Genomic DNA, 43,772 nt, shown 5'->3' with positions numbered 1-43,772 from the left:
GGCGGTGTCGGTGAGGGCTTGTTTCACCGCTTCGTCGGCCTTGCGGGCCATGTCGGCGACGGCGGCGCGGCGTTCGGCGTCGGCGTCGTAGTCGACGCGGCGGTCCCGGACCACGCGGGCCGGTGTGCCGACCGCGATCGAGTAGTCGGCGATGTCGCCGCGGGCCACCGCATGGGCGCCGAGGACGCAGCCGCGGCCGATGCGGGTGCCGCGCAGCACGCTCGTCTTGACGCCCAGCCAGCAGTCGGGGCCGATCCGCACCGGCGACTTCACGATGCCCTGGTCCTTGATCGGCAGCGTGATGTCGGCGACGACGTGGTCGAAGTCGCAGACGTACACCCAGTCGGCGACCAGGGTCGCCGCGCCGATCTCGACGTCCAGGTAGCAGTTGACGGTGTTGTCCTTGCCGAACACCACCTTGTCGCCGATGCGCAGCGAGCCCTCGTGGCAGCGGATCGAGTTGCCGTCGCCGATGTGGACCCAGCGGCCGACCTCCAGGCGGCCGTAGCCGGGCCGGCAGTGCAGCTCGACGTTCTTGCCGAAGAACACCATGCCCCGCAGCACCACGTGCGGATTGGCCAGGCGGAACCGCAGCAGCCGCCAGTACCGCACCAGGTACCAGGGCGTGTAGGCGCGGTTGCGCAGCATCCATCGCAGCGACGCCATGGTGAGAAAACGCGCCTGCTCGGGGTCGCGGCGGCGGGCGCGACGCCGTGAAGCCAGCGATGCGCCCCACATGCTCGTCATACGCTGCACCTTATGACGCCACTGATCATCGACACCGACCCAGGCATCGACGACGCCTTCGCCATCGCCCTGGCGGCCGGCAGCCCCGAGGTCGACCTGCTCGCGGTGACCACCGTCTTCGGCAACGTGGCGCTGTCGCACACCACCGCCAACGCCCTGCGCCTGCTGGAGCTGTGCGGCCGCTCAGACGTGCCCGTGGCCGCCGGGGCCGAGCGCCCCCTCGTACACCCCACCATCCACCGTGCGAGCACCGTGCACGGCGATGACGGCCTTTCCGGCGCTGCCGACACCCTGCCCGCCGCCTCGCACGACGTCGACGGCCGGCACGCCGTCGAGCTCATGGCCGACCTCCTGCGCCAGGCCACCGAGCCCGTCACCATCGCCCCCATCGGGCCGCTGACCAACGTCGCCCTGCTGCTGGCCCTGCACCCCGAGCTGAAGCCGAAGATCGGTCGCATTGTCGCCATGGGCGGCGGCGCCAAGGGCGGCAACACCACTGCCGCCGCCGAATTCAACATCTGGAGCGATCCAGAGGCCGCGCACCGCGTCCTCGCCGAGGAGGACGTGCCCACCGTCCTCGTGCCGCTCGACCTCACCCACCGCTGCGCCGTCGACGCCGTCTGGCTCGACCGCCTCGCTGCCGGCGGCCGCGTCGCCCAGGGCCTCAATGCCCTCACGCCCTTCTACCGCGCCATCTACCGCCGCGTCCTCGGCGTCGACGGCATGGTCCTGCACGACGCCATCGCCCTGGCCGAGGCCATCTCCCCCGGCATCCTGCGCACCACGCCCTACCCCGTCGAGGTCGACTGCTCCCACGGCCCCTCCCGCGGCGCCACCATCATCGACCAGCGCGCCACCGCCCACTCCTCCCGCCGCCTCGTCGACGTCGCCCTCGACGCCGACACGGCGCAGCTCGGGGAGTTCGTGCTGAGCCGGATCGCGGATCAGGGCAGGTAGGGCATCAGAGTCGGGCGCTTGACCGGGCGCTCAGCCGACGTCAGCCGGCGCGCGGCCGTGGTCGGGGGACTGCCGCGAACCGCGAGCAGTCCCGCCGCCACGACAACAACGGCCCCGGTTACTGGGCGTTCGCGCCGGCAACGACCGGCTTGATCTTCAACGGCTCCTGGTTGGGCACGTGAGCGGAGCAGCCCTGCACGTCGCCGGACAGCGGCACGAAGGCGGCGGCGGTGTTGTTCGGCGGGTAGACCCGCAGACCACGCACGGCGACCGGCTTGCACTGCGCCGGGTCGTACATGCCCGGGTTGGTGATGCTCAGCGCGGCCGAGGCGGCCTGACCGGGCTGCAGGGTGATCGCGGGCGCGCTGGCCGAGACCCGGGTGGCCGGGTCGCCGACCTGACGGCCGTCGTCACCGGTCACAAAGGACACTCCCGGGTACGCCGCGATGGTGCACGCCGCCTTGCCGCTGTTGGTGAACACGATCGGGATGAACGAGTGGCCCGCGCCCGCGTCGCCGCCGCCGACCGTGACCTTCAGGTTCCCGGTCAGGCACTGGCCGTTGGCCTCGGACGCGCCGCCGGATCCGTCGCCACTGGCGCCGGAGGCCGAGTTGGCGCCGTCGGACGGCGCGGAGCTGGCCGTGGTGCTGGTGGTCGTGGCCGCGGCGGAGGTGGTCGAGGTGTCGGACGAGGCGTTGCTCGATCTCGGGCTGCCGCAGGCCGCGGTGAGCAAGCCCACCGCCATGACGCCAGCGACCGCCGCGATACCGATTGACCTGGTCATGGACATTCGCCTCCAGTCGTACTCAGCGTTTCGAGTACCCAGTGAGAGGACGTGTGACACCTCAGGTGGTTGCGTGTGCCTGACAGAGCACGGCGGTCGGGGTGTGACCGATCCTCGTGAGCACGACGGTGCCCTCGGCGTCGCCGGAGAGCTTGAGCCGAGGTCGCAGCGTGTTGGGGTCAACGTTAAGGCCTCGGACGAGGATCTCCAGTCGCCCGATCCGGTGGCGTCGCAGCACCGCGCGCAGCGCCTTCTCGCTGTAGTGGCCGTGTTCCAACACTTCGAACGCCCTGATCCCGGGCGGCGGGCGGTCCCCGGTCAGGTAGGCGATATGCGGGTCCACCTGCGCCAATCCGTGCCGGGCAGCGTAGTGGCGGACCAGGCCGGCCCGCACCACGGCGCCGTCCGGGTCGACCATCCAGGCGCCGACGGGCGTGACCGGGCAGTCGTCGGGCTCGTCGGAGGTGATCGTCCACTCCGGACCGTTCGACCGCAGAACCGTTGCCCGCCTGGACACCGAGGCCAGCGACCCCGTCCACAGGCAGGCCTCGCGCACCTGGCCGTCCAGGGATACCAGTTCGATCTCGTCGGCCCAGGGCGCCATCGCGAAGTCCATGCCGGGTGAGCATTTCACGGCCAGTTCCCGGCCATGGTAGACGTCGACGAGGTCGTCCAGCGGCGGCACAAGATCGGCGGCACGCCACTTTCGCTGCCCGGACGTGTCCCGCCGCGCCGGGTCGGCGACAACCACAGTGTCCCTAGTGGACGGTTTCAACGCGTCGGCGCGGATCAGCAGCGGATCGACGCCGGCCACGGATGCGTTGTGGCGGGCCATCTTCAGCCGTACAGCGTCCACATCGGACCCGACGCAGCGATTGGCCACGCGAGCCATCACGGTCAGGTCGGCGCCGATCGAGCACGTCACATCGTGCACATCGCGGCCACGCAGCCGTTCGGCTCGGAGCACCGCCACCGGCGACGGCGTCGCCTGCTGGAGGGCGGCGTCGGTGAACAGCCAATCGTCCGAAGAGGACAATTTGGCCACGGCCTTTCGCCGCAGCACGGCCGTTTCCAGCACGGCCGCGGCGTACTCCGGCACGATCCGCCGCGCCGCCGCCACATCGGCCAGCCGCGAGGCCGCGGTCAGTGGCAGCGCCCCGACCTCGGCCAGCGCGGACCGGCCCGCCGCCGACGTCAGGAAAGCGACGTCGGCGGCGGAGAACTCATACCCCACCCGGCTTGGTCCCGGTCACCAGCACGTTGTAGAACAGCTCGCGCGGCATCACCTTGGACAGCAGGTTCTCGTCCAGCCAGGACAGCCGCTGCCAGCCCTTGTAGGCGAACATCGCCCAGCCCCAGCCCAGCTTCTCACGCGGGACCGCCGCCTCGAAGGTGCGCACCGGCCAACCGAACAGCGCCGCCGACAGCTCCTCGGTGACCGCCTTGACGTTGCGGGCGCCGGCCGCCCGGGCGGTGCGCTCCAGCTCGGCCGGGTCGAAGGTGTGGATGTCGACGACCGCCTCCAGCGCCGCCGCGCGGGAGGACTCGTCCAGCTCCTCCTGCGGCCGCCGCCACGAGTTCAGCGGCTCCAGCCTGGTGATGTTGGTGGTCAGCCACCAGGTGAGCTGGCCCAGCTTGCGGGCGTAGAAGTCGCCGACCTTGGTCGGCTCGCCGGCGAACACGAAGCGCCCGCCCGGCTTGAGCACGCGCAGCACCTCGGCCATCGCCGCCTGCACGTCCGGGATGTGGTGCAGCACCGCGTGCCCGACGACCAGGTCGAACGTGTTGTCGTCGTACGGGATGCGCTCGGCGTCGGCCACCCGGCCGTCCACGTCGAGGCCCAGGTTCTCGGCGTTGCGCAGGGCCACCTGCACCATGCCCGGCGACAGGTCGGTCACCGAGCCCTTCTGCGCCACCCCGCCCTGCATCAGGTTCAGCAGGAAGAACCCGGTGCCGCTGCCCAGCTCCAGCGCCCGGCCGTAGGGCCAGCCGCGATCGCCCGCCACGGCCCGGAACCGGCCGGTGGCGTAGGAGATGCAGCGCTCGTCGTAGGAGATGGACCACTTCTCGTCGTAGGTGCCCGCCTCCCAGTCGTGGTAGAGCACGTTGGCCAGCTTGGGGTCGTCCCAGGCGGCCTGGACCTGCTCCTCGGTGGCGTGCGGGTTGGGGGCCGGGTCCTGCACGTCACTTGCCACTGAACTTCGCCTTTCCCGGACCGTTCTCGATGAACGACTGCATGCCCGCGCGCTGGTCCTCGGTGGCGAACAGCGCCGCGAACAGGTGGCTCTCCAGCTTCAGGCCGCTGGCCAGGTCCCCGTCGAGGCCGCCGTCGACGGCCGCCTTGGCCGCCGCCAGCGCACGGGCCGGGCCCTCGGCGAACTGCGACGCCCAGCGCCGGGCCGCCTCGTACACGTCGTCGGGGGCGACGACCTCGTCCACCATGCCCAGTGCCAGCGCCTCGTCGGCCGCCACGAAACGGCCGGTGTAGATCAGGTCCTTGGCCTTGCTGGGGCCGATCAGCCGGGCCAGGCGCTGCGTGCCGCCCATGCCCGGGATGATGCCGAGCAGGATCTCCGGCTGGCCCACCTTGGCGTTGTCGCCGGCGATCCGGCGGTCGCAGCACAGGGCCAGCTCGAAGCCGCCGCCCAGCGCGTAGCCGGTGACGGCGGCCACCGTCGGCTTGGGGATCTCGGCCACCGCGCCGACCGCGGAGGACAGCTGCTGGGCCCGGGCCGCCATCTCGGCGTACGACAGCGTGGCCATCTCCTTGATGTCCGCGCCGGCCGCGAACACCTTCTGCCCGCCGTAGACGATCACCGCGCGCACGTCGTCGCGGCGGGTCGCCTCGGCCGACGCGGCCCGGATCTCCTCCTGGACCTGCATGTTCAGCGCGTTCATCGGCGGCCGCTCCAGGCGGATCGTGCCGATCCCGCCGTCCACCTCTAGCCGGACGAACTCAGCCATCTGTCCTCCTCAGACATCCTGCCCGGCAGGCTACCGCCCAGTAGCAGGCGACGTTATGCAGGGAAGGACGCCTTACCCTCGTTCAGCGCGGGTAAGGCGTCCTTCCCCGCATCAGGCGCTGGTGCGGCGGCGGGCGAAGAAGCGGTCGCCGGCCTTGTCCAGCTCCAGGTCCTGGCCGAACGTCGACGACAGGTTCTCGGCCGTGATCACGTCGTCGATCAGGCCCTGCGCCACCACGCCGCCCTCACGCAGCAGCATCGCGTGCGTGAAGCCCGGCGGGATCTCCTCCACGTGGTGTGTGACGAGCACCATGGCCGGGGCGTCCGGGTCGTAGGCGAACTCCGACAGCCGGGCCACCAGGTCCTCGCGTCCACCCAGGTCCAGGCCCGCCGCCGGCTCGTCCAGCAGCAGCATCTCCGGGTCGGTCATCAGCGCCCGGGAGATCAGCGCCCGCTTGCGCTCGCCCTCCGACAGCGTGCCGAACATGCGCTCGGCCAGGTGCTTGATGCCCAGGGCGGCCAGCAACTCCTCGGCGCGGCCGGTGTCCATGGTGTCGTACTGCTCGCGCCAGCGCCCGATCACGCCGTAGCCGGCGCTGACCACCACGTCCAGCACCTTCTCCTCGGGCGGCACCCGGCCGGCCAGCGCGGACGAGCAGACGCCGATTCTGGGGCGCAGCTCGAACACGTCGGTGCGGCCCAGCTTCTCGCCGAGCACGTGCACCGACCCCGTGGTCGGGTGCATCTCGGCGCCGGCCAGGCGCAGCAGGGTGGTCTTGCCCGCCCCGTTCGGGCCGAGCACCACCCACCGCTCGTCCAGCTCGACACGCCAGTCGATGGCGCGCACCAGGGTGGTCCTGCCGCGTCGCACGCTGACCTTCTCCATCGCCACGACGAGATCGACATCCGGACTGATCGGCTCGGTCACGAGCCCATTGTTCACAACCCGCCGGACGTGGCCTGGCACCGGGGCACCGGGTCGGGGAAGATCGCGACGTGGTTGCCAACCCTGCGCCGGACCCGATGATGTTGGCCGGACGTCCCTTCCCCCTCGGGTCGCACCCCGAGGGCGGCGGTGTGCGTTTCGCCGTGGCCTCCTCGACGGCCGAGGCCGTGGAGGTCTGCTTACTGGACAACGGGTCGGAACGGCGCGTCGAGCTGACCGAACGCACCTTCGGCGTGTGGCACGGAGTCGTGCACGGAGTGCTGCCCGGGCAGCAGTACGGGTACCGCGTGCACGGGCCGTACGACCCGACACGTGGCCTTCGCCACAATCCGGCGAAGCTCCTCGTCGACCCTTATGCGAAACGCATCACTGGGCAATTGACCAGTCTTGAGGCGACGCTCGGCTACGTCGACAACGCCATGACCGGGCCGGCCTCCACCGTGGACTCGCTCGGCAGCGTGCCGCTGTCGGTCGTCACCTCGCTCGGCGGGCCGGCGACCGGCGTGAAGCCCGATGTGCCGTTCGAGGAGTCCGTCTTCTACGAGCTGCACGTGCGTGGTTACACCGCGCAACACCCGGACGTGCCCGCCCACCTGCGCGGCACCTACCTGGGGCTTGCGCATCCGTCCGTGGTGGAACACCTGGTGCGGCTGGGTGTCACCGCCGTCGAGCTGATGCCCGTGCACACCTTTGTGGACGAGCCGTCGCTGATCACAGCCGGTCGCCACAACTACTGGGGGTATTCGCCGCTGGGGTTCTTCGCCCCGTACGCCGGCTACGCCAGCGAGCCCGGCCGTGAGGTCGAGGAGTTCCGGACCATGGTGGCGTCCCTGCACGCCGCCGGCATCGAGGTCATCGTCGACGTGGTGTTCAACCACACCTGCGAGTCCGGCTTCGAGGGTCCGACGCTGTCGTTCCGCGGCCTGGACGCCCCGGCCTACTACGCCCACGGCGAGGGCGGCCGCGGGTTGGACATCACCGGCTGCGGCAACACCCTGGACGCCGGGTCGCCGACCGTCGTCCGCCTGGTGACCGATTCGCTCCGGTACTGGGCCGGCGAGCTGGGCGTCGACGGCTTCCGCTTCGACCTCGCCTCCGTTCTCGGCCGTCCCGGGGCCGGCGCCTTCGACCCCAACGCCGCTCTACTGACCGCCATCGCCTGCGATCCGCTGCTGGCCAGCTGCAAGCTCATCGCCGAGCCCTGGGACGCCACCGGCGACGGCTATCGCGTCGGCGCCTTCGGCGTGCAGTGGGCCGAGTGGAACGGCCGCTACCGCGACACCGTCCGCGACTTCTGGCGCGGCGCCGTCGGTGTCCGGGACCTGGCATACCGCCTCACCGGCTCCAGCGACCTCTACTCCGACGACGGCCGCCGCCCCTGGTCGTCGATCAACTTCATCACCGCGCACGACGGTTTCACCCTGCGCGACATGGTCTCGTACAACGACAAACACAACGAGGCCAACGGCGAGGACAACCGCGACGGCACCAACGACAACCGCTCCTGGAACTGCGGGGCCGAGGGTGAGACCACCGAGCCCGAGGTGCTGGCGCTGCGCGCTCGGCAGGCCCGCAACCTGATGTCCAGTCTGCTGTTGTCGATGGGCACTCCGATGATCACCGCCGGCGACGAGATGTGGCGGACCCAGGACGGCAACAACAACGCGTACAACCAGGACAACGAGATGTCCTGGGTGGACTGGGCCTTCGATTCCACCGCCAGCGAGCTCTTGGCCTTCGTGCAGCGCCTGGTCAGCCTTCGCGCCGCGTCCCCCGCCCTGCGGCAGCCCCAGTTCTTCGACGGCCGCATCACCCCCAGCGGCGAGCCCGACCTCGTGTGGGTTCGCCCCGACGGCACCGAAATGGCCGAGACCGACTGGTTCGACGACGACCGCCGCACCCTCGGCGTGTGGATCGACGGAGCCAACTGCCTGTCCCGCACCAAATCCGGCGAGCTCGTCTCCGACCATTCCTGGCTCTTCATCCTGCACGCCGGCGGCGACCCCTGCGAATTCACGCTCCCCCGGGTGGAATTCGGCCCCTCCTTCGAGCCCATGCTCGACAGCGGGACACCGGACGGCACTCCCGTCGATCAGACACCTTTGGCCTCCGGCAGCCAGATCCAGCTGCCCGGCCGCACCACGCTGTTGCTTCGGGTGCCTCGCAGCACGAAGTAGCTTTCGCTACGTGAGTGGCTCATTTCGCCATAGGCGCGAAATGAGCCACTCACGTAGCGGCGCGACGGAGGCGTTCACGGGCCTCGTTCTCGGTCAGCGAGGTGACGGGTCGACCGACCGCGTGCTGATGCTTGGCGTCGTAAGCCCTGGTCCAGACGCCGGCCGCCCACGCCCTTTCGACTTCGTCGGCGCTGAGCTCCCGGCCACGCTCGTGGCAGTACGCGACGAGGAACCGCTCGGTGTCCTCGACGGCGGCCAGTTCGTCCGCGGTGACGGTCGAACACAGCGCTGCGGCAAATCCGGCGAGGACGGCCTCGCTGTCCACCGTCATGCTGTCCCAGTCGTGCACCACCAGCAGCGCGTCCCCACTCCAGCGCAGGTTGCCGGCCAGCCAGTCGCAGTGGCCGATCACGGCGTCGGAGTCGCCGGCCCGCAGCCGGTCACGGGCACGGCGCCCGGCGTCGTCGATCCACTCCGGACCAGCCACCGCATTGAGGTCGACATCGGAGTCCTCCGGACGCGGCCACAGTCCGTCCTCCGTGTGCCGCCATGCCGCCCACGACGGCGCCGGCTCCAGCGTGGACACCTCGGCCGGCCGCGGCGCGAGCCCGATCAGCAGTGCGAACGCTTCCGCGAAGGCCAGCGCCGGGTCGTCCACCGTCGGGAGCAGGGTTCCGCCGGGGACGTGGGCCTCAGCCGTGGCGATGTCCTCGCCGAACCGGACGGCACCGGTAAGCGGCTGCGGGCACGGGTAACCCGCTTCGAACAGCCGCCGCTGCACTTCGACGCAGGCCGCCGTCCGGGCCGAGTCCGGGCGAACCTTGACCACGACCTCACGGTCGTCGGCCAGCCGGAGCCCGATCACCGCGGAGAGGTGCCCGGATCTGAAGATCTCCTCCGCCGGCGGACTGCCCAACTGCTCCCGGCACCACTGGGCAAGCCTCGCCGGGTCGACGGCAGACGCGCGGGGTGACATCCCGGCATCCTCACATCCGCCGACCGCGTCCCGAGCCGAGGCAGCACGCCCGGCCCCTTCTCCGCCGCACGCCCGGCTGGTCCGTGGCGGGATCATCGTCCCGGGGTGCCACCCCGCCGCGAAGTGGCATCCCTGCGGCCCCCATTACCCCCAAGGCCCCCAACCACCATTACGGCGCCAAGGCACCGGCATCGGGACAGCGGCCTCAAGCCGGAATCGGGACTGCGAGCTCAAGCCGGAATCGGGACAGCGGCCTCAAACGCCAGCCCCAAGACGCCACCCATCGGGACAGCGACATCAGGACAGCGGCGTCAGGTCAGCGACGTCGGGTCGGCGGCATTAGGACAGCAGCGTCAGGACAACGACGTCGGGTCGGCGGCATTAGGACAGCAGCGTCAGGACAACGACACCCAGACGCTCCACGGCACCAGGACACCCCACGGCACCAGGACAAATTCCCGCCCACCCTGGGGGCGTCCCCCGCTTCCATCCTATCGGCGGTACCCCGAAGTTGATCTCCGCCGTCCACGGCCTGTGGACAACTCCGAGAGCTGCCCACAGGCTGTGGATGGGTCAGAGTTGGCCCAGGTAGAAGCGCAGGCCCTGGTCGTCGACGCAGTCCGAGGTGATGCCGTAGGGCATCTGGACGGGGTCGGTGGCGGTGCCGCCGGCGGAGCGGACGCGGGCGACGGCGGCGTGGACGTCGGAGACGGAGTACATGGGCAGGACGGCGGACGACGGGTGCCCGCCGTGCAGGCCGAACATGGTGTGCGGCCCCTGGACCTGCCAGCCGTCGTCGATCTGGCCGGGGGTGAAGGTCCAGCCGAAGACGGAGCCGTAGAAGTCGCGGGCGGCCTGCGAGGACGGCACGAACATGGTCAGGTAGACGATCTCGCCCTGGGCGAAGGTCTCCTGGGCGGCGCCGGGCGAGGACTGGTGCAGGGCGAAGGGCAGGCCCTGGTTGTCGACGCACTCAGCGCTGAGGCCGTAGGGCTCCTGGACGGCGTCCGCGGCGGTGCCGCCGGCGGCCCGGACGCGGTCGACGGCGGCGGAGATGTCGGCGACGGCGTGGCTGAGGAAGGTGGTCCGGTGCGAAGGAGTGGACCACAGGCCGAGGTGCTGGCCGAGGCCCTGGACGGCGCGGCCGTCGGCGGAGATGCGCCAGCCGAGCACGGACGAGTAGAAGGCGGCGGCACGGGCGGCGTCGGGCGACCAGACGGACGCGTAGACGACATCGCCCTGGACGGCGGTGACGGGCATGGCTCCTCCAGACAGGAAGGCGGCGTCGAGCAGGGCACGAAGCCGACGAGCGAAGCGGGGATCGGGATCGACCGGCACGACGGGCTCGAGCAGGTCCTCGAACGGATCGGTCATCGGGTGCCCTCCTCTCGGCCCTGGTATCGGACACGGAAGGCGCCGCGGGCCCGGACGAGCAGCGCCTCGGTGGCGTGCACGGTCCGGTCGAGGCACCGGGCCACCTCGGGCACGGGCAGGCCGTCGAGGTAGCGAAGGGTGAGCACGGAGCGGTGCTGCGCGGACAGTTCGGCGAGAACGTCCCGTGCCACCAAGGCATCGAGCCGCTCATCCCACGGGTCCTCGCACCCGGCGGCGAGGCCGCCGAGGACACGAAGTCCCCGCCGCTCACGTTCGAGGCGGCGCCAGTGGTCGACGAGTTTGTGCCGGGCGACTCCGATGAGCCAACTAGTGCTGACCTCGGAGACGTTGCCGCGACGGCAGGAGTCCATGGCGGCGAGGAACACCTCGGTGGTCAGGTCCTCGGCGACCGGCCGCTGCCCGCACCGGGCCAGCAGGTAGCCGTAGACCTGGGGCAGCGCTCGTTCGTACAGGTCGAGCAGGGTGAGCCCCGGGTCCGGCCGCACCCCGGACGGTTGGTTCATGCCTACACATCGTTCCGGGTCGGCGAACTCCGACGGGAAAAACCACTCTTCACGGGGAGCGACCGTTCGAGCACGGGCAGCGCACAGGCCTGGTCACCTCTGACACGATGACGGCATGCAGCAGCCGTGGGGCACCGACCCCGAGCTTCGCGACCACCTGGTCGCGCAGTTCCTGGAGTGGGCCGAGCACCGGCACACGCCGGTCGAGCACGTCCAGGACGCCATCATGGCACTGGACTGGAGCAGTCTCGGCCCGACCAACGGCTACTTCCGCTGGACGGTCCGCGACATCGACCGGTTCCTGCTGGAGTACCTGCCGGACCGGCTGGGCCTGCCGGAGACGGTGTGCGCGAACGGGTCGCTCACGCTGCATCCGCTGCTGGAGTTCCTGGCCCGCTACGGCATGTTGTCCACGGACAGCGACCTGCCGGACGAGATGGGCGACCGCTGCGAGGAGGTGTGGGAGGCGGCGGAGCACCGCGTCTCCTACGACGTGCGGGCCAAGGCGCTGTTCCAGCACGTGCGGGGCGACCAGGCGCTGACGTTCGCGGAGCTGGTGTCCCGGGTGCGCACGATGCCCGTGGACGAGGTGGCCAAGGCGCTGGACGGCATCGACGAGCGGGCGGTAGGCCCGCTGCGGCTGCCGAACGAGCGTGAGCAGTGGTTCGCGGCGGAGCGGGCGTCGGTGTTCGTGTGGTTCGCGCAGCTGCGCCAGGCGTGCGGCGAGGACGGCCTGGAGCTGGTCGACAAAGCCTTGCCGGACGAGATCGCCCTCACGCTGGGCGTCGATCCGGCCGAGCTGCCCCGCGTGCTGGCGTGGGCGCTGGCGGCGGGTGCGGTGCGGCGGTTGAAGGGCCGCCTGGTCCAGGTGGCGGCGTGGCGCAAGGTCGAGAAGCATTCGGTGAACCTGATCCGCAAGGTGTTCGCGGCGCATCCGAAGCTGCCGGGGCGCAGCCTGGTGCAGCTGAGCATCGAGCTGGTGAAGGCGGCGGTCGCACGCCGGTCGCTGGACCTGCGCGAGGTGCCGGTGCCGGGCGAGGTCGTGGACTTCCTGATGGACTGCGGCCTGATGTTCGCGCTGGGCCGCGAGGCGCGGCTGACCGCGTGCGGGATGCCGATCCTGGTGGACGTGGCCGAAGAGAACGGGCTGCCGGTGCGGGTGCTGCCGCACGCCCTGTGGTCCACGGTGAACGAGCTGATCGACGCGATCCCGGCGGCCGGTGACGAGTGGGCCGACGACGTGCGCGAGTGGAGCATGGAGCAGACGGACCGGCACAACGCGCGTGAGCTGATCAGCCGGGTCGCGACGCCGGACCGGCCGACGGCCGAGGTGATGACGGCGATCCAGGCGTGCGGGGACGTGTTCGGCGAGAAGCGCACGGTGCCGCCGGTGCGGCTGCTGCTCGGCGGTCCGCATGACGGCCCGGCGCTGCTGTGGCTGTTGCGGCACAAGGCTTTGGACGGCGGGGACGTGCCGGCGGTGCGTATCGCCGACGCCCACGTGGCCGAGCTGACGGGACTGTTGGACGCCGGCAACGTGGCGCGGATGCTGGACGCGGTGGCCGAGCACGGGGACACGGCGCAGACGATCGAGTTCCTGAACCTGGTGTGGCGGTCGGACCAGCCGCGGACGTGCGAGGTGCTGCTGGTGATCGCCGAGCACTACGGCGACGAGACGGTGGCGGCGCACGCCCAGAAGCTGGCCGAGCGCCACCGCGGCTGGCACACCCGAGGCTAGCCACCCCGAACCCCCGCGAGTCACGCTCTCCGGCACACCGAAACACGGTTTCGGGCAGAACCGCGCCTCGGGTCTCAGAACTGCCCGAAACCGCAACTCACCCTGCCCGAGAGCGCGACTCGCGGGGATTTGTCGGTGTCCGACATGATTTCAGCAGGTGGAAGCGGTCGCCAGGCCAGTGTGAGGCGTGCGAACATCGGGTCATGATCCGGCCAAGGACGACCTGGTGCGACCTCGTTGTCGACCTCGTTCGCGTCGCCTCCTGCGGGTGTACCCGCACGCGACGCGGCCGCTGATCACCTGCACTGCGTAAGCCGGCCCGTCGCGTCCGCACCTTCGTCCCGTGCCGCGACCCGCAGGAGCCAAACCCGTGACTCTCGCCATCGATCTCGACGTCCACCCCGCCCTCGACCTGCCGCTGCTGCGTGACCTGATCCAGCCGGCGCGTCCGCTGTGGACGCCGTCGCAGCTACGCGACCTGACCAGCACCATCGCCACCGAGCTGACCACGCCGCTGCTGGGCGTGCTGCGGTTCGAGGAGCCGAAGCGCTGGTGGGCGCGGCTGGCGCTGACCGGCGGGGTGGAGGTGTGGCTGCTGTCCTGGCTGCCAGGACAGGGCACGCAGCCGCACGACCACGGCGGCGCGGCCGGCTCGTTCACGGTGCTCAAGGGGCGGCTGAACGAGGACTACCGCTACCCGGGCGGCCCGATCCGCACGATGCGGCGCGAGCTGGGCGAGGCCGTGGGCTTCAGCGGCGGCCGCGCCCACCAGGTGCGTAATCTCGAGGTGGCGCCGGCCGCGAGTGTGCACGCCTACTCGCCGCCGCTGCTGCCGACCCGCGAGTACGCCAGCCTGGAGGACGTGAAGTGACGGTCGACGAGTACCTCGACCAGGCCCGCGCCGAGCTGGACCGGGTGGACCCGGCCGAGGCCAAGCGGCTGCAGGACGAGGGCGCCCTGCTGGTGGACATCCGGCCGATCGCCAACCGGGCCGAGGAGGGCGAGATCCCGGGCTCGGTGCCGGTGGAGCGGATCCACCTGGAGTGGCGCCTGGACCCGGCCAGCCCGAACCGCCTGCCGGAGGTCGACGACGCCACGGCGGTGATCGTGCTCTGCAACGAGGGCTACGCCTCCAGCCTGGCCGCCCGGGACCTGCGACGGCTGGGCCTGACGACGGCGACCGACCTGGTCGGCGGCTTCCGAGGCTGGGCCGAGGCCGGCCTGCCCGTGGTGGCCGGCGGACGTCCAGCTGTGCCGTAGAACCGGACTACTGCGGCCGGTCCTCCTCCGAGAACCGGTTGTCCCGGATGGTGCTGCCGTAGGCCGACGGGTAGCCGTACTTGCGCAGCCGGGCGTCGTTGGCCTCGGAGGCGTAGCTGAGCGAGTAGTACAGGCCGACGATGAGGCCGAGGCCAAGGGCCATCAGGATGATGTAGAGCGGCCCGCCGAACTGGGACAACACGATGTACAGGATGCCCAGCGGGATCAGCAGCCGCAGGAACGTGCGCAGCAGGTGCCGGAGCAGCCAGGTCCTGCTGACCACATCGCGCAGGACCCACTCACGGTAGGACTGCGGCAGCCGGCCGCCGAGCGAGTACCAGAGCCACAACGCCGGGTTCGGCCGCTTCACCGCCATACGTGAACCTTAGGCGCGTTCGTACGGAACCACGCGGCAAGGGGTAGCGTCTGTAGGTTTCGTGCCCCGCGTACGTCCCGGGACGGCACTGGCCGTCGCCTCCGTGCTCGTCGTCGCCGCGCTGGAGCGTGCCCCGGCGGCGATCCTGGTGGCGCTGCCCGGCCTGCTGGTGGGCGCCCTGATCGGCCTCGCGGTGCTCCAGCTGGGCGTGCTGCTCGGCGGGCTGACGCTGGGCCCGAGGATGCCTCGCGTTGTCATCGGGATCGGCCCGCGGTTACGCGATTGGGCGTCACCCGGCCGAACGATCACGTTACGGGCCGTGCCGATCATGCTGTCGGTGACCATCGGTCCGGGCAAGGCCCCGGTGCGGCCCCGGATCTGGGGCACCTACCTGGTGTCGGCGATCTTCGGCGTGGCCGTGACGGCGACGCTGATCGCCGTCGAGTCCGGGCCGTTCTGGCTCGGCGCGGCCGTCGGCAGCGCCGCGGCCGTCGTCCTCGCCCTGCTGCCACGACGCGACCCGGCGGCAACCTCGACCGGCTGGGTCCTGCTGCACTACCTGCGTCTCGACGCGCGCGAGGCGGCGGAGATCGATGCCGCCCCGCTTGTCGCGGCCGTGACGAAAGCCGTGCAGTCGGGGGATCTTCCCCAGGCCAAGGCAGCCTGCGACGCGCTGGCCCGGCTTCAGCCCGAGGGGCAGTCGCTGTCAATGGCCCGGGTCGTGGTGCTGGAGGCGCACGGCCAGTACGCGGAGGCGTTGCAGCTGGTGCTGGGCATGCTCGCCGAGCCCGATCTGCCGCAGCGGGACTTCGCCCTGATCACCGCCGGCCTGGCGGGGCTGGCCGCGGCGGCGGTCGAAGCCGGTCAGCTGGAGCTGGAACTGGGCCTGGGCTGGGCCGAGCGGGCGATCACCGACGCCGAGCAGCTGGCCTATCCGGCGTACAAGCTGAACGGGGCCAAGGCGCTGGTGGAAGTGTTGCGCGGCAACGTGTCCAAGGCGATCGCGCTGGCCAGTGCCGCCATCGAGCTCGGCAATGACGCGTTGGGCCGGGCCGACGACCTGGCCACGCTGGCCCGGGCCCAGATGGCCGCCGGGGACAACGCCACGGCCCGGCTGACGCTGGGTGAGGCGGAACGAATCGCGCCCTGGTGGCCCCGGGTGGCCCGCATCCGCGACCGGCTCAACGTGTCCTGACACGCACGTGAGTGGCTCACTTCGCTGCAGAGGCAGTATGGGGTAGCGTTCGCTATCGACCATTCTCAAAGGTCCTTGCGCGCGGCCTTCAAGATTTCATCGCATGAGACCCAGAGTCCGTCTCCGACTAACTGCGACCCTGGTAGCTAGCTTAACTAGGCGTAACGCGTGCCAACTCATTGGTGGACGGATATTCAGGTCAATACATGCGGTACCGCTCTTATGAATGGGTGGGTTTGGACATCCAAGTCCGCACCCATTGTGACCAATGAAGTGGCGTCGATCAGGTACCGGGGATGGTCGGCGGCGCGGGCAGGCCGCCGGGCGGGGCCGGCACACCACCGCCGCCGGGCAGCGGCGGCGCACCGGGCACCGGCAGCTTGATCGGCAGGCAGTTGTCGTTGTTGAACTTGGTGATGGCGGCGCCGATCGCGGTGGTCGCGGTGGTGATCGCGGTCGGGTCCGGCGGCACCTTCAGCGCGGCGGCAAGCATCGAGAACAGCGCGGCGCCCGCGTTCTGCAGGTCGGTCAGGCAGGCCTGCGGGTCCTGGAGACGCGCTGGCGCCTCGGCGGCCGGCAGGCAGCCGGCCTTTTGCAGGGCGACCACCTCATTGATCAGATCGCCGGTGACGGCCTGCAGCTTGGCGGTGTCGGGCGGCGTCGCGGAGATCGCGACGATGAAGTCGGCCATGGAGCTCGTCAGGGCCTTGACTTCGGGGGTGTCCGCGGTGCACGCGGCCCGTGGCGCGGCCCCGGGGGCCGCCGGCGCGGGGCTCGCGGACGCGGAGCCGACGGTGGCCGCGACCATTGCCAGTGCCGGCACGACGACCAGCAGTTTCCTGAGCATGAATGACGTCCTCTCCTGCTTTCTTCCAACCAGGAGAACGCGAAGAGAATTCACGCATCGAATTCCCCGCGACGGCTGGTTGAACACGAAAACCGTGCAGCCGGATCCGACCGTATCCGGGTGGCGCATCAGCAGCGGGCCCTGTGGACACAGTAAGGCCAGGTCACACCGAGACGCCGACCGAGAGGCGGTGATTCACCAATACGAGCGAGATCAGCCGGTGATGATCGCCGAGCGGATCTATATTCCACGCAGGGGGCCTCGTGAGTAAGGAGCGCTCGACCATGCCGATCGCCATTACCGGTGCGACCGGGCTGCTGGGCACCCGGCTGCTGGAGATCCTCGCGGAACGGCACGACTCGGTGATCCTGCTGAGCCGGCCCGGCGGCATTCCGGCCCGCGAGCGAATCGTGCGCTATCTGCGCGCCAGCGGACGGCCGGAGGAGGCGATCGCCGGGATCGCCGCGCGCCTGCGCACGGTGGTCGTCGAACTGGAGCGGCCGATGCTGGGGCTGACCCGGCAGCGCTTCCAGAACCTGGCCGACGAGCTGGACGAGATCTGGCACGTGGCGGCCTCGATCGACCTCAACTCCGATCCCCAGCGGCTGCACCTGACCAACACGGTCGGCACGCGCCGGATCATCGAGCTGGCCGACGCCGGCGCCCGCAAGCCGATGCTGCATCACGTCAGCACGATCGGCGTGGCCGGTCGGCGGCCGGTGGGCCGGATCTACGAGCCCGATCTGGACGACTCGTACGGCTTCACCACGCGCTACGAGGAGTCGAAGTTCCTGGCCGAGGTCGCCGTGCGGGAGTGGTCCGCGCGCACCGGCCGTCCCGCCGTCGTGCACCGGCCGTCCGTGCTCGTCACCGACGCGCGGCCGCATCCCCACCTGCCGACGCATCCGTTGCTCACGGGGCTGCAGCTGACCCGCAAGCTGGTCAACACGCTGGCCATGACCGGCGAGACCCGCGAGCGGCTGGTCGTGCGCATCCCCGGCGACCCGAAGGCGTTGATCAACATGCTGCCGGTGGACGAGGCCGCGCGGCTGATGGTGGAGGTGGCCGGCCGGCCGCCGGAGTCCCGAGTGGACACTTACCACATCGTGCATCCCCGTGACGTCCAGGTTTCCCTGATCGCCGAGGTGTTCGAGGAGCTGTTCGAGGACGTCCTGCCGATCACCTGGCGGTTCGTGCCCAGCGCACCGCAGCAGCCGACGCCGTGGGAGACCATGGTCTACCAGACCATGGGCACCTTCATGCCGTTCATGTCCTACCGCCGCCGCTTCGACGACCTCGGCCTGCGCCGCCTGGGCCTGACCGGCGACTTCACCCCGCCGGTCGACCGCGACTACCTCATGCGCAGCTTCGGCAGCGAGCAGTACACCCTGTCGGCCTGATCGCTTGACCTCCAGTTAGGTGGAGGCCGGAGACTGGCGTCGTGCGAGCGATCATGGCGAGCCGGTTCGGCGGTCCGGAAGTGTTGGCGCTGGCGGAGCTTCCGACGCCGGAGCCGGCCGAGGGGCAGTTCCGCGTTGCGGTGGGGCGGGTCGGCGTGGGCTGGCTGGATGCCCAGATCCGACGCGGTCTGGCTCCCGCGGGGTTCGGGGTGACGCCGCCGTACGTGCCGGGCGGCGGGGTCGCCGGCACGGTCACCGCGGTCGGGTCCGGCGTGGATGTCGGGTGGCTGGGCGCTCGCGTCGTCACGAGGCCGTTGGGCGGTTACGGCGGCGGGTACGCCGACATCGTGATCTCCACGCCGGAGGCTTCGTTCCTCGTGCCGGCCAGCGTGGACCTTGGTGACGCCTTGGCCGTGCTGGACGACGGCAGCACGGCGTTGGCCCTGCTGGAGAGGACGCCGGTCCGGCCCGGCGACCGCGTGCTGGTCGCGCCCGGGGTGGGCGGCCTGGGGAGCCTGCTGGTGCAGCTGGTGATCGCCGCAGGCGCGATAGCCGTCGCGGCGGTGCGCGGCGAGCAGAAGATGGCCCTGGCCAAGGAACTGGGGGCCGAGGCCGTGGACTACTCCGCCCCGTCCTGGGCTACTCGCAATGGCCGCCCGGACGTCGTGTTCGACGGCGTCGGCGGCGAGACAGGCGCGGCGGCGTTGGCCCTGCTCGGCGACGGAGGCCGCTTCTCCGGCTACGGCATGGCCAGCGGCGCGGAGACCCACGTCGGCGCGGCCGACCGCCAGCGCCTGACTGTCTCGGACATGTCGCAGCTGCCCACCTTCTGGGCCGACGCCCCACGCCGCGTCGAGCACGTGCTGGCAGAGGTCGCCGAGGGCCGCCTGACCCCCGTCATCGGCCAGACGTATCCGCTGGCGGAGGCCGCTGCCGCCCACGCCGACATCGAGGCCCGCCGCTTCGTCGGCAAGACCCTACTGCTGCCCTGACCTCCGACACACCATTTTGCCACATGCGCTTCCCATGTGGCATCTAGCGCCACATAGGAAGCGCATGTGGCTCAAAGCGGGCTTACAGGGCCAGTTGCTCCAGTAGGTGGTCGCCGAGGGCCGCAGGGGTGGGGTGGGTCCACACGGCCGTGGCCGGGATCTTCAGGGCCAGGTCGGCCTCCAGCTGGTTGCGCAGCTGCAGTGCCGTCAAGGAGTCGAAGCCGAGGTTGGTCAGCGGCACGTCCGAGTCGACGCCGGCGGAGCTGAGGCCGAGGATCACCCGGATCTGCACGGCCAGGTAGTCGATCATGAAGCGGCGGCGTTCCTCGGCGGGGAGCTCGACGAGTTCGGCCCGGACCTTGCCGCCGGAGGCGGGGGCGTCGCCCTGGGCGGAGCGGGGCATGGCGGCGAAGAAGGACGACTCCATGACCGAGGGCAGCATGCCGAACCACTGATCGGCCTCGAACGCGAAGACGCCGGTGCGCACGCGGTCGTGGTCCAGCAGGGTGGCCAGGGCGTCGATACCGTCCTTTGTCGACAAAGTGCTGAATCCACGATCCTTGAACTCGGTGGCCCGCCCGGCCTCGCCCCACGCGCCCCAGTTCACCGCCAACGCCGGCAGACCGCGGTGGTGCCGCCACTGGGCGAAGGCGTCCAGCCAAGCGTTGGCGGCGGCGTAGTTGGCCTGCCCGGGGTTGCCGAACATGGAGGCGCCGGAGGAGAACAGCACGAACCAGTCGAGATCATGCGACGACGACGCCTCGTGCAGGCGCCAGGCGCCGTCGACCTTGGGACGCCAGACCTTCTCCACGCGCGAGCGGTCCATGTTGAGCACCATGCCGTCGTCGAGGACGGCGGCGGCGTGCAGGATGCCCCGCAGCCGCAACGGACCGCAGGCCTCGACCAGACGTGACGCCGTGTCGCCCGTGGAGACGTCGCCGCAGACGACCTCGACCTGGGTGCCGGCGGCCCGGAGCTCGGCGATGACCTCTTCGGTGTGCACGGAGGGAGCCGACCGTCCATTGAGGACGAGTCGCCCGGCCCCGAGGCCGCCCAGCCACTTGGCCATCTCCAGACCGAGACCGCCGAGGCCGCCGGTGATCACGTAGGCGCCGTCGGAGTGGGCGACGGGCACGGTGCCCTCGGGCACCACGGCCACCGTGGACCCGGTGTCCGGCACGGTCAGCACCAGCTTGCCGATGTGCTTGGCCGCGGCCATCAGGCGGAACGCGTCGGCCGCCTGCTCCAGTGGGAACTCCTTGCGGGGCAACGAGTCCAGCCGGCCGGCGGTGAGCTCCTCGGCCACCTCGGACAGCAGGGTGCAGGCCAGGTCGGGCTTGGTGCGCAGCACCAGGTCCAGGTCGACGCTGCTGATGGTGATGTTGCGCTTGAACGGGGACATGCCGAGCTTGGTGTCGGCGTAGATGTCCCGCTTGCCGAGCTCGATGAACCGGCCGCCGACGGCCAGCACGTCCAGACCGGCCCGCAACGCCGGCCCGGCCAGGGAGTTCAGCACGACGTCGACGCCGCGGCCGTCGGTGGCGGCCATGGTCTGGTCGACGAAGTCGAGCGACCGCGAGTCCATGACCTCCGAGATGCCGAGGCGCCGCAGGTACTCCCGCTTGTCGTGGCTGCCGGCGGTGGCCAGGATCTCCGCGCCGCGGCTGCGGGCGATGGCGATCGCGGCGAGGCCGAGACCACCGGTGGCGGAGTGGATCAGCACCCGCTCGCCGGGCATCAGCCGGGCGAGGTGCACGAGCGAGTACCAGGCCGTCAGGTACACGGCCGGGACCACGGCGGCCTCGGCGGCGCTCATGCCGTCGGGAACGATCGCCACAAGGTCGGCCGGGGTCGTCACATACGTGGCGAACGAGCCGCTGGCCAGCGTGAACACCCGATCGCCGGGCTTCAGGTCCGTGACGCCGGGCCCGACCCGGCTCACGACGCCGGCGCAGTCGCCGCCCAGCGGCGGCTGGGAGCCGTCGATGGTCGGGTAGAGGCCCATGGCCAGCAGGACATCACGGAAGTTCAGCGCGCCGGCCTGCACCTGGATTTCCACCTCGCCGGCGGCCGGATCCCGACGCGGCCGCACGACAAGGCCCATGGTGTCGAGGTTTCCGGGGCGAGCCAGGTCAAGGGCGAAGCCATCTGATCCATAGTGGACGGTCCGACGTGGACGGTACTGCCAGGTGCCGTCGTGCAGCGGGGCCTTGATCAGGCGGGCCGCCAACCGCTCGCCGCTACGCCAGGCGACCTCGTCCTCGGAGGCGTCGGCGGTGAGCTCCCGCGCCAGAGTCGAAGCCGGTGAGGCGTCGGCCGGATCGAGATCGACCAGGGTCAGCCGCAGCTCCGCGTGCTCGTAGCCCGCGACACGGCCAATGCCGCGCAGGGCGGCCTGCGCGAGGTTGATGTCCTCATCGGTGGTCACCGCCTGCCCGCCCTGGGTGACGACCCACAGCCGGGCGGTCCCGGCCTCGCGGATCACGTCGACCAGGTCGACGACCTGCTCCATGCCGTCGGCATTCGACGGCAGCACAACAACTCCGGTGACGTCACCCTCGGCAGGCAGCATCGCCGACAGCTCGTCGGCCAGCGGGCCGGAACCGATGATCTGCCAGTTGCCGGTCACCGAAACCTCGGGCAGCGGCGCGGACTGCCAGGTGATCTCGTGGAACAGCGGGTCCAATCGGCGCGGCCCGAGCTCACGCAGCGGCGACACCAGCTTGATGTCGTGCGCCTCGACCAGAACCGCGCCATCGGCGTCCAGCAGACGGATCCAGCCCAACGCCGACGAGCCATCGCTGTCGTCCAGCACGGCCTGACCCTCGCACCACACGCCGCGCGTCGGATCGCCGAACACCCGCAGCGTCGCCACACCGGCCGGCAGCAGCCGGGGAGCGCCGGCCGGGCGGCCCTTGATCCGCGCGGCGCCCAAGGCCTGCAAGCACGTGTCGAACAGCACCGGGTGGAACCGGAATCCCCGGGCGCTGGCCCGAGCCGCGGCCGGCACCTTGACCTTGCCCAACACGGTGCCGCCGTCGACGTCCTCGACGCGCAGCTCGGTCAGGCCGGCGAAGGCGGGCCCGTGGAAGTAGCCGTCGGCCCGGAGACCGGCGTAGAACTCGGGCAGCTCCTCGACAACCGTATGCGCCGCAACGAGTTCCGACAGCACGGCCGGGGCCATCGGCATGCGCGACTCCAGCCGGCGGACCTCGCCGGTGGCGTGGGTGACCCAGTTCAGGCCGTCCTCGGTGCTGGTCATCACCGCCACCGACGCCCGATCCGGCGCCAGCGCGGTGAGCACGGTGGACACTTCGGTGTGCTCGCCCAACGGCAGCAACCGGTCGAAGCGCAGCCCTGTCACGTCGACGAGTTCGGCCGAGACACCGAAGAACTCGGAGCCGGCGGCCAGCACCATCTCGCTGAAACCCGCGCCCGGCAGCACGATCGCGTCGTCCACGGCGTGATCGGCCAGCCACGGCAGCACAGCCGTGCCCAGATCCGCCTGCCACACATGACGTCCGTCGCCCTCGGGCATCTTGACGTGCACACCCAGCAGCGGATGCGTGTCGGCGGATCCGGCCACCTGGAGGTCCGGGTGCGGCAGCGGCAGGTCGATCCAGTGCCGCTTGCGGTCCCAGGTCAGCGTCGGCACGTCCACCAGCCAGCCCTGGCCGTAGGCGCGGGACCAGTCGATCGGCGTGCCCGAGCAGTACAGGGCGCCGAACTGGACGGCGAAGAACTCGGACGAGCAGTCGCGCTTGACGGTAGGCAGCACAACGGCTTCCGGCAGCGTCTCGCTCATCGGGTAGGTCGTCACGGGATGCGGCGACACCTCGATGAACACGCCGTAGCCGTCCTCGCCGGCGGCCTGCACGGCGTTGGCGAACCGCACCTGCTGACGCAGGTTGGCCGCCCAGTACTCGGCGTCGAAGGTGAACTCCGCGCGGGCGTCCTCCAGCACCGTCGAGTACACGGGAACGTTGGGCCGCAACGGCTTCAGGCCGGCCAGGCCGCTGCGGATCTCGTCGAGCAGCGGGTCCATGTGGGTGGAGTGGGCGGCGATGTCCACGGCCACGAGCCGGGCCATCTGCCCCTGCTCCTGCCACTGCGCGACCAGCCGCTCCACCTCGGCGTTGTCGCCGGAGACCACAGTGGACCGTGACGAGGACTGCACGGCGACGGTGACGGAAGTGCCGGACAGGTCCAGGTCCTCGGCCGGCAGGTCGACCGACGCCATCGTGCCCAGGCCGGAGGCCCGCTTCATCAGCGTGGACCGGCGGCAGATCACCAACACTCCGTCGGCCAGCGACAACCCGCCGGCCACGACCGCGGCGGCGGTCTCCCCCATCGAGTGCCCGATCACGGCGGCCGGCTCGACGCCGTTCGCCCGCCACAGCCGGGCCAGCCCGACCTGCATGGCGAACAGCGTCGGCTGGATCCTGTCGATCTCCGTCGACATCTCCGGCGCGCACATCACCTCGGTCACCGAGAAGCCGGCCTCGGCCAGCACCAGCGGCTCGATCTCGGCGATGGCCGCGGCGAACTCGGGCTCCTCGGCCAGCAGCCGCCGGCCCATGCCGTGCCACTGCGAGCCCTGGCCGGAGAACACCCAGACGCTGCCCTTGGCGGCGGAGGTCTTGGCGGTGGTGCAGGTGACCTGCGGCTGCGGCTCGCCCTCGGCGAAGCCCTCCAGGCAGGCGGCCAGCTCGTCGACCGACCGGGCCGTCACGGCGAGCCGGGCGAGGTTGTGGGAACGGCGGGAGGCCAGCGTGTGCGCCACGTCGGCCAAGGAGACATTCCCGGATGAATGAGCACTGTCCCGCAACCATTCCGCGAGGCGGCTGGCGGCGGTGCCGAGCACCTCGAAGGAGGTGGCGGACACCGGGATCATGGTCGGTCGGCCCGTCTCGGGTGTTCGCCGGGATGTTCGCCCCGACGAGACGTGGGTCGGCGCCTGCTCCACCAGCACGTGCGAGTTCGTGCCGCCGACGCCGAAGGACGACACGCCGGCCAGGCGCGGGGCGTCGTGCACGGGCCACGGCGTGACCTCGGTCGGCACGAAGAAGCGGGTGTCCTCGGGGTGGATCTGCGGGTTCCAGCCCTGGAAGTTCAGCGTCGGCGGGATCATGCCGTGCTGCAGGCTGAGCACGGTCTTGATCAGCCCGGAGACGCCGGCGGCGGCCTCGGTGTGGCCCAGGTTGGACTTCACGCCGCCCAGCGCGCAGCGGTCGCGGCCGGTGCCGTAGACCGTGCGCATCGAGTCGAACTCGATCGGATCGCCGATCGGGGTGCCGGCGCCGTGCGTCTCGATCAGGCCGAGCTGACCCGGGTCGATGCCGGCCTTCTCGACCGCCTCGAAGAACAGCGCCCGCTGCGCGTCGGCCGACGGCGCGGTCAGGCCCTGCGAGCGGCCGTCCTGGTTGACCGCGGTCGCGCGGATCACCGCCAGCACCTCGTCGCCGTCGGCCTCGGCGTCGGACAGCCGCTTGAGCACGACCACGCCGGCGCCCTCGCCGCGCACGAAGCCGTCCGCTCCGGCGTCGAACGGGTGGCAGCGGCCGGTCGGCGACAGCATGCCCCACTTCGAGTAGCTGATCGGCGTCTCGGGATTGATCATCAGGTTGATGCCCGAGGCCAGCGCCAGGTCGGACTCGTCGGCGGCCAGGCTCTGACAGGCCAGGTGCAGCGCCACCAGCGACGAGGAGCAGGCGGTGTCCACCGCCACGCTGGGGCCGTTCAGACCGAGCAGGTAGGAGATCCGGCCGACCGCCGTGGAATGGCCGTTGCCGGTCATCATGTAGGCGTCGATGTCCTCGTACCGGCCGGCCAGGCGGCCGATGTACTCGGAGTGGCACAGACCGGCGAACACACCGGTGCGGCTGCCGGCCAGGCCGCGCGGCGGCAGGCCGGCCCGTTCCAGGGCCTCCCAGGCCAGCTCGATCATCAGCCGGTGCTGCGGGTCCATGGTCGTGGCCTCGCGCGGCGAGATGCCGAAGAAGGCCGCGTCGAAGCCGGTTATGTCGTCGAAGTAGCCGGCCCAGCGCGAAGTGCAGCGCCCGGGCACGTCCACATCAGGGTCGTAGAAGGCGTCCACGTCCCAGCGACCGTGCGGGCCTTCTCGGATGACGTCGCGGCCCTGCACGAGCAGTTGCCAGAAACGCTCCGGTGAATCGATCCCACCCGGGTACCTACAAGACATACCGATGACGGCAATCGGTTCACGCGCGAGCTGCACCACGCCGGTCACTCCCTCGCAGGAATTGGCACGACCGGCCGTCGGGGAAAAAGCGAAACCAATTCGGACGGCCATGCGATGTCCGTTCAATGCAGCATGAGGCGCGGTTGACGGCGCAACAACCGCAACGTGCCAAGATCACCCGACAGGGGACCGGTCGACGCAGGTCAACTTGCGGGAAACCGGTCCCGGACGGACAGTGGTGGACGTGTCATCGCAGAACTCCACGCTCTATGTGGCCGACGTGCGCAAGGCGTTCGGCCGCAGGCAGGTGCTCGACCGCGTGGACTTCACACTGGAGCGTGGCGAGCTGGCCGGAATCGTCGGCGAAAACGGCGCCGGCAAGACCACTCTGTTGCGAATTCTGGCCGGAGAACTGAAACCGGACCACGGATGGGTCATACCGCGAGGTAGGCTCGGTTACTGCCCGCAACGAACCGTGCTGAACGACTCGCTGACCGTGGCCCAGCACCTGCGCTACTTCCAGCGGGCCTACCAACTGGAGGATCTGCACCGCGCGCACGAGCTGGTGGAGCGGCTGAACTTCACCCAGTACCGGGCCAGCCGGGTCAGGTCGCTGTCCGGCGGCACCCGGCAGAAGCTGAACCTGGTCATCGCGCTGATGCACGACCCGTCGGTGGTGCTGCTGGACGAGCCGTACCAGGGCTTCGACTGGGAGACCTACCTGCACTTCTGGGAGCTGGCCGGCGAGCTGCGGGACACCGGGCGCTCGCTGCTGGTGATCTCCCACCTCAGCCACGACATCGACCGCCTCGACACCGGCTACCGGCTGGCCAACGGGGTCGTCACGCCCATGCCGGTGGAGGCGCACGCGGGATGAGCATCGGGCGCAAGTTCTACCGCACGGCCACCGGGTTCGAGCTCATCGAGCACGCCCGCAATCGTTTGGCGATCATCCTGGTCGCGGTGTTCGTGCCGGTCTGGATCACGCTGATCGACCTGATGATGTCGGAGAGCCCGCTGCCGTTCCGCTACCGCGGCACCGGCGAGGAGCTGAGCGTCAACGGGCAGCACCTGACCTTCATCTCCGGCGGCCTGAACGCCGTGACCCTGATCGTCGGCTTCCTCATGTTCAGCGTCACCTACCGCTCGGGGCAGTTCGACCGGCGGCTGGTGGCGGCCGGCTATCCGCGGCCGCACCTGCTGGCGGCCAAGGTGACCGCGCTGACGGCCAGCTCGGTGGTGGTCGCGGCGTACTCGACGGCGATGGTGTGGGTCTACTGGCATCCCCAGCAGCCGTGGCTGTTCGCGCTGGGCATGTTCACCGCGGCCGTGACCTACGGCGGCATCGGCATCGTGCTCGGCGTGCTGCTCAAGGGCGAGCTGGAAGGCATGTTCGCCATCATCATGATCAGCCTGATCGACGTCGGGCTGGAGTCGCCGGTGGTCAACACCGGCTCCGACAACGACCTCGTGCGCTTCCTGCCGATGTACGGCTCCATGCAGGCCGGTGTAGGGGCGGGGTTCACGCGGTCGGTGCCGTGGGAGCAGATGGCCGCCCTGCCGGTGTGGTGGGCGGCGTGCGCGGTCGTCGGCCTGATCGCCTTCCACGTGCGGACCCGCGTCTACACCCGGTCCGGCCGTCCCGTGACGGCGGCGATGGTCGCCAACGCACCCATCCCCCGGCCGGCCGCGCCGGGCGAGGCCGTGCACGTGACGGTGCGGGTGTGCGCGGAGACCTGCATCGCCACCGACCACATGCCGCTGTACCAGGGCCTGGCCGTGCTGGCGGCGCTGTCCGCGGAGCAGGCGGCCGACCGCGCGGAGCAGAACGTGTACCCGCTCAGCATCAAGCGAGGCTGAGCGGCCTCAGGCCGGGAGCGGTGGCGCTCCCGGCGCGGGCAGGTTCCCTCGCCCCCGGGAAGCGAGGGAACCTGCCCCGTTTTGCACCCGCAAACGCCACATGTGGACCACGTTCGACTTCAGGAGTCGAATGTGGTCCACATGTGGCGGAAAAAGAGGGGGTTAGGCGAGGATTACTCGGCCTAGCTCCGCCGGGGTGGCCAGGAGTTCATGGTGCGGGAGGACCCGGACCGTGTAGCCGACCGAGCCGACGTGGGGCAGGGCCAGCTCGGCCCGGTAGGCGCCGTCGGCGCCGGGGCTCATGGTCGCCGTGGCCACATCGGAGAGTTCACCCGAATCGGCGACACGGCCGATGACCGCCTGGACCTCCACGTCCGACGGCGACAGGCCGTTCAGGTCGACCCGGGCCCGGACCGTCACCGGCTGCCCGACCACCGGGGCGTGCGAGCCGTTGACCGAGAGGTCCGTGTACGTCACCTGCACGCGGTTCCACGCGGAGCGGATCCGCGCCTTGTACACGGCCAGCTCCTTCGCGCCCTGGAAGGACCCCGCGCGCACCGCCGTGGCCGACGAGCCGGCCGGGGCGTAGTAGGTCTCCACGTACTCCTTGACCATGCGCTCGGCCTGCAGCTGCGGGCCCATCTCGGTCAGCGTGTGCCGCACCAGGGACATCCAGCGCGTCGGCACGCCGTCCTCGCCGCGGTCGTAGAACAGCGGCGCGACCTGGGCCTGGAGCAGCTCGTACAGTGCCGCCGCCTCCAGGTCGTCGCGGCGGTTCGGGTCGGGCACGCCGTCGGCGGTGGGAATGGCCCACCCGTTCTTGCCGTCGTAGAACTCGTCCCACCAGCCGTCGCGGATGGACAGGTTCAGGCCGCCGTTCAGGGCCGCCTTCATGCCCGAGGTGCCGCAGGCCTCCAGCGGCCGCATCGGGTTGTTCAGCCACACATCGCAGCCCCAGTACAGGTAGCGGGCCATCGACATGTCGTAGTCCGGCAGGAACACGATGCGGTGCCGCACGCCCGCCTCGTCGGCGAACTTGACGATCTGCTGGATCAGGGCCTTGCCGCCGTCGTCGGCCGGGTGCGACTTGCCGGCCACCACCAGCTGCACCGGGCGGTCCGGGTGCAGCAGCAGGGTCCGCAGCCGCTCCGGGTCGCGCAGCATCAGGGTCAGCCGCTTGTACGTCGGCACGCGGCGGGCGAAGCCCACCGTCAGCACGTCCGGGTCGAACACCGAGTCGGTCCAGCCCAGCTCCAGGGCCGAGGCCCCGCGCTGCAGCCACGACGCGTGCACGCGGCGGCGCACCTCGTCCACCAGCTTCTTGCGCAAACCGCAGCGCAGCTCCCACAGCACGGAGTCGGTCAGCTGCTCCGGCTCCAGCTTGGTCATCTCCGGGGCGGCCCAGGTGTGGCCGTGCACGCCGTTGGTGACCGAGCCGATCGGCACCTCGTTGGCGTCGAAGCCCTGCCACAGCGGCCCGAACATGCCCCGGCTGACCTCGCCGTGCAGCCGCGACACGCCGTTGGCCCGCTGGGCCAGCCGCAGGCCCATGTGAGCCATGTTGAACAGGCCCGGGTTCTCCTCCGCGCCCAGCGCCAGCACCCGCTCGATCGGCACGCCCGGCAGCAGCCGGTCGCCGCCGAAGTAGTGCTGCACCAGGTCCACCGGGAAGCGGTCGATGCCGGCCGGGACCGGGGTGTGCGTGGTGAACACCGTGCCGGCGCGGATCGCCGCCAACGCCTGGTCGAACTCCAGGCCCTGGCCCGTCACCAGCTCACGGATGCGCTCCAGGCCGAGGAAGCCGGCGTGGCCCTCGTTGGTGTGGAACACCTCCGGCTGCGGCGTGCCCGTCAGCTCGCAGTACACGCGCACCGCCCGCACGCCGCCCACGCCGGCCAGGATCTCCTGGCGGATGCGGTGGTCCTGGTCGCCGCCGTAGAGCCGGTCGGTGACGCTGCGCAGGTCCTCGTCGTTCTCGTCCACGTTGGAGTCGAGCAGCAGCAGCGGCACCCGGCCCACCTGCGCCCGCCAGATCCGGGCGTGCAGGGTGCGGTTGCCGGGCACGCTCACGTGCACCTGGACCGGCGTGCCGGCCGCGTCCGTGATGAGCTCCAGCGGCAGGCCGCGGGGGTCGAGCACCGGGTAGTGCTCCTCCTGCCAGCCGTCCAGCGACAGCGACTGGCGGAAGTAGCCCGAGCGGTACAGCAGGCCCACGCCGATCAGCGGCACGCCCAGATCCGACGCCGCCTTCAGATGGTCGCCGGCCAGCACGCCCAGGCCGCCCGAGTAGTTCGGCAGCGCCTCGGTGACACCGAACTCCATCGAGAAGTAGCCGATCGTCGCCGGCAGCTCCGCCTGCTCGCCCCGGGTCTGGTACCAGCGCGGGGCCGTCAGGTAATGGTCCAGGTCGTCGGCCGTGACCCGCACCCTGGCCAGGAAGTCCTGGTCCGCGGCCAGCCGCTCCAGATGGGCCGCCGGGATGTCGCGCAGCAGGGCCAGCGGGTCGTTGCCGGCCTTCTCCCACGCCTGCGGGTCGACCGCGGCGAACAGCTCCTGCGTCGGCGGGTGCCACGTCCAGCGCAGGTTGGTCGCCAGCCGGCCGAGCGCGGCGAGCGGCTCGGGCAGACTGGCGCGGACGGTGAACCGGCGGAGTGCTCTCACGGTGGGCGACCCTATAACCGCCCCCCGCGGCTACTGCAACTTTCACCCCGGGTTCTGCAAAACTTTGCAGTGCTTGTTTGGCGCCGCCTTCGGCGTCGCGGCTCGGCCCCCATTAAGCCCCTGCCTCGCCCTTGCTGGATTTTTCGAGGCCCGCAGCGGCTCGGGTGGTGGGGCGAGTTGGGTGGCGGACCTCAAAAAATCCAGCAACCGGGCGAAGCAGGGGCGGGGCCGAGCGCTCTGTGGGGTTGGAGGGGCAGGCAGACCTACCTCAGCGGCAGGTCCAGGTGATGGGGTGGTCGAGGGGGCCGTTGCCGCTCCAGTTGCGGCCCGGCTCGGCGCCGGCGGCAGCACCTTGGTAACTGCCGGCGTGCCAGACGACGACCCGATCATCGGCGGTGCCGCCGGCGGCATTGATCGCTTCGGCCGAGGTGTCGGTCCAGTGCTGATCAACCGGTCGGAGAAGTGGCTGTATCTGTCCATTGAGGATCGAAGGACGAGGCCGCCCCCTTACCGGCCGGTAGGACAGCGCCTGACCGCCAACGCAGCAGAGTGCTCGGCCCCGCCCCTGCTTCGCCCGGTTGCCGGATTTCGCCCGCCGCCACCCAACGCGCCCACCCACCCGAGCCGATGCGGCGGGCGAAATCCGGCAAGGGCGAGGCAGGGGTCACGAGGGGCCGAGCCGCGACGCCGAAGGCGGCGCCAAGTAACACAGCAAAAATAACGGAGCATTCTCCCAGCGGTGGCTGATGATCCGCTCGGACGCTAGCCTTCGGACACCGGGTCACGGCCTGAGTCACGGCCGATGGTCACGAACGAACCCGGTGGTTTGGAACCAGGCCGTCCAAGGCACACTATGGGCGGGCGGCGGGCGAGCTAGGGGCGTGGGCGATGAGTGGACGTTTGGGCATCGACGACATCACCCCGGTGGTCAGTTGTGGCCGATACGCCGCGAAAGCCGTTGTGGGAGAACACATCCCGGTCGGCGCGACGGTGTGGCGGGAGGGCCACGACGCGGTCGCCGCGACGGTGACGTGGAAGGGCCCGAACGACAAGGTGGCCCGGCAGACACGAATGGTCGAGCACGGCATCGGCCTGGACCGCTTCGTCGCCACGGTGGTGCCCGACGCCGAGGGCGCGTGGACGTTCCGCATCGACGCCTGGAGCGACCCGTGGGCGACCTGGCGCTCGGCGGTGGAGAAAAAACTGGCGGCGGGCCAGGGTTCCGCGGAGCTGGCCAACGACCTGGAACTCGGCGCGCGCCTGGTGGAACGGGTGGGCAAGCGCCCGGATCGACGCAACGACAAGGACTTGCTGCTCGCGGTGGCCGCCGGGTTGCGCGACGGTGAACGGCCGTTGCCGGACCGGGTCGGCGCCGCGCTGTCCGAGCACGTCGACAAGATCATGCACGAGTACCCGGTGCGAGAACTGCTCACACGGGGCAAGGTCCAGAAGATGTGGGTGGACCGCCCCCGCGCCCTCTACGGCTCCTGGTACGAGTTCTTCCCCCGCTCGACCGGCGGCTGGGACGAGACCGGCAAGCCCGTGCACGGCACGTTCGTCACCGCCACCCGCGAGCTGGACCGGGTCGCGGAGATGGGCTTCGACGTGGTCTACCTGCCGCCGATCCACCCGATCGGCCACGTCAACCGCAAGGGCCCCAACAACACTCTCAACGCGGGCCCCGAGGACGTGGGCTCGCCGTGGGCCATCGGCTCGCGCGACGGCGGCCACGACGCGGTCGCCCCCGAGCTGGGCACGCTGGCCGACTTCAAGGGCTTCGTGCACCGGGCCGACGAGCTGGGCATGGAGGTGGCGCTGGACTTCGCGCTCCAGTGCGCCCCGGACCACCCCTGGGTGCAGGAGCACCCCGAGTGGTTCACCACGCTGCCCGACGGCACGATCGCCTACGCGGAGAACCCGCCCAAGAAGTACCAGGACATCTACCCGCTCAACTTCGACAACGAGCCGCGCAGCCTGTACGCCGAGGTCAACCGGGTCATCACGCACTGGATCGAGCAGGGCGTGCGCATCTTCCGGGTGGACAACCCGCACACCAAGCCGCCGGACTTCTGGCACTGGCTGATCTGGGAGGTCAAGCGGCGCTACCCGGACGTGCTGTTCCTGGCCGAGGCGTTCACCCGCCCGGCCCGCCAGTACGGCCTGGCCAAGCTCGGCTTCACCCAGTCCTACACCTACTTCACCTGGCGCACCGGCAAGCAGGAGCTGATCGACTTCATGGTCGACTGGCTGGCGCACGCCGACGAGGGCCGGCCCAACCTGTTCGTCAACACGCCGGACATCCTGCACGAGTCGCTGCAGCACGGCGGCCCGTCGATGTTCGCCATCCGGGCCGCGCTGGCCGCGACGATGTCCCCGACCTGGGGCGTCTACTCCGGCTACGAGCTGTTCGAGCACGAGCCGGTGCGGCAGGGCTCCGAGGAGTACCTGGACTCCGAGAAGTACCAGCTGCGGCCCCGTGACTACCACACCGCGCTGCTGGACGGCCGGTCGCTGCAGCCGTGGCTGACCAAGCTCAACCAGGTCCGCCGCAACCACCCCGCGCTGCACCAGCTGCGCACTCTGCACTTCCACCACGTCGACAACGACGCGCTGATCGCCTTCAGCAAGACGGACCCGACCACCGGCGACACGGTGCTGGTGGTGGTCACCCTCGACCCGAACTACGCCCAACAGGGCACACTCTGGTTGGATCTTCCCGAGCTGGGATTCGACTGGCACGAGCGGGTCACCGCTCACGACGAGGTCACGGGTGACACCTGGGACTGGGGTCAGGCCAACTTCGTCCGGCTCGAACCCTGGCGTGCCGTCGCGCACGTCATCAGTATTTCTCGCAAGTAAACCTGATCAGCACGAATATCGCGGCTCCGCCTCGGGTAGTCCCCGGTGGCGGGGCTAGCCGACCATGGACGAGGGGTGGTGGCGACTGATGCCCGACGCTCCCCAGCTTGGGACAGAGATCCCGGGGACGGAGTTCACCGAGGACGGCCACCTCGTTGAGCCGAGCAGCGACGACTTCGGCACGGCAAGACAGGCTCCGCGCGAGCCCGAGTGGTACAAGAGCGCCGTCTTCTACGAGGTGCTGGTGCGGGCGTTCGCCGACTCCAACGGCGACGGCACCGGCGACCTGCGCGGGCTGGCCGAGAAGCTGGACTACCTGGAATGGCTGGGCGTCGACTGCCTGTGGCTGCCGCCGTTCTACGCGTCCCCGCTGCGCGACGGCGGCTACGACATCAGCGACTTCCGGCAGGTCCTGCCCGAGTTCGGCACCGTCGACGACTTCGTCTACCTGCTGGACCAGGCCCACCGCCGGGGCATCCGGGTGATCACCGACCTGGTGCTCAACCACACCTCGGACGCGCACGCCTGGTTCCAGGCCTCCCGCACCGACCCGCAAGGCCCGTACGGCGACTTCTACGTGTGGAGCGACGACGACCAGCGCTACGCCGACGCGCGCATCATCTTCGTCGACACCGAGACGTCCAACTGGACCTTCGACCCGGTGCGCGGGCAGTTCTACTGGCACCGATTCTTCAGCCACCAGCCGGACCTGAACTACGAGAACCTCGAGGTCCAGGAGGCGATGATCGATGTCCTGAGGTTCTGGCTGGACCTCGGCATCGACGGCTTCCGCCTGGACGCCGTGCCCTACCTCTTCGAGGAGGAGGGCACCAACTGCGAGAACCTGCCGCGCACGCACGAGTTTCTGCGCCGCTGCCGCAAGGTGGTCGACGTGGAGTACCCGGGCCGGGTGCTGCTGGCCGAGGCCAACCAGTGGCCGGCCGACGTGGTGGAGTACTTCGGCGACGCCGACGCGGGCGGCGACGAGTGCCACATGGCCTTCCACTTCCCGCTCATGCCGCGCCTGTTCATGGCGGTGCGGCGGGAGTCGCGGTTCCCGATCTCGGAGATCCTGGAGCAGACGCCGGAGATCCCGTCGGGCGCCCAGTGGGGCATCTTCCTGCGCAACCACGACGAGTTGACGCTGGAGATGGTCACCGACGAGGAACGCGACTACATGTACGCGGAGTACGCCAAGGACCCGCGGATGAAGGCCAACATCGGCATCCGCCGCCGGCTGGCCCCGCTGCTGGACAACGACCGAAACCAGCAGGAGCTGTTCACCGCGATGCTGCTGTCGCTGCCCGGCTCGCCCGTTCTGTACTACGGTGACGAGATCGGCATGGGCGACAACATCTGGCTGGGCGACCGCGACGCCGTCCGCACGCCCATGCAGTGGACGCCGGACCGCAACGCCGGCTTCTCCCGCTGCGATCCGAACCGGATCTACCTGCCGGTGATCGCCGACGCCACCTACGGCTACCAGGGCATCAACGTCGAGGCGCAGATCAACAACACGTCCTCGCTGCTGAACTGGACCCGCCGCATGCTGGAGGTGCGCACCGCGCACAAGGCGTTCGGCTTCGGCGCGTTCACCGAGCTGGGCTCGTCCAACCCGAGCATGCTGTCCTACCTGCGGCGATGGAACGACGACGTGCTGCTGTGCGTCAACAACCTGTCCCGGTTCCCGCAGCCGGTCGAGCTGGACCTGTCCGAGTACCGGGACCTCGTGCCGGTGGAGATGACCGGCGGCGTGCGCTTCCCGCCGATCGGCGACCTGCCGTACCTGCTGACACTGCCGGGGCACGGCTTCTACTGGTTCCAGCTTGTGCCGGAGACTGAAGGCGGGGAGGCACCATGACGGAACTGACTCCACTGGCCGACGCGCTGCTGCGCTGGCTGCCCGAGCAGCGCTGGTTCGGCGGCAAGAACCGGGACCTGGCCGAGGTGTCCACGCGGGACGCCGTCACGCTGCTGGACGGCGACCCGCGGCTGGTGCACGCCGTGCTGAGCACCTCGGACGGGGACTACCAGCTGCTGGTCGGGCGGCGCCGTGAGTTGCCGGAGCACCTCGCGCACGCGATGATCGGCGAGGTCGACGGACACGTCTACTACGAGGCGGTGCACGACACCGAGCTGATGGGCCGGCTGCTGACGCTGATCGCCGAGGACACCTGGGTGGAGGGCATCCACTTCGCGCCCGAGCCAGGTGCCGTGATCGTGCCCACGCAGCGGGCCAAGCCGGTCAGCGCCGAGCAGTCCAACACCTCCGTCGTCTACGGCACCGACTACATCCTCAAGCTGTTCCGGCGCGTGGTGGAGGGCCCGAACCCGGACCTCCAGCTGCACCGGGCGCTGCAGTCGGTCGGCTCCAAGCACATCGCCCGGCCGCTGGGCGCGATCACCGACCAGTTCGTGGTGCTGGGCATCCTGCAGGAGTTCCTGTCCGGCGCGGCCGAGGGCTGGGCCATGGCCACCGCCTCGGTGCGTGACCTGATGGCCGAGGCCGACCTGCACGCCGCCGAGGTCGGCGGCGACTTCGCCGGCGAGGCGTTCCGGCTGGGCCAGTCCGTGGCCGAGGTGCACGCCGACCTGCGCAAGGCGCTGGGCGGCGGGCAGGAGGGGCCGGAGCGGCTGTACGAGGCCGTGCAGGGCATGCACCGCCGGCTGGACAGCGTGCTCGCGGACGTGCCGGAGCTGGCCGAGTTCGAGTCGGCGTTACGAGCCGTGTTCGAGCAGGCCCGCAGTGGGCCGTCGCTGGTCGACGTGCAGTTCATCCACGGCGACCTGCACCTGGGCCAGGTGCTGCGGACGGCGGCCGGCTGGAAGCTGATCGACTTCGAGGGCGAGCCGGCGGCGCCGCTGGCCGAGCGCAACGCCCTGCGCTCCCCGCTGCGTGATGTGGCCGGCATGCTCCGGTCGTTCGACTACGCCGCACAGCAGCTGCTCGTCGGCCACCCGGCCGACCACCAGCTGGAGGTGCGGGCGCAGGAGTGGACCGCCCGCAACCGGGACGCGTTCTGCGACGGCTACGCGGAGGTCGGCGCCGACCCCCGTGAGCAGGGTTCGCTGCTGCGCGCGCTGGAACTGGACAAAGCCGTGTACGAGGTGGCGTACGAGCATGGGAACCGGCCGGACTGGCTGACCGTGCCGCTGGCGTCCATCGCGAGGATCACCGCCGGAGAGGACTGAACGTCGTGACGAGCATCGCACCGGCCAAGGACGAGGTGGACCGGCTGCTCGGGGGTGCGCACCATGATCCGCACTCCGTGCTGGGGGCGCACGCGCACCCCGGCGGCACCGTCATGAGGGCGCTGCGTGTCGGCGCCCGCTCGGTGTCGGTGCTCGTCGGCGACAAGCGGTTCGAGCTGGACCCGGTCGAGGGCGGCCTGTTCGCCGGGCTGGTGCCGGAGCCGCCGAGCGACTACCGCTACGAGGTCGACTACGGCGACGGCAACGTCGTCATCGCCGACGACCCGTACCGCTGGCTGCCCACCATCGGCGAGCTGGACCTGCACCTGATCGGCGAGGGCCGGCACGAGCGGCTGTGGGAGGTCCTGGGCGCGCATCCGCACACCTACGACACCCCCGGCGGTCCGGTCGACGGCACGTCGTTCGCGGTGTGGGCGCCGACCGCGCAGGGCGTGCGGGTGTGCGGCGACTTCGACGGCTGGGACGGCCGCGGCACGCCGATGCGCTCGCTGGGCGGGACCGGCGTGTGGGAGGTGTTCCTGCCCGAGGTGCCGGTCGGCTCGCGCTACAAGTTCCGGCTGCTGGGCAAGGACGGCTCGTGGCACGAGAAGGCCGATCCGCTGGCCTTCGCCACCGAGCTGCCGCCGGCGACGGCGTCGGTCGTGTACGAGTCGGACTACACCTGGGACGACGAGGCGTGGCTGACCGAGCGGGAGGCCAGCGACTGGTCGAAGCGGCCGATCAGCGCCTACGAGGTGCACCTCGGCTCATGGCGGCAGGGCCTGAACTACCGGGAGCTGGCCGAGCAGCTCGGCGACTACGTGCTGGAGACCGGCTTCACCCACGTGGAGCTGCTGCCGGTGGCCGGGCACCCGTTCGCCGGGTCCTGGGGCTACCAGGTCACGTCGTACTACGCGCCGACGCCCCGGTTCGGCTCCCCCGACGAGTTCCGGTACTTCGTCGACCACCTGCACCAGCGGGGCATCGGCGTGATCGTGGACTGGGTGCCGGCGCACTTCCCCAAGGACGACTGGGCGCTGGCCCGGTTCGACGGCAGCCCGCTGTACGAGCACGCCGACCCGCGCCGGGGCGAGCAGCCCGACTGGGGCACGTTCGTCTTCGACTTCGGGCGCAACGAGGTCCGCAACTTCCTGGTGGCCAACGCCCTGTACTGGATCGAGGAGTTCCACGTGGACGGCCTGCGGGTCGACGCCGTGGCCTCGATGCTGTACCTGGACTACTCGCGGCCCGAGGGGCAGTGGCTGCCCAACATCCACGGCGGCCGCGAGAACCTCGACGCCGTGCAGTTCCTGCAGGAGCTCAACGCCACCGTGTACCGGCGGCACCCCGGGATCATGATGATCGCCGAGGAGTCCACCGCGTGGCCGGGCGTGACGCGGCCGACCCACCTGGGCGGGCTGGGCTTCGGTTTCAAGTGGAACATGGGCTGGATGCACGACACGCTCCGGTACCTGTCGCACAATCCCGTGCACCGCTCGTACCACCACAACGAGATGACCTTCTCGCTGATGTACGCGTGGAGCGAGAACTTCATGCTGCCGCTGTCGCATGACGAAGTGGTGCACGGCAAGGGATCCCTGTGGGGTCGGATGCCCGGAGACAACTGGAACAAGGCGGCCGGGCTGCGCTCGCTGCTGGCCTTCATGTGGGCCCACCCCGGCAAGCAGCTGCTGTTCATGGGCGGCGAGTTCGGGCAGATCGACGAGTGGTCGGAGAAGCGCTCGCTGGACTGGCCGCTGCTGGACGAGCCGCTGCACAACGGCATCAAGCGCCTGGTCGGCGACCTCAACGCCGCCTACCGCGAGGCGCCGGCACTGTTCACTTTGGACACTTCGCCGGACGGCTTCTCCTGGATCGACGCCAACGACTCGGCCGGCAACGTGCTGTCGTTCCTGCGTGAGGGCGAGGACGGCTCGATGTTGGCCTGTGTGGCCAACTTCTCCGGCTCGCCGCACGAGAACTACCGCATCGGCCTGCCCACCACCGGCGCCTGGCGCGAGGTCGTCAACACCGACGCCGAGGTCTACGGCGGCTCCGGCTGGGGCAACCAGGGCGAGATCACCGCGGGCGCCAAGCCCTGGCACGGCCGCCCCGCCTCGGCCGTGGTGCAGCTGCCGCCGGCCGGCGTGATCTGGCTCGCGCCGGAGGCCTAAGTCGAACCAGCGCCGTGGCGGCATCACCGTAAGATCGCCGCCATGGCGTTGTCCGTAGACGAGTTGAGTGCCCTGCTCGCCGACCTGGAGTCGGACCGGGTGGAGCGGAAGGCCGGCCTGTTCGACAAGGACATGGTCGGCCACATCCTGTGCGCGTTCGCCAACGACCTCCCCGGGCACGCCGCCCCCGGCGTGCTGTTCATCGGTGTCAACGACGACGGCAGCCATGCCGACACGAACATCGATGACAAGCTTCTGCAGAACCTCGCTTCTTTTCGCGACCAGGGCAATATCCTTCCGCCGCCCTCGATGGACGTGCGGAAGGTCGAGCTCGGCGGCCATCACGTCGCCGTCGTCGAGGTCCAGCCCAGCAACAGCCCACCGGTCCGCTACAAGGGACAGATTTGCGTCCGCGTCGGCCCGCGCCGTGGGGTGGCCAACGCCGAGGACGAGCGCAGGCTCAACGAACGGCGTCGGTCGCTCGACCTTCCGTTCGATTCACGCCCCATTCCTGGGGCCGGTCCGGACGACCTCGACCTGTCCTTGTTCACCAGCACTCTGCTGCCTTCACTCGTTCCGCCGGCAGTGCTCGCGGAAAACGGGAGAAGCATCGAGCAACGGCTAGCCGCACTGCGGCTGACATCCCCCGATGGCCTGCCGACCGCGGCCGGGCTGCTCGCCGTCGGCCGGGATCCCTTGCAGTGGCTTCCCGGCGCGTACGTCCAGTTCATCAGGGTGGACGGCGAAGACCTGGCGTCGCCGATCAAGGACGAGAAGAGAGTCGACGGGCCGCTGTCGACGGTGCTTCGCCAGCTCGACGAAATCCTGACGATCAACATCAGCACGTCGATCGACTTCACATCGAGCGCCACCGAAGCCCGGACCCCCGATTACCCACTCGCGGCGTTGCAGCAGGTCGTCCGCAACGCGGTCATGCACCGCAGCTACGAGCACACGAACTCGCCGACCCGCATCACCTGGTACGAGAATCGCGTGGAGATCGTCAGCCCCGGCGGGCCGTTCGGCATCGTGGCCAACGGCCCGTTCGGCAGCGGGCTGACCGACTATCGAAACCCGACACTCGCCGAGATCATGCGCGGTCTCGGCTACGTCCAGCGCTTCGGCGCCGGGATCCCCATCGCCAAGAAGAGCCTCGCGGACAACGGCAGCCCGCTTCCGGTTTTCGAGGTCAACCCGTCCTACGTCGGCGTCACCATCGGGAGCAGACTGTGACGACGCCCGTTATCGCCTTCTTCAACAACAAGGGCGGGGTCGGCAAGACCTCCCTCGTCTACCACCTCGCGTGGATGATGGCCGACCAGGGCCATCGCGTCGTGGCGGCCGATCTCGATCCTCAGGCCAATCTCACTTCAGCATTCCTCGACGAAACCAGGATCGAACAACTGTGGGCGGAGGCTGACGGGCGGGCAACCGTTTGGGGAGCGATACAGCCGTTCCAGGATCGGACCGGGCCCCTGGGCACCGCGCCACTCGTGACCACTTCGGACACAAGATTGGCCCTCCTGCCCGGTGACCTTCAGCTGGCCACCTTCGAGGACAACCTCAGCACGGAGTGGCCGCGCTGTCTGGAAGGCCGGGCGGACGCCTTCGCGGTGATGTCGACGTTCTGGCGTCTGACGCAGAGCGCGGCCGACCAACACGATGCCGAAGTCGTGCTGGTGGATGTCGGCCCCAGCCTCGGCGCCATCAATCGAGCCGCGTTGCTGGCCGCTGGCCATGTCGTCGTGCCGGTGGCGGCCGACCTGTTCAGCCTTCAGGGCCTGCGCAACCTCGGCCCGACCCTGAACGCGTGGCGAACCGGGTGGCGCGATCGGCTCGAGCGCATGCCACCATCGGTCACCGCCGCACCTTCAGGCACGATGAACGCGCTTGGTTATGTTGTGCTGCAACACGGCGTGCGCCTGGACCGGCCGGTTCGGGCTTATCAACGATGGATGGACCAGATCCCGGGCGAGTTCCAGTCGGCGGTGTTGGGGATCGACGACACGGACGCCCCGAAGATGGCCGAAGATCCATACTGCCTCGGTCAGCTGAAGCACTATCACAGCCTCATGTCCTTGGCGCAGGAGGCGAGGAAACCGATCTTCGCGCTGACCACTGCGGACGGTGCGATCGGTGGACATCTCCAGGCGGCCCGTGACGCCTACGGCCACTTCGGCAACCTGGCGACGACGATCCTCCGCCGGGCCGGCATCGAGGTCTAGAGAACGGCGGAACGGCCCGAAACCTGGCTCCTGGGACCAGGTTTCGGGCCGTTCGCGTGAACGGGTTCGGTCAGCCGACCTTCTGGATCAGCGCCTTGCGGATGAGCTGCTTGCCGTCCTGGTGGATCTTGAGGAAGGCGTCGTTGTCGAGCAGCACGCAGCTGCCGGAGGTGGACGTCACCGGGACCGTGATGGACTTGTTGTTGTCCAGGTTGGTCACCTTGAGCATGGTGCCGAGCGGGAACTGGTTGCTGGACGCGGAGACGCCCTTCGAGCCGGACGTGGTCACCGTGGAGCCCTTGCAGACCTGGTTGGCCGCGGTGCCGGCGGCGGAGCCGTTTCCGTTGCCGGCGTTGGTGTCGGTCGGGTCGGCGGTGGCGGTGTCGGTCGGCGCGGCGGTGTCGGTGCCGCCGTTGTCGCAGCCGCCGTTGTTGTCGGTGGTGGTCGGAGCGGTGGTGTCGGTGCCCATGCCGCCGTCGCCCATGCCACCGGCGTTGCCCATGCCGTTGTCGCCACCCATGCCCATGCCGCCGTTGTTGTCGGTGGTGGTGGCCGGCGGCGCGGTGGTGTCGGTGCCCATGCCACCGTTGCCCATGCCGTTGTCGCCACCCATGCCCATGCCGCCGTTGTTGTCCGTGGTGGTGGCCGGCGGGGTGTTGGTGTCGGTGCCCATGCCATTACCCATACCGTTGCCACCCATGCCCATGCCACCGTTGTTGTCGGTGGTGGTGGCCGGCGGGGTGTTGGTGTCGGTCGCGGTCGGGCAGCCGTTGTTGCCACCGTTGTCACCACATGCAGCGGCCTTGAGGCGCGACTCGATCTGGGCCACCACGGCCTGGCGGTTGGCGATGCGGGCCGCCGACTGGGCGTCGGGGTGCGCCTTCTGGTCGGCGATGAAGTTCAGGTTGTTCTGCAAGGCCTTCTGCAGGCCGGCGCAGGCCTCGCCGCTGCCCTTCTTCTTCTTGGCGTCGGACGAGGCCGTCACGTTGTTGGTGCAGCCGGCGGCCTGGCGGCGCTGCTGGATCTGGGCCACGACGGCATTGCGGTTGGCGATGTTGGCCGCGGACACCGCGGTCGGGTTGGCCTTCTGCTGCGCGATGAAGTTCAGGTTGTTCTGCAGCGCCTGGTCGAGTCCCTGGCAGTTCTCGGTCGCCGCGTGGCTTGTCCCCGAGATGACCGCGAATCCACCCCCCAGCACGACGGCGACGCCCAGCGCAGCGGCGACACCCAGGATGGTGGCGCGTTTGCGACTGGGGCTCATATCGGCAATCCAGGACATTGCGGCGTCTCCTGTCGTCGTTCTTGGTCTGAACCACGTTCGCGGGGTACTACCGACGAAACCGGCGAACGGTTCACCGACGGGTACCATCCGTTCACGTGCATGAGATCGCGGTCTTCAGCGGCAGTGCCCATCCCGAACTCGCGGCGGACATCTGCGCGCACCTCGGTGTTCCACTACGCCCGGTGCGGGTCGATCGGTTCGCCAACGACTGCATCGAGGTCCAGCTCCAGGCCAACTGCCGCGAGCGGGACGTGTTCCTGATCCAGCCGCTGGTGCCGCCGACCCAGGAGAACCTGGTCGAGCTGCTGCTGATGCTGGACGCCGCCCGCGGCGCCTCGGCGGCCCGCACGACCGTGGTGCTGCCGCACTACGCGTACGCGCGCAGCGACAAGAAGGACATGCCCCGCGTCTCCATCGGCGGCCGGCTGGTGGCCGACCTGCTGCTGACCGCCGGCGCGAACCGGGTCCTGACCATGACCCTGCACTCGCCGCAGGTCCACGGCTTCTTCAGCGTGCCGGTCGACCACCTGCACGCCCTGCGCGAGCTGGCCGCCCACTTCCGCGGCAACGACCTGTCCAACGCGGTGGTCGTCTCCCCCGACCTGGGCAACGCCAAGCCGGCGGCCGCGTTCGCCCGGCTGCTCGGCGTGGGCGTGGCCGCCGGGGCCAAGCAGCGCTTCGCCGACGACAAGGTCAGCATCAGCTCGATCATCGGCGATGTTGCCGGCAAGGACGTGATCGTGCTGGACGACGAGATCGCCCGCGGCTCCACCGTGGTCGAGCTGGTCGAGCGGCTGCACGAGCTGGGCGTGGCGTCGATCCGGGTGGCCTGCACGCACGGCCTGTTCGCCGACGGCGCGATCAAGCGCATCGGCGACCTGCCGGGCGTGACGGAGATCGTCTGCACCGACACCGTGCCGATCGCGGCCCAGAAGCGCACCCCCAAGCTGACCGTGCTGTCCATCGCGCCGGCCATGGCCGAGGCGATCCGGCGCATCCACAACGGCGAGTCGGTGAGCGCCCTGTTCGACGCCTGATCTCGGGGGTTAACCGGATATCCCGACCCGCTCGACGTCCGTAACCTGGGAAAACGTGATGGGGAGCCTGCACGCGCTGCTACTGCGGCCACTGGGGGAAGCGCGCACGTGGCGGGCCACTCTGCACCTGCTCGGCGGCGTGTTCTGGAGCGTCGGCAACACGCTGGTGCTGCTGGTCGGGCTGATCGTCACGCTGTGCCCGATCCCGGCGGTGATGACCTTCGGGGCGATGGTCAGCGCGACCCAGTTCAACGTCACCACCAGCGGTTTCGTCGTGCTGCTGCTGTTGCTGCTGATCCTGCCGGTCGGTGTGTTCGGCTTCGTCGGCACGGGGTACGCGCTGGAGGCGTGCGCGCGGCTGGAGGTCGGCTGGCACCGCTCGATCCTCGGCGTGGACATCCCGCTCACGCTCCAGCTGCCGGTCCGCGGACGCCTGCTGCCCCTGTTCGGGCGGATGGTGCGCGACCTGCGGCTGTGGCGGCTGATGGCGTACCAGCTGGTCCGGCTGCCGGTCGCGCTGCTCACCGGCGCACTGACGCTGCTCGCCTGGGCATTGCCGCTGGTCGTGGCCGTGATCGCCGCGGTGTTCTTCGTCGACCTCACGGTGGCGTCGATCAACCGTCCGTACCTGCGTCACGGCGACGTGTGGGCCGGCGCGCCGCTGCTGTTGCTGGCGCTGCTCATCCCGGTCGTGCCGTACCTCGTGCGGTGGATGCAGGCGTGGCAGCTCGCGCTGGCCCGCCGCTACCTGGGGCAGCTGTCGGCCGAGCAGCTCGCCGCCCGGGTGTTCGAGGTCGAGCAGCGACGCGAGGACGCCATGGCCGCGGCCGAGACCGAGCGGCGGCGCATCGAGCGGGATCTGCACGACGGCGCCCAGCAGCAGCTGGTGGCGTTGGCGATGCTGCTGGGGCGGGCCAAGCGCAAGTACGACAGCGACCCCGAGGCCACCCGGGCGCTGCTGGAGGAGGCCCACCGCAGCGCCAAGGACGCCATCGTCGAGCTGCGCGAGCTGACCCGGGGCCTG

The 43,772-nt window shown here is 70.2% G+C and carries 32 protein-coding genes; 18 read left to right on the top strand and 14 right to left on the bottom strand.

Going from position 1 to position 43,772, the window contains the following annotated elements; genetic code table 11:
• Positions 1-747 (bottom strand): acyltransferase (locus KUTG_RS33605; RefSeq protein ID WP_063753595.1); only part of this gene is annotated, 747 nt, incomplete at its 3' end.
• A gap of 12 nt (positions 748-759) precedes the next feature.
• On the opposite strand from KUTG_RS33605, the gene KUTG_RS33600 reads away from it, so the two are divergent.
• Positions 760-1,704, top strand: coding sequence for a nucleoside hydrolase (locus KUTG_RS33600; RefSeq protein WP_043722575.1), 945 nt, complete (start codon positions 760-762; stop codon positions 1,702-1,704).
• A 118-nt stretch (positions 1,705-1,822) separates the two neighbouring features.
• Here the strand turns inward: KUTG_RS33600 and KUTG_RS33595 are convergent, their stop codons facing one another.
• From KUTG_RS33595 to KUTG_RS33575, 5 genes are all read right to left on the bottom strand, one after another.
• Complete coding sequence (locus KUTG_RS33595; RefSeq protein ID WP_043731509.1) at positions 1,823-2,488, bottom strand: DUF4232 domain-containing protein; 666 nt, start codon at positions 2,486-2,488, stop codon at positions 1,823-1,825.
• 61 nt (positions 2,489-2,549) lie between these two features.
• The gene (locus tag KUTG_RS33590; RefSeq protein WP_043722572.1) at positions 2,550-3,722 is read right to left on the bottom strand and encodes a THUMP-like domain-containing protein; all 1,173 of its coding nucleotides are present in this window, start codon (positions 3,720-3,722) and stop codon (positions 2,550-2,552) included.
• Positions 3,712-4,683, bottom strand: a complete 972-nt coding sequence (locus KUTG_RS33585) for a class I SAM-dependent methyltransferase (protein WP_369794544.1) — start codon at positions 4,681-4,683, stop codon at positions 3,712-3,714. Before KUTG_RS33585 ends, KUTG_RS33590 begins: the two co-directional genes overlap by 11 nt.
• Positions 4,673-5,452, bottom strand: a complete 780-nt coding sequence (locus KUTG_RS33580) for an enoyl-CoA hydratase/isomerase family protein (protein ID WP_043722568.1) — start codon at positions 5,450-5,452, stop codon at positions 4,673-4,675. The genes KUTG_RS33585 and KUTG_RS33580 overlap by 11 nt, the downstream gene beginning before the upstream one ends.
• Positions 5,453-5,563: 111 nt before the next feature.
• Complete coding sequence (locus tag KUTG_RS33575; RefSeq protein ID WP_043722566.1) at positions 5,564-6,379, bottom strand: ABC transporter ATP-binding protein; 816 nt, start codon at positions 6,377-6,379, stop codon at positions 5,564-5,566.
• A gap of 95 nt (positions 6,380-6,474) precedes the next feature.
• Between KUTG_RS33575 and glgX the strand changes: the two genes are divergently transcribed.
• Positions 6,475-8,574, top strand: a complete 2,100-nt coding sequence (glgX, locus tag KUTG_RS33570; RefSeq protein ID WP_043722564.1) for a glycogen debranching protein GlgX — start codon at positions 6,475-6,477, stop codon at positions 8,572-8,574.
• 49 nt (positions 8,575-8,623) lie between these two features.
• On the opposite strand, the gene KUTG_RS33565 is transcribed toward glgX, so the two are convergent.
• The 3 genes from KUTG_RS33565 to KUTG_RS33555 all read right to left on the bottom strand — a co-directional run bounded on the left by KUTG_RS33565 (position 8,624) and on the right by KUTG_RS33555 (position 11,448).
• Complete coding sequence (locus KUTG_RS33565; protein ID WP_043722561.1) at positions 8,624-9,550, bottom strand: phosphotransferase; 927 nt, start codon at positions 9,548-9,550, stop codon at positions 8,624-8,626.
• 573 nt (positions 9,551-10,123) lie between these two features.
• Positions 10,124-10,924, bottom strand: a complete 801-nt coding sequence (locus tag KUTG_RS33560) for a VOC family protein (protein ID WP_052395700.1) — start codon at positions 10,922-10,924, stop codon at positions 10,124-10,126.
• Positions 10,921-11,448 carry an RNA polymerase sigma factor gene (locus KUTG_RS33555; protein ID WP_043722559.1) on the bottom strand — a complete coding sequence of 176 codons (528 nt, stop codon included), beginning with the start codon at positions 11,446-11,448 and terminating at the stop codon, positions 10,921-10,923. Before KUTG_RS33555 ends, KUTG_RS33560 begins: the two co-directional genes overlap by 4 nt.
• Positions 11,449-11,563: 115 nt before the next feature.
• Here KUTG_RS33555 and KUTG_RS33550 point away from each other — a divergent pair, with 115 nt between their 5' ends.
• From KUTG_RS33550 to KUTG_RS33540, 3 genes are all read left to right on the top strand, one after another.
• Positions 11,564-13,186, top strand: coding sequence for a hypothetical protein (locus tag KUTG_RS33550; RefSeq protein ID WP_043722557.1), 1,623 nt, complete (start codon positions 11,564-11,566; stop codon positions 13,184-13,186).
• A 370-nt stretch (positions 13,187-13,556) separates the two neighbouring features.
• Positions 13,557-14,057 (top strand): cysteine dioxygenase, encoded by a 501-nt coding sequence (locus KUTG_RS33545; protein ID WP_043722554.1) that lies wholly within the window; start codon positions 13,557-13,559, stop codon positions 14,055-14,057.
• Positions 14,054-14,446 carry a rhodanese-like domain-containing protein gene (locus KUTG_RS33540; protein ID WP_043722552.1) on the top strand — a complete coding sequence of 131 codons (393 nt, stop codon included), beginning with the start codon at positions 14,054-14,056 and terminating at the stop codon, positions 14,444-14,446. The genes KUTG_RS33545 and KUTG_RS33540 overlap by 4 nt, the downstream gene beginning before the upstream one ends.
• A 7-nt stretch (positions 14,447-14,453) precedes the next feature.
• Here the strand turns inward: KUTG_RS33540 and KUTG_RS33535 are convergent, their stop codons facing one another.
• Positions 14,454-14,822 carry a DUF5313 family protein gene (locus tag KUTG_RS33535; protein ID WP_043722549.1) on the bottom strand — a complete coding sequence of 123 codons (369 nt, stop codon included), beginning with the start codon at positions 14,820-14,822 and terminating at the stop codon, positions 14,454-14,456.
• A 61-nt stretch (positions 14,823-14,883) separates the two neighbouring features.
• On the opposite strand from KUTG_RS33535, the gene KUTG_RS33530 reads away from it, so the two are divergent.
• Positions 14,884-16,017 carry a hypothetical protein gene (locus tag KUTG_RS33530; protein WP_043722546.1) on the top strand — a complete coding sequence of 378 codons (1,134 nt, stop codon included), beginning with the start codon at positions 14,884-14,886 and terminating at the stop codon, positions 16,015-16,017.
• 283 nt (positions 16,018-16,300) lie between these two features.
• Here KUTG_RS33530 and KUTG_RS33525 read toward each other — a convergent pair whose 3' ends face one another.
• Complete coding sequence (locus KUTG_RS33525; protein ID WP_198047388.1) at positions 16,301-16,708, bottom strand: hypothetical protein; 408 nt, start codon at positions 16,706-16,708, stop codon at positions 16,301-16,303.
• A 440-nt stretch (positions 16,709-17,148) separates the two neighbouring features.
• On the opposite strand from KUTG_RS33525, the gene KUTG_RS33520 reads away from it, so the two are divergent.
• Entirely contained in the window at positions 17,149-18,264 is a 1,116-nt protein-coding gene (locus KUTG_RS33520; protein WP_043731505.1) for an SDR family oxidoreductase, read from the top strand.
• Between the two features lie 41 nt (positions 18,265-18,305).
• Positions 18,306-19,256: a zinc-binding dehydrogenase gene (locus KUTG_RS33515; RefSeq protein WP_043722540.1), complete on the top strand. Its 951-nt coding sequence runs from the start codon at positions 18,306-18,308 to the stop codon at positions 19,254-19,256.
• Between the two features lie 82 nt (positions 19,257-19,338).
• Here KUTG_RS33515 and KUTG_RS33510 read toward each other — a convergent pair whose 3' ends face one another.
• Positions 19,339-25,569, bottom strand: coding sequence for a type I polyketide synthase (locus tag KUTG_RS33510; protein WP_084580074.1), 6,231 nt, complete (start codon positions 25,567-25,569; stop codon positions 19,339-19,341).
• A gap of 133 nt (positions 25,570-25,702) precedes the next feature.
• Between KUTG_RS33510 and KUTG_RS33505 the strand changes: the two genes are divergently transcribed.
• Together KUTG_RS33505 and KUTG_RS33500 are read left to right on the top strand one after the other, a co-directional pair.
• Positions 25,703-26,335 carry an ABC transporter ATP-binding protein gene (locus KUTG_RS33505; RefSeq protein ID WP_043731502.1) on the top strand — a complete coding sequence of 211 codons (633 nt, stop codon included), beginning with the start codon at positions 25,703-25,705 and terminating at the stop codon, positions 26,333-26,335.
• On the top strand, positions 26,332-27,318 hold the full coding sequence (locus KUTG_RS33500) for an ABC transporter permease (RefSeq protein WP_063753594.1): 987 nt from the start codon (positions 26,332-26,334) through the stop codon (positions 27,316-27,318). The genes KUTG_RS33505 and KUTG_RS33500 overlap by 4 nt, the downstream gene beginning before the upstream one ends.
• A 162-nt stretch (positions 27,319-27,480) precedes the next feature.
• On the opposite strand, the gene glgP is transcribed toward KUTG_RS33500, so the two are convergent.
• Positions 27,481-29,979, bottom strand: coding sequence for an alpha-glucan family phosphorylase (gene glgP, locus KUTG_RS33495; RefSeq protein WP_043722538.1), 2,499 nt, complete (start codon positions 29,977-29,979; stop codon positions 27,481-27,483).
• Between the two features lie 888 nt (positions 29,980-30,867).
• Here glgP and KUTG_RS33490 point away from each other — a divergent pair.
• From KUTG_RS33490 to KUTG_RS33465, 6 genes are all read left to right on the top strand, one after another.
• Positions 30,868-32,838: an alpha-1,4-glucan--maltose-1-phosphate maltosyltransferase gene (locus tag KUTG_RS33490; protein WP_043722537.1), complete on the top strand. Its 1,971-nt coding sequence runs from the start codon at positions 30,868-30,870 to the stop codon at positions 32,836-32,838.
• 88 nt (positions 32,839-32,926) lie between these two features.
• Positions 32,927-34,699, top strand: a complete 1,773-nt coding sequence (gene treS / locus KUTG_RS33485) for a maltose alpha-D-glucosyltransferase (RefSeq protein WP_052395695.1) — start codon at positions 32,927-32,929, stop codon at positions 34,697-34,699.
• Positions 34,696-36,030 carry a maltokinase N-terminal cap-like domain-containing protein gene (locus tag KUTG_RS33480; protein ID WP_043722531.1) on the top strand — a complete coding sequence of 445 codons (1,335 nt, stop codon included), beginning with the start codon at positions 34,696-34,698 and terminating at the stop codon, positions 36,028-36,030. Before treS ends, KUTG_RS33480 begins: the two co-directional genes overlap by 4 nt.
• 5 nt (positions 36,031-36,035) lie before the next feature.
• Positions 36,036-38,204 (top strand): 1,4-alpha-glucan branching protein GlgB, encoded by a 2,169-nt coding sequence (glgB, locus tag KUTG_RS33475; protein WP_084580071.1) that lies wholly within the window; start codon positions 36,036-36,038, stop codon positions 38,202-38,204.
• A gap of 42 nt (positions 38,205-38,246) precedes the next feature.
• Complete coding sequence (locus tag KUTG_RS33470; protein WP_043722525.1) at positions 38,247-39,437, top strand: RNA-binding domain-containing protein; 1,191 nt, start codon at positions 38,247-38,249, stop codon at positions 39,435-39,437.
• The gene (locus tag KUTG_RS33465; protein ID WP_043722524.1) at positions 39,434-40,429 is read left to right on the top strand and encodes a ParA family protein; all 996 of its coding nucleotides are present in this window, start codon (positions 39,434-39,436) and stop codon (positions 40,427-40,429) included. Before KUTG_RS33470 ends, KUTG_RS33465 begins: the two co-directional genes overlap by 4 nt.
• Before the next feature lie 70 nt (positions 40,430-40,499).
• Here KUTG_RS33465 and KUTG_RS66515 read toward each other — a convergent pair whose 3' ends face one another.
• A complete protein-coding gene (locus KUTG_RS66515; protein WP_157494919.1) occupies positions 40,500-41,708 on the bottom strand; it encodes an RlpA-like double-psi beta-barrel domain-containing protein in 1,209 nt (402 codons plus the stop codon).
• Positions 41,709-41,806: 98 nt separating this feature from the next.
• On the opposite strand from KUTG_RS66515, the gene KUTG_RS33455 reads away from it, so the two are divergent.
• Together KUTG_RS33455 and KUTG_RS61930 are read left to right on the top strand one after the other, a co-directional pair.
• Entirely contained in the window at positions 41,807-42,748 is a 942-nt protein-coding gene (locus KUTG_RS33455; protein ID WP_043722521.1) for a ribose-phosphate diphosphokinase, read from the top strand.
• A 58-nt stretch (positions 42,749-42,806) separates the two neighbouring features.
• On the top strand, positions 42,807-43,772 hold a 966-nt coding region (locus KUTG_RS61930), incomplete at its 3' end, for a sensor histidine kinase (RefSeq protein ID WP_198047387.1).

It is taken from the genome of Kutzneria sp. 744, assembly GCF_000568255.1.
Lineage (GTDB): Bacteria > Actinomycetota > Actinomycetes > Mycobacteriales > Pseudonocardiaceae > Kutzneria.
The sequence above is the reverse complement of the archived record's forward strand: the minus strand, read 5'-3'. Positions and strand labels throughout refer to the sequence as shown.

Bases quoted from the DNA above. Each gene is read 5' to 3' on its own strand.
- KUTG_RS33600 (WP_043722575.1), top strand. From the start codon at position 760: ATGACGCCACTGATCATCGACACCGACCCAGGCATCGACGACGCCTTC.
- KUTG_RS33595 (WP_043731509.1), bottom strand. From the start codon at position 2,488: ATGACCAGGTCAATCGGTATCGCGGCGGTCGCTGGCGTCATGGCGGTG.
- KUTG_RS33580 (WP_043722568.1), bottom strand. From the start codon at position 5,452: ATGGCTGAGTTCGTCCGGCTAGAGGTGGACGGCGGGATCGGCACGATC.
- glgX (WP_043722564.1), top strand. From the start codon at position 6,475: ATGATGTTGGCCGGACGTCCCTTCCCCCTCGGGTCGCACCCCGAGGGC.
- KUTG_RS33565 (WP_043722561.1), bottom strand. From the start codon at position 9,550: ATGTCACCCCGCGCGTCTGCCGTCGACCCGGCGAGGCTTGCCCAGTGG.
- KUTG_RS33560 (WP_052395700.1), bottom strand. From the start codon at position 10,924: ATGACCGATCCGTTCGAGGACCTGCTCGAGCCCGTCGTGCCGGTCGAT.
- KUTG_RS33555 (WP_043722559.1), bottom strand. From the start codon at position 11,448: ATGAACCAACCGTCCGGGGTGCGGCCGGACCCGGGGCTCACCCTGCTC.
- KUTG_RS33550 (WP_043722557.1), top strand. From the start codon at position 11,564: ATGCAGCAGCCGTGGGGCACCGACCCCGAGCTTCGCGACCACCTGGTC.
- KUTG_RS33535 (WP_043722549.1), bottom strand. From the start codon at position 14,822: ATGGCGGTGAAGCGGCCGAACCCGGCGTTGTGGCTCTGGTACTCGCTC.
- KUTG_RS33525 (WP_198047388.1), bottom strand. From the start codon at position 16,708: ATGGCCGACTTCATCGTCGCGATCTCCGCGACGCCGCCCGACACCGCC.
- KUTG_RS33520 (WP_043731505.1), top strand. From the start codon at position 17,149: ATGCCGATCGCCATTACCGGTGCGACCGGGCTGCTGGGCACCCGGCTG.
- KUTG_RS33510 (WP_084580074.1), bottom strand. From the start codon at position 25,569: ATGGCCGTCCGAATTGGTTTCGCTTTTTCCCCGACGGCCGGTCGTGCC.
- KUTG_RS33500 (WP_063753594.1), top strand. From the start codon at position 26,332: ATGAGCATCGGGCGCAAGTTCTACCGCACGGCCACCGGGTTCGAGCTC.
- KUTG_RS33490 (WP_043722537.1), top strand. From the start codon at position 30,868: ATGAGTGGACGTTTGGGCATCGACGACATCACCCCGGTGGTCAGTTGT.
- treS (WP_052395695.1), top strand. From the start codon at position 32,927: ATGCCCGACGCTCCCCAGCTTGGGACAGAGATCCCGGGGACGGAGTTC.
- KUTG_RS33480 (WP_043722531.1), top strand. From the start codon at position 34,696: ATGACGGAACTGACTCCACTGGCCGACGCGCTGCTGCGCTGGCTGCCC.
- KUTG_RS33470 (WP_043722525.1), top strand. From the start codon at position 38,247: ATGGCGTTGTCCGTAGACGAGTTGAGTGCCCTGCTCGCCGACCTGGAG.
- KUTG_RS66515 (WP_157494919.1), bottom strand. From the start codon at position 41,708: ATGTCCTGGATTGCCGATATGAGCCCCAGTCGCAAACGCGCCACCATC.